56 protein-coding genes and 1 pseudogene (2 of these 57 cut by a window edge) are annotated in these 56,639 nt (G+C 68.6%); 32 read left to right on the top strand and 25 right to left on the bottom strand.

Going from position 1 to position 56,639, the window contains the following annotated elements; genetic code table 11:
* The 6 genes from GLP40_RS23965 to GLP40_RS23940 all read left to right on the top strand — a co-directional run.
* Positions 1 to 153, top strand: partial view of a methylated-DNA--[protein]-cysteine S-methyltransferase gene (locus GLP40_RS23965; RefSeq protein WP_230329886.1) — the end only. It extends 318 nt beyond the left edge of the window; the window shows 153 of its 471 coding nt (coding positions 319-471); the start codon falls outside the window, past its left edge; its stop codon occupies positions 151 to 153.
* Complete coding sequence (locus GLP40_RS23960; protein ID WP_154790314.1) at positions 153 to 878, top strand: 2OG-Fe(II) oxygenase; 726 nt, start codon at positions 153 to 155, stop codon at positions 876 to 878. Before GLP40_RS23965 ends, GLP40_RS23960 begins: the two co-directional genes overlap by 1 nt.
* On the top strand, positions 871 to 1,146 hold the full coding sequence (locus GLP40_RS23955) for an Ada metal-binding domain-containing protein (RefSeq protein ID WP_154790232.1): 276 nt from the start codon (positions 871 to 873) through the stop codon (positions 1,144 to 1,146). Before GLP40_RS23960 ends, GLP40_RS23955 begins: the two co-directional genes overlap by 8 nt.
* A gap of 92 nt (positions 1,147 to 1,238) precedes the next feature.
* Complete coding sequence (locus tag GLP40_RS23950; RefSeq protein WP_154790231.1) at positions 1,239 to 1,517, top strand: hypothetical protein; 279 nt, start codon at positions 1,239 to 1,241, stop codon at positions 1,515 to 1,517.
* A 61-nt stretch (positions 1,518 to 1,578) separates the two neighbouring features.
* Positions 1,579 to 2,235: a TetR/AcrR family transcriptional regulator gene (locus GLP40_RS23945; protein ID WP_328290580.1), complete on the top strand. Its 657-nt coding sequence runs from the start codon at positions 1,579 to 1,581 to the stop codon at positions 2,233 to 2,235.
* A gap of 314 nt (positions 2,236 to 2,549) precedes the next feature.
* On the top strand, positions 2,550 to 3,875 hold the full coding sequence (locus GLP40_RS23940) for a lipase family protein (RefSeq protein WP_154790230.1): 1,326 nt from the start codon (positions 2,550 to 2,552) through the stop codon (positions 3,873 to 3,875).
* Here the strand turns inward: GLP40_RS23940 and GLP40_RS23935 are convergent.
* Positions 3,806 to 5,065 carry a PucR family transcriptional regulator gene (locus GLP40_RS23935; protein WP_154790229.1) on the bottom strand — a complete coding sequence of 420 codons (1,260 nt, stop codon included), beginning with the start codon at positions 5,063 to 5,065 and terminating at the stop codon, positions 3,806 to 3,808. The genes GLP40_RS23940 and GLP40_RS23935 overlap by 70 nt on opposite strands.
* Before the next feature lie 167 nt (positions 5,066 to 5,232).
* Between GLP40_RS23935 and GLP40_RS34565 the strand changes: the two genes are divergently transcribed.
* Positions 5,233 to 5,382 carry a response regulator transcription factor gene (locus tag GLP40_RS34565; protein WP_154790228.1) on the top strand — a complete coding sequence of 50 codons (150 nt, stop codon included), beginning with the start codon at positions 5,233 to 5,235 and terminating at the stop codon, positions 5,380 to 5,382.
* A gap of 99 nt (positions 5,383 to 5,481) precedes the next feature.
* Here the strand turns inward: GLP40_RS34565 and GLP40_RS23925 are convergent, their stop codons facing one another.
* A complete protein-coding gene (locus GLP40_RS23925) occupies positions 5,482 to 6,432 on the bottom strand; it encodes a sigma-70 family RNA polymerase sigma factor (protein ID WP_154790227.1) in 951 nt (316 codons plus the stop codon).
* 120 nt (positions 6,433 to 6,552) lie between these two features.
* Between GLP40_RS23925 and GLP40_RS23920 the strand changes: the two genes are divergently transcribed.
* Entirely contained in the window at positions 6,553 to 6,951 is a 399-nt protein-coding gene (locus GLP40_RS23920; protein WP_154790226.1) for an SgcJ/EcaC family oxidoreductase, read from the top strand.
* Between the two features lie 83 nt (positions 6,952 to 7,034).
* On the opposite strand, the gene GLP40_RS23915 is transcribed toward GLP40_RS23920, so the two are convergent.
* The gene (locus GLP40_RS23915) at positions 7,035 to 7,550 is read right to left on the bottom strand and encodes a L,D-transpeptidase (protein WP_196054766.1); all 516 of its coding nucleotides are present in this window, start codon (positions 7,548 to 7,550) and stop codon (positions 7,035 to 7,037) included.
* 246 nt (positions 7,551 to 7,796) lie between these two features.
* Entirely contained in the window at positions 7,797 to 8,960 is a 1,164-nt protein-coding gene (locus tag GLP40_RS23910) for an MlaD family protein (protein ID WP_328290590.1), read from the bottom strand.
* Positions 8,961 to 9,502: 542 nt separating this feature from the next.
* On the opposite strand from GLP40_RS23910, the gene GLP40_RS23905 reads away from it, so the two are divergent.
* Positions 9,503 to 10,687 carry an acyl-CoA dehydrogenase family protein gene (locus tag GLP40_RS23905; protein ID WP_154790224.1) on the top strand — a complete coding sequence of 395 codons (1,185 nt, stop codon included), beginning with the start codon at positions 9,503 to 9,505 and terminating at the stop codon, positions 10,685 to 10,687.
* Positions 10,688 to 10,703: 16 nt separating this feature from the next.
* Positions 10,704 to 11,783 carry an acyl-CoA dehydrogenase family protein gene (locus tag GLP40_RS23900; RefSeq protein WP_154790223.1) on the top strand — a complete coding sequence of 360 codons (1,080 nt, stop codon included), beginning with the start codon at positions 10,704 to 10,706 and terminating at the stop codon, positions 11,781 to 11,783.
* Positions 11,784 to 11,977: 194 nt separating this feature from the next.
* Here GLP40_RS23900 and GLP40_RS23895 read toward each other — a convergent pair whose 3' ends face one another.
* The 4 genes and pseudogenes from GLP40_RS23895 to GLP40_RS23885 form a co-directional block, all read right to left on the bottom strand.
* Complete coding sequence (locus GLP40_RS23895) at positions 11,978 to 14,872, bottom strand: AfsR/SARP family transcriptional regulator (protein ID WP_154790222.1); 2,895 nt, start codon at positions 14,870 to 14,872, stop codon at positions 11,978 to 11,980.
* A 433-nt stretch (positions 14,873 to 15,305) separates the two neighbouring features.
* Positions 15,306 to 15,440, bottom strand: coding sequence for a TetR family transcriptional regulator (locus GLP40_RS34050; protein WP_328290579.1), 135 nt, complete (start codon positions 15,438 to 15,440; stop codon positions 15,306 to 15,308).
* A gap of 79 nt (positions 15,441 to 15,519) precedes the next feature.
* Positions 15,520 to 15,714: pseudogene (locus tag GLP40_RS35120) on the bottom strand (recombinase family protein); the annotation flags it as partial.
* 33 nt (positions 15,715 to 15,747) lie between these two features.
* A complete protein-coding gene (locus GLP40_RS23885; protein WP_407671655.1) occupies positions 15,748 to 16,806 on the bottom strand; it encodes an AraC family transcriptional regulator in 1,059 nt (352 codons plus the stop codon).
* A 93-nt stretch (positions 16,807 to 16,899) separates the two neighbouring features.
* Here GLP40_RS23885 and GLP40_RS23880 point away from each other — a divergent pair, with 93 nt between their 5' ends.
* The 4 genes from GLP40_RS23880 (at position 16,900) to GLP40_RS23865 (ending at position 19,752) form a co-directional block, all read left to right on the top strand.
* On the top strand, positions 16,900 to 17,460 hold the full coding sequence (locus tag GLP40_RS23880; RefSeq protein ID WP_154790221.1) for a 2,4'-dihydroxyacetophenone dioxygenase family protein: 561 nt from the start codon (positions 16,900 to 16,902) through the stop codon (positions 17,458 to 17,460).
* Between the two features lie 70 nt (positions 17,461 to 17,530).
* On the top strand, positions 17,531 to 17,929 hold the full coding sequence (locus tag GLP40_RS23875) for a DUF1330 domain-containing protein (RefSeq protein WP_154790220.1): 399 nt from the start codon (positions 17,531 to 17,533) through the stop codon (positions 17,927 to 17,929).
* Positions 17,929 to 18,798, top strand: a complete 870-nt coding sequence (locus tag GLP40_RS23870; RefSeq protein ID WP_154790219.1) for an alpha/beta fold hydrolase — start codon at positions 17,929 to 17,931, stop codon at positions 18,796 to 18,798. The genes GLP40_RS23875 and GLP40_RS23870 overlap by 1 nt, the downstream gene beginning before the upstream one ends.
* Positions 18,799 to 18,927: 129 nt before the next feature.
* Positions 18,928 to 19,752, top strand: coding sequence for an SDR family NAD(P)-dependent oxidoreductase (locus GLP40_RS23865; protein WP_328290578.1), 825 nt, complete (start codon positions 18,928 to 18,930; stop codon positions 19,750 to 19,752).
* Positions 19,753 to 19,877: 125 nt separating this feature from the next.
* Here GLP40_RS23865 and GLP40_RS23860 read toward each other — a convergent pair whose 3' ends face one another.
* The gene (locus GLP40_RS23860) at positions 19,878 to 20,198 is read right to left on the bottom strand and encodes a Tn3 family transposase (RefSeq protein ID WP_154790218.1); all 321 of its coding nucleotides are present in this window, start codon (positions 20,196 to 20,198) and stop codon (positions 19,878 to 19,880) included.
* A gap of 82 nt (positions 20,199 to 20,280) precedes the next feature.
* Here GLP40_RS23860 and GLP40_RS34045 point away from each other — a divergent pair, with 82 nt between their 5' ends.
* The gene (locus GLP40_RS34045) at positions 20,281 to 22,758 is read left to right on the top strand and encodes an MFS transporter (protein ID WP_328290577.1); all 2,478 of its coding nucleotides are present in this window, start codon (positions 20,281 to 20,283) and stop codon (positions 22,756 to 22,758) included.
* 282 nt (positions 22,759 to 23,040) lie between these two features.
* Positions 23,041 to 24,216, top strand: a complete 1,176-nt coding sequence (tuf, locus tag GLP40_RS23845) for an elongation factor Tu (RefSeq protein WP_154790217.1) — start codon at positions 23,041 to 23,043, stop codon at positions 24,214 to 24,216.
* A 165-nt stretch (positions 24,217 to 24,381) separates the two neighbouring features.
* Here the strand turns inward: tuf and GLP40_RS23840 are convergent, their stop codons facing one another.
* Entirely contained in the window at positions 24,382 to 25,197 is an 816-nt protein-coding gene (locus GLP40_RS23840) for an SDR family oxidoreductase (protein WP_154790216.1), read from the bottom strand.
* A gap of 439 nt (positions 25,198 to 25,636) precedes the next feature.
* Here GLP40_RS23840 and GLP40_RS23835 point away from each other — a divergent pair, with 439 nt between their 5' ends.
* The 3 genes from GLP40_RS23835 to GLP40_RS23825 all read left to right on the top strand — a co-directional run bounded on the left by GLP40_RS23835 (position 25,637) and on the right by GLP40_RS23825 (position 27,985).
* A complete protein-coding gene (locus GLP40_RS23835) occupies positions 25,637 to 26,665 on the top strand; it encodes an AraC family transcriptional regulator (RefSeq protein ID WP_196054765.1) in 1,029 nt (342 codons plus the stop codon).
* A 132-nt stretch (positions 26,666 to 26,797) separates the two neighbouring features.
* Positions 26,798 to 27,163: a hypothetical protein gene (locus GLP40_RS23830; protein WP_154790214.1), complete on the top strand. Its 366-nt coding sequence runs from the start codon at positions 26,798 to 26,800 to the stop codon at positions 27,161 to 27,163.
* A 153-nt stretch (positions 27,164 to 27,316) separates the two neighbouring features.
* A complete protein-coding gene (locus GLP40_RS23825; RefSeq protein ID WP_154790213.1) occupies positions 27,317 to 27,985 on the top strand; it encodes a lysophospholipid acyltransferase family protein in 669 nt (222 codons plus the stop codon).
* Between the two features lie 39 nt (positions 27,986 to 28,024).
* Here the strand turns inward: GLP40_RS23825 and GLP40_RS23820 are convergent, their stop codons facing one another.
* Positions 28,025 to 28,438, bottom strand: coding sequence for a RidA family protein (locus GLP40_RS23820; protein ID WP_154790212.1), 414 nt, complete (start codon positions 28,436 to 28,438; stop codon positions 28,025 to 28,027).
* A gap of 174 nt (positions 28,439 to 28,612) precedes the next feature.
* Here GLP40_RS23820 and GLP40_RS23815 point away from each other — a divergent pair, with 174 nt between their 5' ends.
* Entirely contained in the window at positions 28,613 to 29,071 is a 459-nt protein-coding gene (locus GLP40_RS23815) for an SRPBCC family protein (RefSeq protein ID WP_154790211.1), read from the top strand.
* A gap of 264 nt (positions 29,072 to 29,335) precedes the next feature.
* Here GLP40_RS23815 and GLP40_RS23810 read toward each other — a convergent pair whose 3' ends face one another.
* The 5 genes from GLP40_RS23810 to GLP40_RS23790 form a co-directional block, all read right to left on the bottom strand.
* A complete protein-coding gene (locus GLP40_RS23810) occupies positions 29,336 to 31,267 on the bottom strand; it encodes an AMP-binding protein (RefSeq protein ID WP_230329860.1) in 1,932 nt (643 codons plus the stop codon).
* Positions 31,264 to 31,707 (bottom strand): NAD(P)-binding protein, encoded by a 444-nt coding sequence (locus tag GLP40_RS23805; RefSeq protein WP_328290576.1) that lies wholly within the window; start codon positions 31,705 to 31,707, stop codon positions 31,264 to 31,266. The genes GLP40_RS23810 and GLP40_RS23805 overlap by 4 nt, the downstream gene beginning before the upstream one ends.
* 132 nt (positions 31,708 to 31,839) lie before the next feature.
* Positions 31,840 to 33,291, bottom strand: a complete 1,452-nt coding sequence (locus tag GLP40_RS23800) for an ABC1 kinase family protein (RefSeq protein WP_268867154.1) — start codon at positions 33,289 to 33,291, stop codon at positions 31,840 to 31,842.
* Between the two features lie 148 nt (positions 33,292 to 33,439).
* Positions 33,440 to 34,246 carry an amino acid-binding protein gene (locus GLP40_RS23795; protein WP_154790210.1) on the bottom strand — a complete coding sequence of 269 codons (807 nt, stop codon included), beginning with the start codon at positions 34,244 to 34,246 and terminating at the stop codon, positions 33,440 to 33,442.
* 151 nt (positions 34,247 to 34,397) lie between these two features.
* Positions 34,398 to 34,733: a TfoX/Sxy family protein gene (locus GLP40_RS23790; RefSeq protein ID WP_154790209.1), complete on the bottom strand. Its 336-nt coding sequence runs from the start codon at positions 34,731 to 34,733 to the stop codon at positions 34,398 to 34,400.
* A gap of 291 nt (positions 34,734 to 35,024) precedes the next feature.
* Between GLP40_RS23790 and GLP40_RS23785 the strand changes: the two genes are divergently transcribed.
* A complete protein-coding gene (locus tag GLP40_RS23785; protein ID WP_328290575.1) occupies positions 35,025 to 36,113 on the top strand; it encodes a glutamate--cysteine ligase in 1,089 nt (362 codons plus the stop codon).
* Between the two features lie 23 nt (positions 36,114 to 36,136).
* Here the strand turns inward: GLP40_RS23785 and GLP40_RS23780 are convergent, their stop codons facing one another.
* From GLP40_RS23780 to GLP40_RS23760, 5 genes are all read right to left on the bottom strand, one after another.
* Positions 36,137 to 36,955: an LppU/SCO3897 family protein gene (locus GLP40_RS23780; RefSeq protein ID WP_154790208.1), complete on the bottom strand. Its 819-nt coding sequence runs from the start codon at positions 36,953 to 36,955 to the stop codon at positions 36,137 to 36,139.
* Positions 36,956 to 37,094: 139 nt separating this feature from the next.
* Positions 37,095 to 37,634 carry a DUF4333 domain-containing protein gene (locus GLP40_RS23775; RefSeq protein WP_154790207.1) on the bottom strand — a complete coding sequence of 180 codons (540 nt, stop codon included), beginning with the start codon at positions 37,632 to 37,634 and terminating at the stop codon, positions 37,095 to 37,097.
* A gap of 165 nt (positions 37,635 to 37,799) precedes the next feature.
* Positions 37,800 to 38,426, bottom strand: coding sequence for an MBL fold metallo-hydrolase (locus tag GLP40_RS23770; RefSeq protein ID WP_407671654.1), 627 nt, complete (start codon positions 38,424 to 38,426; stop codon positions 37,800 to 37,802).
* Positions 38,426 to 39,511: an S-(hydroxymethyl)mycothiol dehydrogenase gene (locus GLP40_RS23765; protein ID WP_154790205.1), complete on the bottom strand. Its 1,086-nt coding sequence runs from the start codon at positions 39,509 to 39,511 to the stop codon at positions 38,426 to 38,428. The genes GLP40_RS23770 and GLP40_RS23765 overlap by 1 nt, the downstream gene beginning before the upstream one ends.
* 122 nt (positions 39,512 to 39,633) lie before the next feature.
* Complete coding sequence (locus tag GLP40_RS23760; RefSeq protein ID WP_154790204.1) at positions 39,634 to 40,512, bottom strand: LysR family transcriptional regulator ArgP; 879 nt, start codon at positions 40,510 to 40,512, stop codon at positions 39,634 to 39,636.
* Between the two features lie 73 nt (positions 40,513 to 40,585).
* Between GLP40_RS23760 and GLP40_RS23755 the strand changes: the two genes are divergently transcribed.
* The gene (locus tag GLP40_RS23755) at positions 40,586 to 41,203 is read left to right on the top strand and encodes a LysE/ArgO family amino acid transporter (RefSeq protein WP_328290574.1); all 618 of its coding nucleotides are present in this window, start codon (positions 40,586 to 40,588) and stop codon (positions 41,201 to 41,203) included.
* 139 nt (positions 41,204 to 41,342) lie between these two features.
* Here GLP40_RS23755 and GLP40_RS23750 read toward each other — a convergent pair whose 3' ends face one another.
* From GLP40_RS23750 to GLP40_RS23740, 3 genes are all read right to left on the bottom strand, one after another.
* Positions 41,343 to 42,155 (bottom strand): hypothetical protein, encoded by an 813-nt coding sequence (locus tag GLP40_RS23750; protein ID WP_154790202.1) that lies wholly within the window; start codon positions 42,153 to 42,155, stop codon positions 41,343 to 41,345.
* A gap of 87 nt (positions 42,156 to 42,242) precedes the next feature.
* A complete protein-coding gene (locus tag GLP40_RS23745) occupies positions 42,243 to 43,253 on the bottom strand; it encodes a Gfo/Idh/MocA family protein (protein ID WP_154790201.1) in 1,011 nt (336 codons plus the stop codon).
* 14 nt (positions 43,254 to 43,267) lie between these two features.
* The gene (locus tag GLP40_RS23740; protein ID WP_154790200.1) at positions 43,268 to 44,272 is read right to left on the bottom strand and encodes a LacI family DNA-binding transcriptional regulator; all 1,005 of its coding nucleotides are present in this window, start codon (positions 44,270 to 44,272) and stop codon (positions 43,268 to 43,270) included.
* Positions 44,273 to 44,573: 301 nt separating this feature from the next.
* Between GLP40_RS23740 and GLP40_RS23735 the strand changes: the two genes are divergently transcribed.
* From GLP40_RS23735 to GLP40_RS23695, 9 genes are all read left to right on the top strand, one after another.
* A complete protein-coding gene (locus GLP40_RS23735; RefSeq protein WP_154790199.1) occupies positions 44,574 to 45,476 on the top strand; it encodes a TIM barrel protein in 903 nt (300 codons plus the stop codon).
* Between the two features lie 16 nt (positions 45,477 to 45,492).
* Entirely contained in the window at positions 45,493 to 46,488 is a 996-nt protein-coding gene (locus GLP40_RS23730; protein ID WP_154790198.1) for a sugar ABC transporter substrate-binding protein, read from the top strand.
* 18 nt (positions 46,489 to 46,506) lie between these two features.
* A complete protein-coding gene (locus tag GLP40_RS23725; protein ID WP_154790197.1) occupies positions 46,507 to 47,562 on the top strand; it encodes an ABC transporter permease in 1,056 nt (351 codons plus the stop codon).
* Positions 47,559 to 48,374, top strand: coding sequence for an ATP-binding cassette domain-containing protein (locus GLP40_RS23720; RefSeq protein ID WP_154790196.1), 816 nt, complete (start codon positions 47,559 to 47,561; stop codon positions 48,372 to 48,374). The genes GLP40_RS23725 and GLP40_RS23720 overlap by 4 nt, the downstream gene beginning before the upstream one ends.
* Positions 48,371 to 49,309: a 5-dehydro-2-deoxygluconokinase gene (gene iolC, locus GLP40_RS23715; protein ID WP_328290573.1), complete on the top strand. Its 939-nt coding sequence runs from the start codon at positions 48,371 to 48,373 to the stop codon at positions 49,307 to 49,309. The genes GLP40_RS23720 and iolC overlap by 4 nt, the downstream gene beginning before the upstream one ends.
* Positions 49,306 to 50,193, top strand: a complete 888-nt coding sequence (locus GLP40_RS23710) for a Cgl0159 family (beta/alpha)8-fold protein (protein ID WP_154790306.1) — start codon at positions 49,306 to 49,308, stop codon at positions 50,191 to 50,193. The genes iolC and GLP40_RS23710 overlap by 4 nt, the downstream gene beginning before the upstream one ends.
* Before the next feature lie 130 nt (positions 50,194 to 50,323).
* Positions 50,324 to 51,214 (top strand): 5-deoxy-glucuronate isomerase, encoded by an 891-nt coding sequence (iolB, locus tag GLP40_RS23705; protein WP_154790195.1) that lies wholly within the window; start codon positions 50,324 to 50,326, stop codon positions 51,212 to 51,214.
* Positions 51,211 to 53,076, top strand: coding sequence for a 3D-(3,5/4)-trihydroxycyclohexane-1,2-dione acylhydrolase (decyclizing) (gene iolD / locus GLP40_RS23700; RefSeq protein ID WP_154790194.1), 1,866 nt, complete (start codon positions 51,211 to 51,213; stop codon positions 53,074 to 53,076). The genes iolB and iolD overlap by 4 nt, the downstream gene beginning before the upstream one ends.
* Before the next feature lie 151 nt (positions 53,077 to 53,227).
* Entirely contained in the window at positions 53,228 to 54,742 is a 1,515-nt protein-coding gene (locus GLP40_RS23695; protein ID WP_230329859.1) for a hypothetical protein, read from the top strand.
* 66 nt (positions 54,743 to 54,808) lie between these two features.
* Here the strand turns inward: GLP40_RS23695 and GLP40_RS23690 are convergent, their stop codons facing one another.
* Positions 54,809 to 55,339, bottom strand: coding sequence for a GtrA family protein (locus GLP40_RS23690; RefSeq protein ID WP_328290571.1), 531 nt, complete (start codon positions 55,337 to 55,339; stop codon positions 54,809 to 54,811).
* A 236-nt stretch (positions 55,340 to 55,575) separates the two neighbouring features.
* Here GLP40_RS23690 and GLP40_RS23685 point away from each other — a divergent pair, with 236 nt between their 5' ends.
* Positions 55,576 to 56,639, top strand: the 5' portion of a protein-coding gene (locus tag GLP40_RS23685) for an MFS transporter (RefSeq protein ID WP_154790192.1). Its footprint extends 892 nt past the window's final position; 1,064 of the gene's 1,956 nt are visible here — the first part of the coding sequence; the start codon lies at positions 55,576 to 55,578; its stop codon lies beyond the right edge, outside the window.

Here is a 56,639-nt window from a genome sequence, read left to right as displayed (position 1 = left end):
GCCGTGCGCGCGGTGGGCTCGGCCATCGGGGCGAATCCGCTGCTGATCGTGCGGCCCTGTCACCGCGTGATCGGTTCCGACGGCTCGCTCACCGGCTACGCGGGTGGCGTGGAGCGTAAGCGGCGGCTGCTGGAGCTCGAGCGGGCCGCATGATGACGGCCGCCGACCTGGGTTCGGTGTGGGCAGGCCGGGTCGCTCAGCAGGAGTGGGCGAGCCTGGTCGGCGAACTCGACGAGTACGGTCACGCCCTCACCGGGCCGCTGCTCACCGCTGCTGAATGTCATGCCCTCGCGGGGCTTTACGACCAGGACGGGCACTTCCGCTCGACCGTCGACATGGCCCGGCACCGCTTCGGCGCGGGCGAGTATCGCTATTTCACCCATGATCTGCCCGAGATCGTCGCCGAGCTGCGCGCCGTCCTCTACCCGAAACTGCTTCCCACGGCCCGTAACTGGGCCGCCCGGCTGGGGCGGCCCGGCACGTGGCCGGAACGCCTCGACGAGTGGATCGCCCAGTGTCATCGGGCGGGTCAGGTGAAAGGCTCGCAGATCCTGCTGCGTTACGGCCCGGGAGACTGGAACGCCCTGCATCGGGACCTGTTCGGGGACATGGTGTTTCCGCTCCAGGTCGTGATCGGCCTGGATGCACCGGGCGTGGACTACACCGGCGGTGAGTTCCTCATGGTCGAGCAGCGCCCACGCGCCCAATCCCGTGGCGCGGCAATGGTCTTGCCGCAGGGGCATGGTCTGATCTTCACCACCCGGGACCGGCCGGTGCGTGGCGCGCGCGGCTGGTCTGCGGCTCCCATGCGGCACGGGGTGAGCCTGGTGCGGTCCGGCCAGCGCCACGCCCTGGGCCTGGTCTTCCACGATGCCTGAGAGCGCCGGGAGAGAATATACCCTGCTCGGCGCGGACGGCCGCCGGTACCGCAGCCGGACCCCGGGCGCTCTCGGCGGGCATCGCCGCCTGAAGATCTACGGCCGCCTGGACTGCCCGGCCGCGCTGCGCGCCCTCGCCCGCGGCGGCTATATCGCCCACCGGGTGTTCTTCGCGGACGAGGACACCGCGATCGCGGCCGGGTATCGTCCGTGCGCGGTGTGCTCGCGGGCAGCCTATCGGGCGTGGCATGCCGGACTCGCCGACTGATCGAGACCGGTTGGTAGCTAATACCCTGGACCCATGCTGACCAGCCGTGGAGAACTATTGGTCCCCGCGCGCCGCAGGTGCCGCCCGGCCGCATGAACCTGGTCACCGGCGCCGATGGCGGCGCCAACTCGAGCCTGTACCGGGACCTGCGCCTGCTCACCGACCTCGCCCGCAATGGCGGACCGGTCCGGGAGGGCGGGCTCGAGTCGACCATCTTCGCCGGACCAGGCTGCTCGAGCCCGAACACCCCGCTGATCCTCGGCGTCGGATTTTCGCGGGCGAGAATTTCGGCCACACGGCCGAACTGGGCCTGCGGAATTGGTGAGACGGGAAGGTGTGACGACGGTGACGGGACAGGGATTATTGGATGAACCGCCCTGGTATCGGCCGGACCGTTGGTCGCTCGGTGACGTGGAAACCTATTCTGGGGACGTGAATGTGGAAACCATCGGTGAGTCGGGACCGCTGCCGCGTGGCCGGCACGGGTTGACCCGCGAGCAGGTGGAGGCTTCGCAGTATCGGCGCCTGTGCACCGCTGTGCTGGAGGCGGTGGGGGAGCTCGGTTTCGCGGCGACGACGGTCGCCGATATCGTGACCCGGGCGCAGGTGGCGCGCCGCACCTTCTACTCGGTTTTCGGCGGAAAGGACGAATGTTTCGCCGCCGCATACGATCTCGCTGTCGGTGCGGCACTGGAACAGCTGAAGGATACCGTCACGGGGCTCGAGGGCGTGAATTTCGCGGACCGGGTGCGGATTTCCTTCGAGATCTATCTCGGCGTCCTGTCCGTGCAACCGGCCGCGGCCCGCGCGCTGTATGTCGAAACCCTGGCGGCCGGACCGGGTTTGGTGGAACACCGGCTGCGTGTGCACGAGCGATTCGCGGACTACATCATGGCGGTCGCGCGAGTCGGCATCCGCGACGGTGATCTGGCCGCCGAACCCGATCGGCAGTTGATCGACATGCTGCTCGGCGGCATCGACGACCGGGTGCGCGCCTGCCTGCACACCAAGGGCGCGCAGGCGCTGCCGGAATTGGTGCCGCTGTTCACCCGCACGGCCATCGCCATCGCGGCCACGCCCCCCGCCTGAGGACTGTTCGTCTCCACAATGGGCCGCCGTCCCCGGCGGGCCGCACCTGTCACCTGGCACAGCACCGGTGACACGGGCCGCAGCCGGCTCCTACGGTCGCAATCGGATTCGACACGCTGGGGCGTATTCGCGTGGACGCGGTGGGAGGTTTCATGAGGCCGACCATCCGCACCTCGGCAGCGCCGTATTCGCCCGCGCCGCCGCCTTCGCCGCATATCCAGCCGACGTTCGGGGGCTTCGCCGTCGAGAAAACCAACAGCCGCGGAGGTCGGGGCCGTGTTCCCCGGCCTCGATTCGCTTTCGAAAGGACGACGATGACCATCGACGATGCGGTCGAAACAAGCAGCGTCACAGAGGAATTCGATCGGCCACGCGGACATCCGCTCCTGCCCGGAGAGGATCCGTTCTACCATGCGACCATCGACCCGGGATCGGTGCCGCCGGGCACGATCCTGCGATCGCGGCCGGTGCGGCTCGGCCTGTTCGGGCGCATTCCGCAGCGCGTCCGGGCGTGGCAATTGCTGTATCGCAGTACCGATCTCAACGGCAGGCCGGAGGTGACGGTCACCACGGTCCTGCTGCCGTGGGACGCGGCCCCGTCCGCGGACCGGCCGTTGGTGTCGTTCCAGTGCGCCATCGACGCCGTCGCGTCGAAGTGCTTCCCCTCGTATGCTTTGCAGCACGGTGCCCGCGCGCTCGGTGCCATCCCGCAGGTGGAATTCCCACTCATCGCCGCCGCCTTGGCGCGCGGCTGGGCGGTCTCGGTGCCCGATCACGAGGGCCAGGGCGGTCACTTCGGCGCGGCTCGCGAGCCCGGCCACCGCGCCCTCGACGGCCTGCGCGCGGCCCTCCGGTTCGCACCGCTGGGTCTGCACCCGCGCACCCGAATCGGCCTGTGGGGCTACTCCGGTGGTGGGCTGGCCACGGTGTGGGCCGCGGAGCTGGCGGCCAACTACGCCCCCGAACTCGATATCGCCGGCGCGGTCGCGGGCTCGCCCGTGGGCGATCCGGCCGCCGCCTGCGTGCGCCTGAACGGTTCACCCTTCGCGGGTTTCGCCATGGTGTTCACCTCCGGGCTGCGGCGTGCCTATCCGGAGTTGAACGACTGTGTGCGCGACCTGGTGTCCGCGGAGTATCTCGACCTGCTCGACCGCGCCGAATCGATCGCCACATTTCCGCTGCTGGCCCGCTTCGCCGGGCGAAATGCCAACCGGCACATCAGAGGTGGCCTCGGGGCCCTGCTGACCCGTCCCGAGATGCGGGCGGTGCTCGACGACATCCAGCCGGGCGCGCAGGCCCCCGCCATGCCGCTGTTCATCGTCCAGGGCGTCAATGACGAGGTGATCGCCGTGGCCGATGTCGATGCGCACGTGCAGCGCTATCACGCCCGCGGAGCCCACGTCCGCTATCTGCGCGACCGGCTCAGCACGCACCTGCCGTTGCAGTTCATCTCCATTCCGGTGATGGTGGACTGGCTGGCCGACCGCCTCGCCGACCGCCCATTGCCCCCGGCGGAGGTCCGCACGGTGTGGTCGGTGGCCGCGTCACGGCGCGCCCTGTCCGAGCACGGTCACTTCGCCAAACTTGTGGCGACGATGGTTTCCGGCCGTCCGATCCGCACCCGGTCGGACTTCCGATAACTCCGCGCCACCAGCGCGGACCGTAGATACCACAATCCGGACGGCTGCGCCGGATCGAATCCGGTGAGCTGTCCGATCCGTTTGAGCCGATTGTCGATCGTATTGGTGTGCACACCCAACAAGCGCGCCGTATGTCGTCGGCTCAGGTCGTTGCCGATATGGCGGCGCAAAGTTTCCAACAGTTCCGGGTGAGCGTCCAACGGATCCAGCAGGGTGCCGAGGTATTCGCGGGCCGGGCCCGGACGGGTCAGCTGGTATTCCATGGCCAGGTCGTCGAAGCGGTGCAGGCCCGGTGCGCACTCGAGGCGATGCACCATGTCCAGCAGTTCGTGCGCCTGCTCGGCAGCATCCGGAATGCGTTGCGTCTCGGCGTGGATCACCGTGGCGGTCACCAGAACCTGTGCGGCCGTGGACAATCCGTCGACCAGATCGTCCAGGTCGGTGTCCGTCAGCTTGGTCGCGGGCAGCAGCACTGTCCCGCCGTCGGCGCCGAGCAGCGACAGCGCGTGCCCCGCGCAGCGGCGGGCCAGCTCGGACTGGACGCGCCGCAGCTTGCGCCGGGCCACCACCTCGCCGTCCACCCGGGGATCCTTTTCGCCGGGATGCGGTGGAATGCTCAGGGCCAGTACGTAATAGGACTCGTCGATCTCGAGGCCCCCGGCGCGGGCCATGGTCGAGGTGGGATGCCCGGCCAGCAGTGCCGAGGCCACGGTGTGGACTGCCGTGTGGTGCTCGGCCACCACCGCGCGGTGTTCGCGCACATAGGCCACCGCGAAGGCCGAATCCACGATCGTCAGCACCTCGAACAGGCGCCGCGCGGTGACCGCGAGCCGGGCGTAGTCCTCGGGGCCGGTGGCGTCCACGATGAGATCGAAGCCCAGGGCGAATCCGTCGTGCACGGCGCGGTGAATGGTCCCGATGGGAATGCCCTCGCGCGCCCAGTCCGCGCCCGCGCGTTGCAGCCGTTCGATCTTGGCGCTCACATCACGGCCCTCCAGGACCCCGGCAGCGAGCTCCAGGCAGGTGCGGGTGACGGCGGTGACCTCGCCGCGCAGCGCGTCACCGGGGAGGGTGCCGCAGCGGGCCACGTGTTCGGCGAAGTGTGCGACCAGGGCGGCGGACAGGGCGCGCGTATCGCGCAGCGGTCCGGAAATCGGTGCGGCCGTGAGGGGTTGCGTTGCCTTGATCATGCGCGAATCCTCCACCGCTCTCTGGGAACGTCAGCGTTCCTACTGGACCGTGACTGTATCGTGGGTCATCTTGTGCGGCAATATGCTTGACCGCCGCCGCCGAGCTCGCCGAGGGTGGGGAGTAGCGATCGGCTCGCCTCACGGCCGGGCGAGCCGCGGCGGAGGCGCTGAAACCACAGGGTGGCCGCACATCCGGCCGCTTCGGGCTCACCCCGCGTGAGTTGGACGTGCTTCGTCTGGTCGCCAAGGGCATGAGCAACCGGGGCCTGGCGGCCGAGTTGTTCATCAGCGCCAACACCGCCGGCGTGCACGTCTAGCGCATCCTCGCCAAGCTGGGTGTGGCCGGCCGGACCGAGGCCGCGGCGTTCGCACGCGACCACGATCTGCTGCCTGTCGCCGGTGAAAACGACTGAGGCTCAGGGCAATCGGGCAGGCAGACCGAAGATTCGGAAGATCTCCTCGACCTGATACGCGATCAGTTTGGTGATGAGCCCGCCGTTGACGGTGAAGACCTGCAAGGTGTGCAGCGCGTAACCGTCCTCGCCATCGCGGACATAGGCCGCCAGCGCGGGCTGGCCGTTCGCCCCGACCGGCACCAACCGCCAATCGGTGCCGTTGGCATCGAAGACGCGGGCCATGAACCCGACGTAGTCCGCGCGCCCGAGGAACCAATTGAGCATGGGCGGCATCTCCATGATCACGTCGTCGGACAGCAGCTTCGCGAGGGCCACCAGATCGGCGTTGCGGAAGGCCGTGACATAGCTGTCCACGATGGTCCGTTGCGCGGTGCTCTCGAAGACCTCGTCCTCGCGGACACCGCTCTGGCTCAGTGTCTTCCGGGCCCGCTGCAATGCGCTGTTGACTGCGGCCGGAGTCATCTCCAGCGCCTGCGCCACCTCGGTCGCGGGCCAGTCCAGCACCTCACGCAGCACCAGCACCGCCCGCTGCCGGGCGGGTAGCTGCTGCATGGCCGCCACCAGCGCCAGCCGCAGACTGCCCTGCGCCACCGCGGCTTCCGACGGATCGCCGAGCAGCGAATCCGGAATCGGTTGCAGCCAAGGGATTTCCCCGCCGTGTACCAACGCCCCGCGCGGGTCGTCGTCCGGCTCGTGGCCCAGCCCGGAGGGCATCGGACGCCGAGCCCGCTGTTCGAGCGCGGTCAGGCAGGCATTGGTGGCGATCCGATACAGCCAGGTCCGCATCCCGGCCCGATTCTCGTCGTAGCGGTCGCGTGCCCGCCAGGCCCGCAGGTAGGTCTCCTGTACCAGATCCTCGGCGTCCTGCACCGACCCGAGCATGCGATAGCAATGCGCGAGCAATTCCCGTCGATAGCGGTCGGTGTCCGCCGCGAAGTCCGCGTCCTCCATGCCCTCACTCCTCGAATCAAGGCCCTGCCGCACTTTCTACACCGCGGGCGATGAATCCGGCACGGCCCGCCGGTAGGTACTCGTGAGCCGCTCACCGCGGCCGCGATCCGAGGAGGAACGATGACCGATACCGCCGTACAGTCCGACCGCGAGGCCGTCCTCGACGTCCTGAACAACCTCTACCGCGCCTGGTCCGCCAACGATGCCGACGCCTTCATCGCCGACTACGACCCCGACGCCACCTCCATCGTGCGCGGCGTGGTCAATATCGGCCGTGAGGCGGTCCGCGCCTCTATGGCGGCCGGCTTCGCGGGCCCGTTGCGCGATTCGCACGCCGTCGACGAACCACAGCTCGTCCGCTTCCCGACCACCGACACCGCCGTCGTGGTCAGTCGCGGCGCGGTCGTGATGGCGGGCGAGACCGAGCCCCCGGCCGACGGCTGGGTGATCGCCACCTGGACGCTGATCCGGCGCGACGGCCGCTGGCTGCTCACCGCCTACCACAACTGCTCGGCGTAGTTGTGCGGACCTCCGGCGAAACCCGGAAATGAGTGAGCCCCCTGCGGCCGGACCGGAGGGGGCTCACCCGTGCTCTCACTGCCTTACGGCACGACCTCGACGGTGTCGCCCGGGTTGAGGTAGTTGAAGAATTCGCGCGCCCCGTCCGGTGTCATCCGGATGCAGCCGTGCGACTTCTTGTCCACCGGTCCGATGTGGAAGGCGATGTCCCCGTTGAAGAACACCGCGTACTCCATCGGAGCGTTGTGCATGGTGCTCCAGTGGAACGGCTCCTTGAACGACACATGGAAGACGCCCGGCGGGGTCTCGTATCCGGGCATCCCGTGCGAGATCGGGGTGGGGCCGAAGACGACCTTGCCGTTGTCCATCAGCCACGCCTCATTGCTGCCGAGTTTGAGGCAGGCGCGGGTACCCGCCGTCTGGCACGGCGCGTTGACATCGCTGGGCGCGATGCCGGGGATGATCGCGGGAACACCGGGCACGTCCGGCCCGCCGGGCCACAATGGTTCGGCTTGCGCGGGCACCGCCGCGATACCTGCGACCGCGACTCCGGCGAAGACCGCCGATCGCGCCGCCAAGCCGAGGGAACTTGTGCTCATCATCGAGTTTCGACCCTCTCCTAGCCTCGGCCCGCCACCCTGTTCAATGCCGCCTGTCAGGGCAAAGGGACATTCTTCATCGGAACGAGAATGGGACCACTGGGTACCGGTGATCATTCTGACTGGTGCGAAGGGAGATTTGCGATATAAGCCGCCCCAGGCGCGCCGACAGGCCCGCTCGACATTGCGGTCACTCGGCATCACCGCGCTGCCGAGCGTGCCGGAAGCACCGCCGCGGCCCCGAGATCACCGAATCGGCGGCAGCGAGCGCTCATTCGGGTCGACGCCGGTCGGCCGGTGCGCGCCATTGTTCGGGACATTCGGGCGCGGTGCGTTGGCGGATCCGCGAATCTGCTGGTCGTCGGGCGGATTGTCGCAGTAGTTCCAGCGGCTGAAGGTGGGCACGGTGGCGATGAACGGCGGCACGGTCCGGGTCGGGTACTGGCAGAACGGTCGCGGCCAGGCGTCCGCGATGGTGTAGAACTCGCCGTCATGGACGGGCACGCCTATGGCCGAGGTGCCGATCACCAGCGCCGGGAACAGCGCGCGCAGCGCGGGCAGCCGCAGCAGGGCGGCCCGCGTGATGGCGGCCATGGTGGTCGCCAGGCCCTGGAGCGGATCCATGTTGCGGTTCAGGGTGGCATCGACGACGGACACCTGTTCCGGTGCGCGATCGAGGAATTGCCGCAATTCGCCGTCGGCGGCGCGAGCCTGATCGACGATGGTCGACGCGTTGGCGGTCAGCGTGGCGAGGTCAGGTTGCGCGTGCGAGGTGGTGCCGGCGATGACGCGGAGGTTCTCGATGAGGCTGACCGTCTGCGGCAGCCGGTTGTCCAAACCGGTGGTGGCTATGCTCAACCCGTCGATCAGGCCGCGCAGCTGGTCGGGCCCGCCGCTGAGCGCGACGTCCAGATTCTGGAGGATCACCGCGAGTTTGTCCGGATCGATCTGCGCGATGAGCTCCTCGCTGTCGGTCAGCATCTGCGAGACCGGCATGGGCGTGGTGATCTTGCCGGGATCGAACCTCACCACCTGCCCGTCGTGCAGGTAGGGCGGATGGTCGCTGCGCGGCCGGAAGTCGATGTACTGCTCGCCCGCCGCTGACAGCGCCGCGACCGCGATCTCGGTATCGGCCGGAATCCGGTACCGCTTGTCGATATCCGCGATCGCCGACACCCCGGCCCCGCCGTTGATGATCTCGATCGCCCGGACCGATCCCACCCGATACCCGCGCCAGGTGACGTCGTTACCTACCTGCAGACCGCCGGATCGATCCAGTTGGACGGTGACGGCATAGGTGCTGCCCGTGGTGCGCACCCGCGCCACGTGTATCAGCAGATAACCTGCCCCGACGGCGAGTAGCAGGATCAGAGCCAGGTTCGACAACAGTGTCCTATGCCCGCGCAGCACGCTCAAATGGCCCGCCTCCACCGCTGATCAGCATTAATAGGGTCGATGCATAGCAAACATCAGGCGAAACTGCGCGCAATCTAACCACAGTCGTGGCGGGGAGCGCGGCACGGGCGTCGATATCCGCTCGGCCCGCCGGCGACGACAACGGCGCAGGCAGCCACCCCGTCCGCGAGCCATGGTGGTCGTCTCGATCGACGACCGCGAACCCGACCCGACCGGCGTACTCCGTCATATCCCGTGCGGCCCTGTGCCGCTCCCGATGCCCACCCTCGGGTCATTGACGTTGGTCGTATCGAGCCGATGCGCCGTTACCACGTTCACACAGCCGATATCGGCGTCGAAACCGCTGTCGAGCAACGGTTTCGGCTGCCCGGCGAGGTGCTCGACACGGATGCGATATCACCGCGAGAGCCACGCGCTCCGCCGGTGGTACGCGCATCACTTTCCCGATCGTGACACGAGACCGGGTCGTTCCGGCGGATCTGGCAGCTTGCTGCCAGCCGGGCGGATCCGGCCTCACCGCTTCTTATCTTCAGCGTATGCACATCAGTTTCAGCGACGAACAGGACCGGCTGCGCAAGCGGCTGCGCGAGTATTTCGCCGACCTCGTCACTCCCGAGGTCCGGGCGGCCCTGCGGCCGGGTCCCGGCGGCGAGCACGGGGACGGCACCGCCTACCGGGACGTGGTGCGCCGGCTGGGGACGGACGGATGGCTGGCGCTGGGCTGGCCGGAAGAGCATGGCGGGCAGGGGCGTCCGATGCTCGACCAGCTGATCTTCCTGGACGAGGCCGCCGCGGCGGGCGTGCCGCTGCCGTATCTGACGGTCAACACGGTCGGGCCGACCATCATGCGGTACGGCACCGAGGAGCAGCAGGCCTTCTTCCTGCCGAAGATCGCCCGTGGCGAATTGCACTTCTCCATAGGCTATTCCGAGCCGAGCGCCGGAACGGATCTGGCCGCCTTGCGCACTCGCGCCGAACGCGACGGGGACGAGTACGTCATCAACGGCGAGAAGATGTGGACCAGCCTCATCGAATACGCCGACTACATCTGGCTGGCGGCGCGCACCGATCCGAGCGCGGGCAAACATGCCGGGCTGTCGATCTTCATCGTTCCCACTGCCTCGCCGGGGTTCTCGTGGACCAAGGTGCACACCATGGCAGGTGTGGGCACCAGCGCCACCTACTACTCCGACGTCCGGGTGCCCGCCGCGAACCTGGTCGGCGGTGAGAACCAGGGCTGGGCGTTGATCACCAATCAGCTCAATCACGAACGCGTCGCTCTCGCCTCGGCCGCGCCCTTGCAGGAGTCGCTGCGCCAGGTGACCGCGTGGGCGCGCGCCACTGTCCTGCCCGACGGATCCCGGGTCATGGACGCCGAATGGGTGCGGCTGCACCTGGCTCGCGTGCACGCCCACGCGGAGTATTCGAAGCTGCGCAATTGGCGGACCGCGTGGGCGGCCGATCGCGGCGAACTCGGCCCGGCGGATGCCTCCGCCACCAAGGTGTTCGGGACCGAATACGCCACCGAGGGATATCGGCTGCTCATGGAGGTGCTCGGGGCCGAGGCGGTGATCCGGGCCGATTCCCCGGGCGCGCTGCTGCGCGGACGCATCGAACGCTTCCATCGCTCCGCGCTCATCTTGACCTTCGGCGGCGGCACCAACGAGATCCAGCGCGACATCATCGCCAAGACCGCCCTCGGCCTTCCGGTCACCCGCTGAGAAGAGGAGTAGCACAATGGATTTCGATCTCACCGAAGCACAGCGGGAACTGTCGGGGTTGGCCCGCGAAATGCTCGCCGACTGGGCCGAACGCCATCCCCGGCCAGGTGACACCGGATTCGATCCGGAGTTGTGGAAGGCCGCGGCGAGTGCGGGGCTCCTGGAGGCGGCCCTGCCCGAGCGCGTCGACGGCGGCGGCTACGGACTGCTGGAACAGTGCGGTGTGCTGACCGAGATCGGCCGGGCCGTCGCCCCCGTACCGTATTCCACGAGTATCGCCGTGGTCGCGGCGACGCTGGCCGAGTTCGGGGACGACTCGCAGGTGGAGCGCTGGGTTCGGCCGCTGCTGCGCGGCGAGACGACGGTGGCGTCCGCGCTCGCCCGCGACTTCGTCTCGGTCGAGTCCGAGCGTGATGCGAACGGCTGGCGTGTCCAGGGTTCGCAATCGGTGGTGGCGGCCGGTGCCTTCGCCGACGGATTCCTCGTCGAAGCCCGCGCGGGTGCGAATTCGATTCTGCTCCTGCTGGATCGGGGCGTCGACGGTCTCACGGTCACCACCCAGCACGCGGTGAACGGCGCCGACGCGGCCTTGCTGGAACTGCGTGACGTCCTGGTGCCGGCCGAGCAGGTGATCACCGCGCCCGACGCCCCCGGCTGGGCCGGTCGTCGCGCGGCCCTGGCCGCCTGCGCGCTCCAGCTGGGCATCCTCGAACGCGCCCTGGAAATGACCTGCGAATATGCCTGCACCAGAAAGCAATTCGACAAACCCATTGGGTCGTTCCAAGCGGTGCGGCAGCGCCTGGCCGACGCCTATATCGACGTCGAGGCCGTCCGCCTCACCCTCTGGCAGGCCGCCTGGCGCGAGTCCCACGGCCTGCCCGCGGAATCCGAGATCGGCGTGGCGAAATTCTGGGCCGCCGAGGCCGGGCACCGCGTCGCGCACACCGCCGTTCACATTCACGCCAGCACGGGCATCTACCTCGACTACCCGATGCAGCGTTACTTCACCGCCGCCAAACGCGCCGAATTCGAGGCGGGCACCGCCACCACGCACCTGCGCCGGCTCGGCGCATACCTGGACGCCGACGTGCCGTGAGTGGACTCGACGGGGGCGGGCGGGCGCCGCCGCCTCGATCGGCGGCGGCCATCCCACCTACATGAGCCGTATGCGCACCCCTCGTACGCACGCGGACATGACCCATCGCTCGCGAATGCCCGGGGTGTTGCAGGCCCCGGGCATCCGCGCGGTTGCACGCTCCCACGGGCCGATAAAAAGCGAATAAATGTTCTCTATTGCGGGGCGGGTCCGGGCGCGAACAGCGTTGCCGGCGTGGGTGCGGGCAGCCCGGCCCGGCGGAAGATCTCGGCCGCGTCGGCGTGCTCCCGCGCGGCCGCCTCGATATCGCCGCGGGCCGCGCGTGCGGTCGCGCGCAGGGACAACGCCCGCGCGCGGTCCAGGGGATCGGCTGCCTTGGCCAGCAGCCGCAGCGCCTCGGTCGCCTCGTGTTCCGCGGCAGCGTCGTGCCCGGCCCGCAGGTGGATCTGAGCCAGCCGGGTGCGGGCCCAGCCTTCCCACAGACGCACGCCATTGCGATGGGTCATGCGCACCGCGTCCTCGGCCAACTGCAGGGCGAGTTCGTGCGCACCGAGCATGGACCGGGTGGCGGCCAATTCGTGGGTGGCCCAGCCCAGCGCGACCGCGTTGGACGACTCCTGGGCCAGCGCGATAGCGCGCTCGGCCACGGCTACCGCCTCCGCGTACTGACCGGATTCGCAGAGCGTGCGGGTGGCCAGCGCCAGAATCCACGCCTCCAGCGACCGGTCGCCCAGCGCTCGCGTCCAGGCGATGGCGTTGGCGTAGTGCCGGTGTGAGTCCTTGGTATTGCCGGTGCGCCGATCCGCCACCCCGAGCAGTATCTCGGCCAGCACTTGCAGGCGTCGCTCGGCGTCGTCGGCGGGCTGCGAAATGGGTTGCAGGAACTCCAGACTCGCTTCCACCTCGCCGAGTCCGATCTGCATCATGGCGCCCAGCGCCACCCGCAGCCGCCGCGCACTGGACTGGTCGCCGTCGCGAATCGCGGTCTCCAGCAGGGCTTTCAGGCTGTCGGCGAGTTCGCGGGCCCGGCTGCCGGTATCCATCAGCTCCGACATCACCCAGGCCAGATCGGCCGCCAGCGCCACCGCCCGGCCGCCCAGGCGCGCCGCCTGCCGGTGCAGCGCGATGATCACCGGCCGCTCGATATCGTTCCAGGACTGGCCTTCCGCCCCGTCGGCGAAGGTGTGGCCGGACACCGTGGTGGGCACCAGCAGCAGCGTGGTGTTGCTGTAATCCAGTGCCCCGAGGAGGTTCTTGGTGCTGGCCAGGTAGTAGTCCAGCAGCCGGATGACGATCTCCGACTCCCCTTCGCCGGTATCGCGGCCGGCGGTGGACCCGGCCAGCCGGGCCGCGAACAGGCGCAGCAGGTCGTGGAAACGGTAGCGGCCCGGCGCGGGCGTCTCGAGCAGGCTCAGATCCACCAGTGATTCGCACACCAGCTCGGCGCGCGGCACCGGCACACCCAGCACCGCGGCGGCGCCGTCGAGGGGAAAGTCCGGGACATCGGCGCGGGCCAGCGTGCGAAACGCCCTGGCCTGTTCGGTATTCAGCTGTCCGTAGCCGAGCCGGAAGGCGGTCTCCAGGGTCAGATCGCCGGTCTGCAACACCTCCAGCCGCTGACTCTCATCGGCCAGCCGTTCGGCCAGCGAGGCTATGGTCCACTGCGGCCGCACCGCCAGCCGCGCGCCGACGATCCGTACCGCCAGCGGCAGGCAGGCGCACTGCTCGATGACCGCGTAGGCCGCATCCCGCTCGGCCGCGACGCGTTCGGCGCCGAGAATGCGGGTCAGCAGCGTCATGGCCTCCTCTCGCTCCAGCACGTCGAGGCGGGTGCGCCGCACCGCGGGCAGCTCGGTGAGCGCGGAGCGGCTGGTGATCAGCACCGCGGTCCCGGGCGTGCCGGGCATCAGCTGCGACACCTGGGCGCTGTCGCGGGCATTGTCGAGCACCACCAGAATCCGCTTGTCGCTCAATAGGGTTCGCAGCTGCGCGGCCCGATCGTCCACGGTCGGAGGGATATCGCCCTCGGCGACGCCGAGCCCGCGCAGGAAGCCGCCCAGCGCGTCCCCGGTCGGCATGGGCTCGGGGTCCACGCCGCGCAGGTTCACATACAGCTGGCCATCCGGGAAGCGGTCGCGCACCCGATGGGCGATGTGCAGTGCGAGGGTCGTCTTGCCAACCCCGCCCATGCCGCCGACCGCCGAGATGGCCACCGCCGGTCCGCCGCCGGTGAGCTGGGCCGCGATCTCCTCGGCGACGCGGGACCGACCGGTGAAATCGGCGATGTCGGGCGGCAATTGGGCCGGAGTGACCGTCGCGCGGGCCGGGCGCGGCACCGGCGGCAGCTCGGCGCGCAGGATGCGCCCGTGCACCTCGCTCAGCTCGGGCCCGGGCTCCACGCCGACGCCGTCGACCAGTGCCCGGCGGGCGCGACCGTATTCTTCCAGCGCCTCGGCCTGGCGGCCGGAGTGATACAGCGCGGTCATGAGCAGCGCGCGGAAACGCTCACGCAGCGGATGCTCGTCGATCAGCGGCCCGAGTTCGGTGACGGCCTCGGCGCTGCGGCCGGTCTCGATATCCAGGGCGAGGCGGTCCTCCAGAATGGACAGCCGCCACTGCTCGAGCCGGGCCCGCTGCCGCTCGGCATAGGGCCCCGGCAGCCCGCCGAGGGCCGCGCCCTGCCAGCGGGACAGCGCCGACTCCAGGGTGTCGCGCGCGGTGACCGGATCTTCGTATCGCAGCCGCTCGGCCGCCGCGACCTGGTCCTCGACCTCGTGAATGTCGATGCGGCCGGGCGGTAGTCGCAGGGCGTAGCCGTCGCCGACGGAGATCAGCAGGGTGGAGGGTCCGCGATTGACGCGGTCGGGTTCGAGTTCGCGGCGCAGCTTGGCCACGTGGGTACGCAGCGCGGGCACGGCCCGCAGGACCGGGTCCTCGCCCCAGATCCCCTCGACGAGTTCGGCGGCGGTGACCGCCTTGCCCTCGCGCAGCAGCAGTGCCGCGAGCACGGCGCGTCGCTGCGGCGGACCCAGATCCAAGGGCGTGTCCCCGCGCCACGCGCGAACTTCGCCCAGTACGGCAAACCTCAACAAACCGACCTCCCCGTTCGGCAGGGTAGAAGGGCCTCGACAGTAACGATTCGCCGCCTGTCCTGCACCGATTCACGCCTCCCATCATGGAATATCGGGCCCACCGCCCGGGACCTTCCCCAATCCTGCACGTCGTCCCCGGCCATCAGCGGCTCATCGGCCGCTTCCAGGCGGCGCGTCCGAACCTGATCCCGGGTGGCTCACCCGGGCCGGCGCACCCGATCGTCTGGAGGCGCCCCATGCGGCTGAAGTCCGCCACCGTTATCGCCGTTCACGCCCTGGGACTGGCCGCGTGCGCGGCGCGGCGCGCGTCCACCGGTCCGGGTGCGCCACACCGATCGAAACTGGACGGCCGGTACGGCCCGGGGTCTCAGTAGTAATCGCCGAAAAGGCAACGGATGTGGCGTAGCCGCTGGTAGTCGGGGTGGCGAGGCTACGGGGTCGTCTTGTTGAGGTGTCGGTAGATAGCGGGGCGGGTGACGCCGAACTCGGCGGCGATCTCGTCGACGGTGTAGCGACGTTTGCCTTGTTCGTCGAGTTCGTCGTACATCTGCTGAGCCAGTTGCACCTGGCGAGGTCCGAATTTGGGTTTCTGGCCGCCACTGCGTCCCCGGGAGCGGGCGGCGGACAGGCCGTCGCCGGGTGCGTTCGGGCATCAGGGCGTTTTCGAATTCGGCTATCGCGCCGAGGATTTGGAAGAACATACGGCCGACGGCGGTGGAGGTGTCGATGCCTTGATCGAGCGCCACCAGATCCGCATCGCGGTCCTCGGTAATCGTTACAGATTCGATGGGAGCCGACCTGCGGGAATCTCCAGTCGCCGAATGCGTTTCGCGAACCAACGTTGTCGAGACGCTTGGAGTCCGCTGTTCATGTCAGGTCGACTGGGGGTGGGGTGTGCGCAGTGTCCGGCGATGCGCTGCCGGGCCCTGGCCGAACCAGCGTCGGCAGGCCCGGCTGAGCGCGCTCTGTTCGGTGTATCCGAGTTCCCTGGTCAGGTGGGTGAGGCTGATGTCGGTATCGCGCAGATAGCGTTCGGCGGTCTCTCGTCTGACCGTGTCGACGAGTGTGGCGTAGGTGGTGCCTTCTGCGACGAGGCGGCGCTGCAATGCTTTGGGATGGAGCGCGAACTGCCCCGCGATCAGTTCCAGGGGCACGGTGCCGGTGGGCAGGAGTTGGCGGACGATCGCCCGTGCCGATCCCGTCACCCCCGGTTCGCGGCCGCCCACGATCATGTCCAGGTACCGCACCACCGCTTGATGTGCGAGTTCGTCACGTGCCAGCGGGCGGGCGAGGTCTGCGCTCCGGATGGCGAATCCGGCCGATCGTTGCGCGAAATGCGGTGTGGCGCCGAAGTATTGCAGGTACGTATCCGGCGCGGTGAGCGGGTCGTGCGGCAGGCGCACCGCCAGTGGCGTGTAGGCCGCGCCCAGCAGAAACCGGAGCACCCGCAGCACCGTGCCGAGGGCCAGCTCGATGACTTGCGGATGCGGCGGGAGGTCGTCGACGAGGATGCGGAACTCGAAGAACGAACGCGCCGGATCGTCGTCGAAGGGCGCAATGTGGGTGGCGATCGCGGGACTGTAGGCGGCCAAATAGGTTTCGAACACGGCGAAGGCGTCTGACACGCTTCCCGCGGTGCGTGCGGCGACACCGACCGGCCCGAGGATCTCGATGCCCTGCCGCTGCGCCAGCCGCCGGCCGAAATCGGGCACGCCGAGTTGCGCCGCCGCGATCTCCACGGCGTGCACGACACGCCGGAACGGCAGGAACGTCTCGCCGTTGCCGATGTCCTCGGTTCTGATGCCGGCGCCGCGCAAGAGTTCGGCGGGGTCGGCGCCCAGATCGACAGCGAGTGGGCCATACCCGGACAACGCTGTGCTGCGGATCACAGACATGTCCTTGATAGTTAAATGTTCGTCCTCTGCTGTCAAGACCGATGTGGTGTGAGTCACCAATCATGAGCATTGTTGATGACGCGCCGCCGGCAGGGCCGACGGTCGATCCCGCGGAAGGAACCAAACCCGATGACCTTGAAGACCAACCCTGTTCCAGTGAAGACCAGCTCCGGAGCTGCGCTGCCGTGTGTCGCGTTGCCGCAGGGCGAGCTGCTGACGGTCAACGAACGGAACGTCCCGCTGATTCATGACTCCCTCGGCCCGGGGGTGCACTTCAAGCCCCTGCGGCTGGACCTCGAGGCCGGTGTGTGGGTGGTGCTGGCGACCTTCAGCCCGGGTTCGAAAGTGCCGTTGCACTATCACACCGGTGTCGCGGAGGCGTACACGCTGTCGGGCAGCTGGCATTACCTGGAGTACCCCGACCAGTTGCAGACCGCGGGCTCGTATCTGTACGAGCCGGCCGGGTCCGTGCACACCTTCGTCTGCCCCGAGACCAATACCGAGGACACCACGCTGTTCATCCGGGTCGAGGGCGCCAACGTCAACTTCAGCGAGGACGGCGGGTTCCACTCCATCCTCGACGCTGTCACCATCCGGTACCTCACCCACGAGCTGGCGGCTGCTCAGGGCCTGGGCCCGGTCGACTACCTCGGCGGCGGCGCGGCCGGGTACATGGCGCGCGAGTCCTGAAAGCGCCGATCGAGTCCCTTTCTCCGCGCGTCGACGACCACAGACGCGATCACCTATGTAAAGGAAAGTTATGACCACGACAGCACGCCACATCGACCCTACCGAGCAGCAGGTGCAGACGTTCGTCGCCGCCGCCCAGGACAGCGATACGCCGGTAGTGATGGTGAACCTGCTCGCGTTCCACGACACCGGCGGGCGGGACAGCTACCAGCGATACGGCGCGGAAGTGCAGCCCCATCTCGACCGGGTCGGCGCCACGATCGTCTACGCGGGCGATGCCGCCCAGGTCGTCATCGGCGGCGAGGACAAGCCGTGGTGGGACATGATCCTTATCGTGGCCTACCCGTCGCGGGCGAAGTTCCTCGAGATGGTGCTCGATCCCGGCTATCAGGAGATCGCCGTGCACCGCACCGCTGCGCTGCAGACCTCCGGCCTCATCGCGACCGAGCCGTGGCCGGTGCCGTTCTGATGGCCGGTTCGGTCGTCGATCTGCAACGCCGACAGATCGTCGTCGGCGACGTCCGTACGCCGGTGCTGATCGGTGGGCTCGCGGCTGCCGATCAGGCCGAGGCCGTCGTGTTCGTCCACGGAAACCCGGGCGGTGGCCGGGACTGGCTGCCCCTGATGGCGCCGGTCAGCGAGTTCGCTCGCGTCGTCGCCCCGGACATGCCCGGCTTCGGTGGCGCGGAGAAACGCGCCGACCAGGACTACACCGTCACCGGTTATGCCGACCATCTGGCCGGGGTGGTGGACGCTCTCGGCATCGAGCGTGTCCACCTGGTGGCGCACGACTTCGGCGGCCCCTGGGCGCTGACCTACGCCGCCGCCCACCTGGACCGCATCGCGAGCCTCACCCTGATCAATACCGGGGTCCTGCTCGACTACCGCTGGCACCGCGCGGCGCGGGTGTGGCGCACCCCGGTACTGGGCGAGTTGTTCATGCGGCTCGCCGCGCCACCGCTGGCCCGTGCGCTGATCGCCCACGACAACCCCGGCCTCGACGATCGCAGCGTGGCCGAGATCGCCGGACACATCCGGGCATGGGGCACCAAACGGGCGGTGCTGCGGCTTTACCGCTCGACCACGCAGGAGTCGATGAACCGCCTGGCCGAGACGCTACGCCCGGCCGACCTGCCGTGCCTGGTCGTCTGGGGAACCGCCGACGACTACATCCCCGCCGTGCAGGCGTCGCGACAGCAGACCCCTTTCCCGTCCGCTGAGATCCACACCATTCCCGGCGCGGGGCACTGGGTGTGGATCGAAGAGCCCGAACGAGTCACCGAACTCGTCGTGCCCTACCTGCGCGGGCGCATCACCCGAAACACAGCGCCGTCCTGACCGCGCGAACGACCCCATCACGAAAGGCACCATGATGCTGACCCGCCCACCCGTCCTCGCCAGGACAAGCACTGCACCGCAGCCTGGTATGGCATCCCCGCACACGGTCGACTTCGGGGGAGGGGCCCGGTGAAGATCAAGAACCTTATCGGCCAGGTCGTGGTCGTTACCGGTGCCGGCAGCGGCATCGGCCGCGAACTCGCCCTACGATGCGCTCGCCGGGGCGCACGGCTGGCCCTCTGCGACCTCAACCCCGAGGGGCTCGACCAGACGGTCGCCGACGCCCGCGCCGCCGGCGCCACCGAGGTGTACGCCCAACCGGTGAACGTGGCCGACGCCGAACAGATGACCGCTTTCGCCAAGGCCACAACGGCCGCACTCGGCACCCCGGATGTACTGATCAACAACGCGGGCATTGCCGTCATCGGCGGCATCATGGACACCACCCTCAGTGACTGGGACCGGCTCCTCGGGGTGAACGTCCTGGGCGTCGTGCACGGTGCCGCCGCGTTCGTACCGGACATGGTCAGGCGCGGCAGCGGGCACGTCGTCAACCTCTCCTCCGCGGCGGGCGTGCTCGCCAACCCGCAACTGGGCGCCTATAGTGCCTCGAAGTTCGCCGTCTTCGGCATGTCCGAGGCGCTACGCATGGAACTGCGACCCCACGGGGTCACGGTCACCACGGTGTGTCCGGGCATCGTCAACACCGCCATCACCCACACCAGCGCCTACCGCGGCGGCAACGCCGACGCGCGGCGAGCGAAGACGACCAGCAGCTACGCCAAACGCGGCTACACGGCCGACCGCGCGGCGGCGAACATCCTCAAAGCCATCGACCGCGGCAAGGCGGTCGCGCCGATCACGCCGGAGGCGCACGTGATGTACACGCTGTCGCGACTGGCTCCACCACTGGCCAGGTGGCTGTCCAACACCCTGGCCACCATCGCGAAATGAGTTTCTCGAGTACGCCGAAGAAGTCGATGTTCTCGCTGTGCGGCGGGCGCATGACCACGGCCAGGCCACCTGGCGGCGGAAACCTGACCTCAGCCTGAAACTCCTTCCCTCGGACAGGTGGGTGGTCATGCCGAGCTGGAACCGGCCGTAGGGGTGGTGTTGGACCGGAACAACGGGCTTGGTGCGCGGCGTTCGTTGTCGCTGATCAGATCGTGGAACTGCGGGTCTTCCAGGACGGCTTGCAGCAGAAGGGGATTGATGTGCACCATCGCCGATTGCAACAGGCGCAAAGCGAGCATCGACGCCTCGGCGTGCTCATGGTCGGCGCGGGTGAGCTGGGAACCCTTGCCATAGAACACGACCGTGTTGGCGGAGTTCCAGCTCTCCACCACCTGCAACCCGCTGTTGATCTCCGTTCTGAGTTCCTCCGATGCCAGCGGCTCCACGCCGTACCCGCCGTAACGCTGGTGGTACTGGGTTACGCGACCTCACCAGTTTGGGACCCTGTCCGCCACGTAACCTGAGGGCGTGGCAATCAGCGACACGTCGCGCGACGCGGCGCGGCCGGGAATCGCGCTGGCCACCGTCACCGGGGTCCTGTTCGTGACCTTCCTCGACACCACCATCGTCAGCGTCGCGCTGGCCGACGTCCGCTCCGAGTTCAGCACCGATGTCGTGCTGCTGCAGTGGGTCGTCAACGCCTACACGCTGGTGTTCGCCGGACTCATGCTCGCCGCCGGATCGCTCGGCGACCGCTGGGGACGCAAGCGGGTGATGATCGCTGGACTGGCGATCTTCTGTGCTGGATCGGTGATTTCGGCGCTGGCCACCAGCGTGGCGACGCTGATCGCCGGGCGCGCGGTCATGGGGGTGGGAGCGGCCGCCTCCGAGCCGGGCACGCTGTCGGTGCTGCGGCATATCTTCCCCGATCCCCGCATGCGCGCCAAAGCGCTCGGGGGATGGGCCGCGGTATCCGGGCTCGCGCTGGCCGCCGGTCCCGTGCTCGGCGGTGTTCTCGCGGATGCGTACGGCTGGCGGTCCATCTTCTGGTTCAACCTGATCTTCGGGGTCGTGGTGCTGACGGCCGCGCTGCGGTACGTGCCCGAGAGCGCGGATCCGCGACCGGGGCCACTGGATTGGGCCGGGTCGCTGTTGGGCGCGCTCTTTCTGGGATCGGTGATCTACGCCGCGATCACGGGGGAGAATCGTGGGTACGGCGCGGCCCCGGTGGTCACGCTCTTCGCCATCGGCGCTCTGGCCTTCCTCGCTTTCGTCGCGGTCGAGAACCGGGTTCGCAACCCCGTCTTCGACTTTCGCTATCTGCGCCTGCCGTCGGTGCGCAGCGCACTGCTGGTCGCCTTCGCCGTCTACTTCGGAGTCTTCTCGATCTTCTTCTTCACCGCGCTGTATCTGCAGGTGATGATTCACTATTCGGCCGGGCGGACGGCGGCGGTGTTCGCGCCCATGGCCGTCGCGATCATGGCCGGATCGCTGGCGGCCGGATTGTGGGTGGCCCGCACCGGCGCGCGGACTCCCATGATCGTCGGCTGCGTGCTGGGCGCGGGCGGAATCCTGCTGACCCGCCATTCCCTCGATGGGACAGTCGAATTCACGCCGCTCGCGGTGACATTGGCGATCGCCGGGCTCGGCTTCGGCATCGCCGTCGTGCCCTTGACCTCCGCGGTACTGGCCGGTGTCCCCGGTGAGCATTCCGGCATGGCGGCGGCGACGACGAACACCATGCGCCAGGTCGGCGCCGCGGTGGGCGTCGCGGTGCTCGGTTCGCTGGTCAACGGATTCCTCACCGCCGACCTGCGCACCCGCCTCACCGAGCTGGGCCTGCCCGCCAACCTGCAACCCATCGCCATCGACGCGGTCGAACGCGGCCGCATCCCGCCTGGCGTGGATCTGGCCACGGCCATCAAATACGCCCCGCACGTGAACGAGGTCCTCCAGACCGCGACCGTCGCGTTCCATCACGGACTCGATGTGGCCCTGCAGGTTTCGGCGCTGGCGATCCTGACAGCGGCGGTATACACCGCGGTCACCGGCGACGACGCCGACTCCGCGCGATGGTGGCGCGAATTGCCCCCGGCCGCGGGAGCCTTCGTCATGGCGACCGGAATCATCTCCGTCGGAACGCATCTCACTGGATACGAGACGGTCTCCCAGCTCCTGCTGGCGCTCGCGGGGATCGTCTGGCTGGTGCTGGCGGCCGATTTCGTCTCCCGGCGGCTGTGGAATCACCAACGCTGGCAGAGCGAGGCCAATACCCCGGGCGCGCTCACCGCGGTGGCGGCGACCACCGTGCTCGGCACCCGCCTGTCCCTCCTCGGCTGGCACGTCGCGGCCACCACCCTGCTGGCCGTCGCGGCGGTGGTGTGGCCGGTATTGCTGGTCATGGTGATGCGTCACTGGAATCGGCGCATGCCCGGAGCGGTCTTCCTGGTCTGCGTCTCCACCGAGGGCCTGGCGGTGTTGGCGGCCACGCTCGCACACGCGGGTGTCGGTGACTGGCCGGCCGTCGCGGCCCTCGTATGCTTCTTCCTCGGATTGCTGTTGTATCCAGTGGCATTCGCGCACTTCGACCGGGCGGAGATCTGGCGCGGTTCGGGTGACCAGTGGGTCATGACCGGTGCCCTGGCGATCTCGACGCTGGCGGGCTCGAAACTCGCGGCCTGGCCGCATTGGACGGGAATCCCACACACGGTGCTGCGGGCCGCGACCGTCGTGCTACTCGCCATGAACCTCCTCTCCTACGTGATTCTGGTTGTGGCCGAGCTGATTCGGATCCGTCCGGGGTACAGCGTGCGGCGCTGGGCGACGGTGTTCCCGCTCGGCATGACGGCCGTCGCGGCCCTGTCCACCGGCACGACCCTGCATGTGGCCTGGCTCGGCACCCTCGGCCGGGCGCTTCTCTTCGTGGCCGGCGCCGTGTGGGTGCTGGTCGTGGCCGAACTCGTGGCCACCCGCCGCCCAGCCCGGCCGGAATCCTCACCGGCCTGAGTCCACGGCCTTCCTGAGCACGGGGAGGTGATCGCGTAAATCGATTGCGCCTGAACCGGTTCGCCCGGCACCATCATCGGCATGTTCGCACAGCCCATCGCCGCATTCTCCGCAGTCGCGGGCGCGATGGCTGCTGCCTCGGTGGTCTTCGCATTCGACGGCGCACGACGCTGACCTTCTCCGGGACGTCCCGGGACCTCAGACGGGGAAGGTCGGCTCGCTGCTGAGGTCCCCTCGAAAACGTGCTGTTTCCTTGAACAGCAGCTCAGATGGAGAACCATCATGGCCAAGCAGGCCTACGTCCGCACCAAGCCGCACCTCAACATCGGCACCATGGGACATGTCGACCACGGCAAGACCACGCTGACCGCCGCCATCACCAAGGTGCTGGCCGAGCGGGGCGGCACCGCCTTCGTCCCGTTCGACCGGATCGACCGGGCGCCGGAGGAGATCGAGCGCGGCATCACCATCAATATCTCGCATGTCGAATACGAGACGGCCACACGGCATTACGCTCACGTCGACATGCCGGGGCACGCCGACTTCGTGAAGAACATGATCACCGGCGCGGCCCAGCTGGACGGGGCCATCCTGGTGGTATCGGCCGACGACGGCGTTATGCCGCAGACCGCCGAGCACGTGCTGCTGGCCCGGCAGGTGGGCGTCGAGCACATCGTGGTCGCGCTCAACAAGGCTGACATCGCCGACGCTGAGCTGCTGGAGCTGATCGAGCTCGAGGTGCGAGAGCTGTTGTCCGCCAACGGCTATGACGGCGATGGCGCTCCCGTGGTGCCGGTGTCGGGGCTGCGGGCGCTGGAGGGCGACGAGCATTGGGCGGTCCAGTTGCTGCGGCTGCTCGACGCCGTCGACGACCACGTACCGATGCCGGAGCGCTACACCGACGCGCCGTTCCTCATGCCCGTGGAGAACGTGCTCACCATCACCGGCCGCGGCACCGTGGTGACCGGCGCGGTGGAGCGCGGACGAGTGGAGGTGGGCGACAGGGTCGCCGTACTCGGCTTCGGCGGTACGGTCGAGTCGGTGGTCACCAGCCTCGAAACCTTCGGCCGGACCATGGAATCGGCCGAGGCCGGCGACAATGTGGCGCTGCTGCTGCGCGGTGTGCAACGTGGGCAGGTGGCACGCGGCCAGGTGGTCGCGGCGCTGGGCAGCATCGCGGTGCACAGCGGTTTCACCGCGCGGGTGCGGCTGCTGACGGCGGCCCAGGGTGGTCGGCGCACGCCGATCGTCAGCGGCTACCGCCCGCAGTTCTTCGTCCGCACCGGTGATGTCTCCGGACAGGTGGTGCTGCCGGCGGGCCGCGCCATGCCGGGTGAGACCGTCGACGCGTCGGTCACCCTCGACCGCGCGATCCCGTTGGAGCCGGGCCTCGGCTTCGCGGTCCGTGAGGGCAACCTCACGGTCGCCGCCGGCACGGTCCTCTCGGTCGAGGGCTAACCGCCACCGGATCCCGGTCCGTGCCTTCGTGGCTCGGACCGGGATTCCGTGTTTCGGCCGAGCGCCGGCCATGGAGGGTGGCCGGGATTCTCTGTTCTGGACGCGCTTCGTCGCGGACGATGAGGTCCATGGAACGTGGGCAGCCGATCGGGGCGTTCCAGGCTCTCAGCGTTTGAGCCCTTGAGCGCCGGCGATCAACCGCTCCATGACCGAGCGGGGCAGGATCCGACGGATCGCGAACATCAGCGGAGCATTGCTTCCCACCGCGTACAGCGGTTGCGGCCGATCCGAGTTGACCGCTGCCACAATGGTTTCGGCAACCTTCTCAGGTGGAATGCCCTTGTCCATCTGGCTGTCGAGCTTCGCCATGAATGTGGTGAAGTCCGAAGTGTGGGGTGAACCTTCGGCCAGGTATTTCATGCGCCGCTCGCTCAGACCGGTGTTGATCTGGCCCGGCTCCACGGTGGTGATCCAGACCCCGAACGGCGACTCCTCGAACCGCGCCGCGGTAGCGAACCCACGCAGCGCGGCCTTGGTCGCCACATACGAGGACCGGTAGGGCATCGGAAAGCTACCCAGCATGGATCCCACCATGACAATCCGGCCGTATCCACGCTCCCGCATGCCCGGCAGCACCGCCTGCGTCAATGCCACGGCGCCGAACACATTGAGCTGGAACAGTCTTTCGATCGCCTCACGCGGCAGCTCGGCGAGCGGCCCGGCCTGACTCTCTCCGGCGTTGTTGATCAGTACGTCGACCGCGCCGAGCTCGGTGGTGAACCGCTTGATCGAGTCCAGATCGGTGATATCCAACGCGCGGTACTCGACGCCGGGCACCCGGTCGGCCACGGCGATGGAGTCGGGGTTGCGGCTGGTGCCGATCACCTTGTGCCCGCGCGCCGCGAACGCGGCGGCAGTGGCCTTGCCGATGCCGGAGGACGCACCGGTGACGACCACGGTGCGGGTCGGATTGCTGCTCATAGACAGCACGCTAGCGGGTGTGGCGGGGCTCCGGCCAGGAGGCGGGCGGTCGCTGGCGTGGGATTTCCGGCCACGAGCGGAAGACCGAGGTGCAGCGGGCTCGGCGACATTCCGTGGCTGACCCGTCGGTAACCGATCGGACGCCGAGCCACAGGCCGACACCGAATGCGGGTGCCGCCAGAGCGGGAAGGAGCAGGAGGACGGTGGAACTCATGGTGGGAAGACCTCGATTGCTGGTCGTCGTCCGGACCGGATGTGGATGAATCGCACGGTGGCACCGGCTGTTACGTGACAAATCGCGGACGCACCGGAAAACGCATCATCGGCGGCGTGCGAATCTGGCGGATGCGCCACACCAAACGGTCTGTCGTTGATATGTTTCGCCAACCCGATGGGGCTCAGAAATTGGTCGGGAGTAGTCGAAGAGGACAACGCGTACATGTTCGAGTGGGATCTGGTCAGGACTACCTCCGGCGTGCACGTCGTCACCCGGCTCGCGGAGGAACGGGGGATGCCGGCGGGGGAGTGCCTGGCGGGCTCGGGGCTGCCGGTCGGGGCGGCACGAGAGCAGTACTCGGAAGTCACTGCACGGCAAGAACTTACGGTGATCCGAAATCTCCTCGCGCGATTCGGGGACCAAGCTGGACTCGGTCTGGAGGCGGGAGTTCGTCATCACTTCTCGCTGCACGGACCCTGGGGCGTGGCACTGCTGGCCAGCCGGACGCTGCGCGACGCCGTGCAGGTGGCGCTCCGCTACGTGGAGCTGGCCTTCGCGTTCGGGGAGTTGAGCTTCGAGGAGACGCAGGGCGAAGGGAGGCTGCGATTCGACGATCGTGAGGTGCCCGAGGACGTGCGCGCCTTTCTGACCGAACGGGTCATGGCCGGTGTCCAGATCATCGGCCGGGAGCTGTATTCGGTGGGAGTTCCGGTGCTGCGCGTCGATTTCCGGCACGGCGCGCCTGTCGATATCGCGCGATACCGGACGGTATTCGGAGTGGAGCCGACCTTCGACGCGCCCGGCAACGAACTCGTCTTCGATGCCTCCCACCTGGATGCGGTACTTCCACAAGCGAATGAGTGGGCCCGCAGCACCTGCGAGCAGATGTGCCGCGACCTGCTGGCCCGCCGCCGCACCCGCAGCGGTGTCGCCGGCTCGGTGCGGGATCTGCTGGTGCGCAATCCAGGTGTGCTGCCGGATCAATCGGCCATTGCCGCCGAGCTGTACGTCAGCCCGCGCACGCTGTCGCGGCGACTCAACGAGGAGGGTACCTCGTTCCGCGCGCTGCTCGACGAGGTGCGGCAGGCACTGTCGGAGGAACTGCTCGACCGCACCGACATGACCACCGAACAGGTGGCGGCGCGGCTGGGCTACGCCGAGGCGGCCTCCTTCATCCGGGCCTTCCGGCGCTGGCAGGGTTGTCCGCCACAGGAATACCGTGCGCGCGGGCGCATGCCCGCTCTGGTATAGCGCACGGAGTATGCGCCCGGGCCGGGATCAGCGCGAGCGAAAATGGACGGCGGCGTGGGTCGAGGCCCGGGACCGGCCATCGGGTCCTGGGCCGCGACACTCCACGACGCCACACGGGCGTCGAATCGGATTGTGGCGGAACTGTTCGCAGGCTCGATTTCTGCTGCGGCGGCCGGCGCTCATGTCGGTGCGGCACAGAACGGTTCGCACGATGCGGGCGGCGTCGGCGCCGGGGTCTGGGGTTCGTCGAAATGCGCGGAATTTACCAGCAACAGGATCGCGATGGCGATTCCGAGCACCGCGGCGGATGCGGTCGCCACTACTCCCCAGTTGAGCCTCGGGAACGTGATGACCCTGGTGCCGTCGTGGAGGGTGAGGAAAATTACCTCCGCACTCGCTGGCGATCGGGACAATTGCGACAAAATGGTGTTACGCAACCAGTTTCCGGTCATGGCAGCACTCGGCCCCCTACGGAATTCTCTTGCGATTCGGCTGTGAGTACAGCAACCTCCAGGCTACGCCCGAAATATTGCCATAGCAAACGGCTATGAGTTTCGTTTCCAGTTGGCCCCTGAGTAGTTCTGCGGTGGTGCGGGCACCGCCGCCCGGCAAGGATGAAATCTGTTGCCGGACGGTCTATGTGGGAGAAAGATGAACACCAGAGCACGACGCCCCAAAGGGCTGGGCAAACGAGCCTGGCTGGCGACTCACCTGGTGCGACGCATTCTGCGCACCCTGGCCTGGTCGAACTTCGTCCACGTCACCGTGATCGGCCGCGACCGGGTCCCGAAAACCGGCCCCGTCATCATCGCTAGCAACCACATCTCCATGCTCGACGCGGTTTTCCTCTGGGGCGCGCTCCGCCGCCGCGCCATTGCCATCGCCATGGCCGAACTGTGGTCCTGGCCGGTTATCGGCCGGCTAGTCCGCCGCCTCGGCCAGATTCCGGTAATTCGCCGCGACCACGACTCCGGCCGCAATGCCATGGCCCAGGCCGAGCAAATACTCCACCACGGCGGGGTGCTCATCATCTACCCCGAGGGTCGCCTGGTCCCGCCCGGTGACCATGAGCCCTACAAACCCGGCGTGGCCAACCTGGCGCTGGCGACCGGCGCGCCCATCATCCCGGTGGGAACCACCGGCACCAACAAGGTCCTTCCCATGCGCCGTGCCGCCGCCGATGGCCGCCCTTTCAACCGTCGGCATCCGGTGACCATCCATTTCGGCACACCCATCGACCCCGCCGACTTCGACGATCCGGACAAACTCCTCGACCATCTCCGTCGGCACATCGAAGCACTGCACACTCGACCCGATTGACGGGAAAGCCGGTGCACGGCAGGCGTGTTCAACTGAGATTCAGGCTCGGTGTGCGTGCGGTCGAGAGGGGATCACCGCGTCGGCTTCGATTTCGACGAGGAGGGCGGGGTCGATCAGCGCGCTCACCTCGACCATTGTTGCGGCCGGGCGGATTTCGGCGAAAACCTCGCCGTGAGCTTTGCCTACCTCTTCCCACCGGGAGATATCGGTGACGAAGATCCGGGTGCGTATCACGTCCTCGACGGAGGCGCCCACCTCGGCCAGGGCTGCGGCGATGCGGCGCAGCGCTTCCCGTGTCTGTTCGGCGATGTCGTCGCCGCCCACCGGACCACTGTCGGGAGTAGCGGCTGTCGTCCCGGCGACCGAAACCCATTGACCCACGCGTACGGCACGGGAATAGCCGACGATCGGCTCCCACTGGGCGCCCGAGGAGACAATCTGTCGACTGGTCATCGCCCTATTCTGCACAACCGTCCGATAGAGGCAATCTCGGCGGTCTACGCGTCGGGGTGGCGGACGACGCTGAGGCCGGGAGGATCACGGGCGGTTCACAGAACGCCTGTTGTCGGGGGTGGGTCCTGTGGGCCGCTGTAGCGGTATGCCCTGACGGGATGGTTCGATCGTCATATGAGCGACGGTGTGGAGTTCGGACGGGTGGTGTCGGCGGGTCGTGAGGTGGCGGCGGCTGCGGAGCGGATCTTCGAGTTGATCGCCGATCCGGCGCAGCAGCCCCGATGGGATGCGAATGACAATCTGTCGCACGCGGATGCGGGGCAGCGGGTGCGCGCGGTGGGTGATGTCTTCGAGATGACGCTCACCCGCGGCACGGTCCGGGAGAACCGCATCGTCGAATTCGAGGAAGGCCGTCGAATCGCCTGGCTGCCCTCGGAACCCGGCATGCAGCCGCCCGGTCACCTGTGGCGTTGGGAGCTGGAACCGTTGGGCGACAACCGAACCCGGGTGACGCACACCTACGACTGGACCGCCCTGGCCGATGAGAAGCGCCTGGTCCGAGCCCGCGCCACCACCTCGGAGATGCTCCGGAATTCGGTGGATCGGCTCGCCACGCTGTCCGAGCAGGAGTGACCGGCGGAGCGATTCAGGAGGTCGCTTCCTGGAGCTCACGCACCGACGTGGTGGTGTAGCGGTAAGTCGGTGGTCCGAATATTCACGGCCACACCGGGATGGGTATCGGCCAGCGACGTCCCGCCCGCCTTCGGCCACCTGCCGACGATGACGAAATTCTCGACCCCGATCCGGCGCGGCGCGATACCCGCGCCGATGCCGCCGAGACCCGCGCCGGCGATCCCGGCTCATGGCTGGGCAGGGGCTGGGAACCATTGGTGGAGTTCATGACCGAGACCCCATGTCCTGAATGGAGTCGGATTCGACAGCGGCCGCCGCATCCGCACGGGCCCGCGCGATGACCTCCGGTAGCTGCTGCCGCCGGAGCTTGCCCACCGTGGTGCGCGGCAATTCGGCCACGAAGACGATGTCGCGCGGCATCTTGTAGGTGGCCAGCGTGGCCTTGATATGGCGTTGCAGAGCTCGCGCGCCCGTCCGCGCCCCCGGCTCGAGCACCACGGCCGCCGCCAGCCGATAGCCGAAATCGTCGTCGGGCACCCCGACGACGCCGGCATCGGCCACCGCCGGATGCGCCAGCAGCGCCTCCTCGACCTCCTGAGGGAAGACGTTCTCGCCGCCCGAGACGATCATGTCGTCGGAGCGGCCGTCCACGAACAGCCGGCCCGCGGCATCGAGATGCCCGAGATCGCCGGAGTCCATGTGCTCTCCGACCATCTCTTTGGTCTTGCCGTCGCTGTAGCCCTGGAACATGCTCGGGTTCTTGTTGACGATCCGGCCGGTGACACCGGCGGGCAGCTCGCGACCGTCACCGTCGACGATGCGAATGTCCACGATTCCGGTCAGCGGCCGTCCCACGGTGCCCGGCGCGGCCCGCAGATCGGCGGGAGTGGCGAAGGTTCCGGCGCCGGTCTCGGTGGAGGCATAGCCGTTGAACAGCACGTCCCCGAACTCGTCCATGAAGGCGGTGGCCAGCCAGGGCGGCAGGGGAGCGGCGCCGCACACCACCATCCGCAGGCTCTCCACGTGGTAGCCGCGGCGGTCGTCCGGCGGGAGATCCATGATGCGTTTGAGCATGGTCGGCACCAGGCAGGCGATCTGCACACGGTGCCGCTCGATATCGGCGAGCACGGTTTCGGCATCGAAGCGCTCGTGCACGAGCGCGGTCGACCCGAGCAGGAACGCACCGGCGATAGCCAGGAAGCCATAGGTGTGATGCAGCGGCGGCGCGATCACCATGGGCCGCCCGAGCCGGGGGATCGGCTCGACCTCGGCCAGATCGCCGAGGGCTGCCACCATGCCCGGGATCGATCCCGCCAGCGCGGACCCCGCCGCGCGGACGCCCAGCGTGCGCGGCACTCCCTTGGGTACTCCGGTGGTGCCGCCGGTGAGCATAATGATCGAGCCCCCGCCCGCGGGCCCGCGCACCGGCGGCCCACCCGCTGCCACCAGTTCCGCGACCGTCGGCAGCCCGCCCGCCGCGCCGCGTATCACCACCCGGCGGCCCTGATACCCGGATTCGTCTATCCGCGTGTGGAATTCGCCATCGTAGAGCAGCAGCCCGATCCGCTCGCGGTCCAGCACCTCACCGATCTGCGGCCCGGCGAAGCCGTAGTTCAACGGCACCAGATCCGCCGACAGTCGCGCGGCCGCGTAGGCGGCGATGACGAATCCGCGGTGATTGCGGCACAGCACGCCGACGCGCTGCCCGCGTCGCACATCCCAGCGTGCTCGCAGCGCGGCCGCCAGCCGCTGCACCTGCCGATCCAGGTCGGCGGCGGTGATCGGACCGTCGTCATCGATCATGGCGGGTCGATCCGGGAACCGCGCCGCGAAGGCCGCCAGCACGGTCGCCAGACCGACGCCGCCGCGCAATGCCCAGGCCAACTGGGGAATCCGAGTGGGCGGCACCAGGCCCAGCGCGCCGCTGGCTCGAATTCGGCCCGCCGCGGTGACCGCGGCGTCGAACAGATTGGCCGTCCGCTCCACCCGCCCGATCGGCCCCGTCCAATCGACGGACCGGTTGTTCCGGTTCCCGGCCTTCGCGGACAGCGTCAGCATCCGCTGCATCGCCCCGGCATTGTCGAGCGCGTATGACAGGGGCGCACCCACCCGCTCCCACGGCGCCAGGCGGCGGTCGCTGATCCCGTACCCGGCCGGGCCCAGCGCGATCCGGACCGATTTCGGCAGTCCGATCATGAGCCCGACCTCCCTGTCGAGCGGTCGTCACCGTCCCATCCTGATGGGCAAGTTCGAGCAGGCCGGTCATGGTCCCATTCCTCACCGACCACCGTGGTCCCGAACCGGATGTTCGGAGACGATCCGAACTGACGCGCCACCGCCACGCGATACCGCTTCACCTCCGGCCCCGACGCGAACAGCTTGCCCCAATGGGGATTTCGCGCGAAAGAGTACCGGTAGGCGAGCGACGGAATATCGACTTCCAGCTCCGGACGACCATTGTCGCGCCACCTGCCGCCGACCTTCTCGGCACGCACCAGCACTACGAGATCGCGTCCTCCCGCTCGCTTCAGCGTGACTCCCGCGGCAATGCCGCCCGGACCCGCGCCGATGACGGCGACCGAGTGATCCGGCGCCGAAAGCGTCGGTGCGGGGATGTCTTTGGATGCAGTGGTCACGACGGTCGGGACTTTCCGGACAGACTCCGGCGCTGCGCTGCGCCTATCTCACCAGGGTAATTTTGTCTGGGACAGTGATCAAGGTCCGTGGGCGCCGGTGATCCGACCCCGGTCCGAGGCCGCCTCGCGGCCTCAGCCCGCGGCGAAGCCCGTGGCCGCCGCGCCTACCCGGCGCAGGCGCACGACATTCAGGTCCGTCGGCTGCCCGGTGCGCGTTCGGTACCGGTCCATCACCGCACTCAATTCCGGTGACCAGCGCAGGATCTCATCACGCATCGGCCCGGTCGTGCCCAGCTGCGCGATCAGCCCGAGCAAGGTGACCAGCGCCCGCTGGAACGGCATCAGATACGCCGGGATGCCCAGTTGTCGGTAGGCATTGCTCAGCTTGGGGCTCATGGTGTCCAGCGTGCGCCCGCGCAGCCACTCGGTATCCAGCCGGAAGGTCTCGTGCCGCAGCAGCTCGGTGAACGGCAGCAGCTTCTCGGCCAGCCCCGCGCTGTCCAGGCCGCGCTGGTCGTCGGTGAAACCGTGCTGCCGCGTGACCAGGTCCAGGTCGGCCGGGCCGCCATTGATGAGCGCGTCGGCCAGGTCGTGCACCAGCGCCGGGAACTGGGCGGGCGGCCACGCCGGGCACGCCCCGAAATCCACCACACCCAGACGGCCGTCGGGCAGCACCCGGAAATTGCCCGGATGCGGATCTCCGTAGAGCAATCCCGAGCGCGGCGCGGAAGACCAGAAGAACCGCACTGCGAGCATGCCCACCCGGTTTCGCTCGTCCTGCGCGCCCGCGGCGATCAAGTGGGACAGGGGAATTCCGTCCAGCCACTCCCCGACGATCACGTCCCCACGCTGCGCCACCACCTGTGGCACCCGGAAATCCGGATCGTCGGCATAGGCATCGGCGAAGCGGCGCTGACTCCGTGCTTCGGCCTCGAAGTCGAGTTCCATACGCAGGCATTCGGCCAGTTCGTCCACCACCGCGCGGCCATCGGTGTGCGGGGCGAAGACCGGTGTCAGCCAGGCCAGTCCGCGCAGCTGTCGCAGATCGCTGTCCACCGCGGCGCGAGCGCCCGGGTACATGACCTTCACCGCCACCGCCCGGCCGTCATGCCAGATCGCGCGGTGCACCTGGCCGATGGTGGCCGAGGCGGCGCGTCGGTCGTCGAACTCGCGGAAATTGTCGCGCCAGTCCGGTCCGAACGACGCCGCCAGCACGGCGTGCACTGTGCGCGGCAGCATGGGCGGCGCGGCGTCCTGCAGGCGGCCCAGCGCGATGCGGTACGGCTCGGCCAGCTCCGGTGGCAGCGCCAGCTCGTAGATGCCCAGGACCTGGCCCAGCTTGGCGGCGCAACCCTTCAGCTCGCCGAGCACCTCGGCCATGTGCTCAGCGGTGCGCAGCTGGATCTCGCGATCGATCTCGCCCGCCGGTCGCCCCTGCGCTCGCTTGCTCGCCCCGGCGACCTGCCGTCCCGCGAAGGCCAGCGGCACGGCCGCCAGCTTCGCACTGCGAATCGCCTTGCGGGCGGGCGGATTCCCGCCCGTGTCCGCATCCCCCCGCCGAGCACCGTGTCGCCGAGAACTCATCGATCAACCAACCCCTACCGCGCGTTTCGATCGAATGCGCACCAGCGAGTCTGCCACGGAGTGAAACTATGCGGTACGGAAAACTGTACGGATCAGTACATCGTCCTGAATAGTGAGATACGCGAAGGGAATCCGCCGGCCCGCCGCGTCAGGGTTGCCGGGCGGCCACGAGGGCCAGATCGGTGAGCCGGTACGCGCGGGCGACTTCGGCGGGCGTGAACGGCTCCCCGGTGCGCAGGAAGGTCATTGCCCCGAGGTCGGTGGACGAATCGATCTCGAGCAGGGTGCCGCCTGGTACCCGGGCCGGGTCCGGAGCCGGGACATATTGCGCGCCAAGCAGTTCAGCGATAGCCAGCGGCAGTTCGGCGGGATCGGCGGCCACCCGCGCGGCCAGCCCCAGCGCTCGCGTCTGGCCGTCGACGAGGGTCAGCGCCGACGCGGGCCAGATGCCGACCGTGATCCCGCCCGCGCGGGAGATGGCGTGGGTCAGCCGCTGCTGTCCGATCCCGGACGGTGTCGAGACGACCAGCTCGTCCAGCACGCCGTTCTCCAAGTGGTGTACGTGCACGGCGAGGATATTGGCCTGCCGATCGGCCAACTGCTTGGCCAGCAGTTCCAGGCGGCCGGGCTTGTCGTCCAGCCGCACCCGGATGCGCCAGAGTCGCTCGGCGCTGTCGAGACGGTGGCGGCGCCGCAGCTCCGGAGCGTGCAGCCAGCGGGCCAGATAGCGCATGGCCCCCGGCTCGACCACCCAGATGACGAGAATGGTGGCGGTGACGGCGAGCATCGACACCATCGCCATATAGGGCAGTTCGAGGTGGATGACCAGGGCGTGCAGGGCCAGCTCGACCGGGAACACCGCGGCGAGCTTGGCCAGCGCCATGCGGGTGCGTTTCGGGTGGGGCAGACGACCGCACACTTCACATGCCAGCGCATGAATCTCGGGTTGCCTCATGGAAACCACAATCCGCGACACAGGTTTCCGTAACTGTGGTGCGGTGTAAAGAAGGGATGACAGAAATCGACAAACCCCTTGCGGCAGCTGGTGATTCAGTGTGCTGAGCCACAGCCGGGCATATGCTGTGCCCAGACGCACACCATATGCCCTACTTGGGCGGCAGCGTCTTCGCGAACTCGATTCCGCGCCGCACCCACTCGTCGAGCGCGTCCTCATCGGCCACGGTCGCGCTGGTCACCCGCAGCCACCCGTTCATCGTCGTGCTCCCCATCTCCATCGGTTCGACCGAGCCCGCCTTCACCAGCGAACCTGACGTATCGGGATCGGTGCGCACCAGCAGCCCACCCTTGCCGCTGGCCGCCACGGCCATATTGCCGCCCACCAGAAACGCCAGTCCACCGAACATCTTCTTCTCGACCACGTTCACCAACTCGGGCCCGAGCACATCCCGAATCCGGTCCGGAAGTTCCTCGTCGTATGCCATATCCGCCATTCTGAGCCACCCCACCGACAGCTCGGTCCAGGACGCAGGGCCCGGATCGCCACCCCATTGCCGATGATGTTGCACAGGCCCGCGTCCCGCCCGGTGGCGCCGACGCGGGGATCCTTCGCGCCGACATCCGCTGTACCAACCGTCCTGGTCGGAGGGGGCGAAGCCGTAGATGCGGCCGCTGGCGGTCCGAGTGACCGTTCGGGCGGCGTCCGGCGGCAGGGTTCGATCCGGAGAGACCACTCCGGCATGTGTCGGGGGCCATCGATGAGGTACACATGATGAGTGGAAGCCCCGCCGACCATTGGTGTCGAAGAGGAGTTTCTCCTCGTGGATCCGCTCAGTGGCGCGCCGATCGGCAGAAATGCCGACGTCGTACGGACCGCAGCGGATTTCGGCATGGATCTGCAATTGGAAATAATGCGGTGCCAGGTGGAAACCAGCACGCGCGTGCACACGAACACCGGTGATCTGCTTCGGGAACTGCGGGAATTGCGGCGCGGCGCCGCGGCCTGCGCGGAGAAGAACGATGCGCTGCTGCTCGCCGCGGCGGTGCCGCCGACCGTCCCGGAAGAACTCTCCATCACCGCCACCCCGCGCTATCGCCGGATCGCAGAGAGCTTCGGCCGGCTGGCGTACGAACAGGGCCTGTGCGGCTGCCACGTGCACGTGGCGGTGCCGGACCGGGCCGCCGCGCTGCAGGTGAGCAACTTCCTGCGGCCCTGGCTGCCGCTGCTGCTGGCGCTCACCGCCAACTCGGCCATCTACCGCGGCGTCGAAACCGGCTACCACAGCTGGCGCAATATTCTGTGGCGGCGCTGGCCCAGCGCCGGACCGCCGCCGTACTTCGGCTCGGTCGGCGAGTTCGAGGCGGCCGTGGAGTCCATGCTGTCGCTGGGCGTCATCCTGGACCGCAAGATGGTCTATTGGGACGTGCGGCCCTCCAGCACCTTTCCGACGGTGGAGGTGCGGGTCAGCGACGTGCCCGCCACCGTGGAGGAGTCGGCGCTGCTGGCCAGCCTGGTGCGCGCGAGCGCAATGACCGCTCGCGCAACCGATTCCGCGCCGCGCGTCGCGGAGGACACACTGCGCGCGGCATATTGGAAAGCGGCCCGCGAGGGCATCGACGGGGCGGCCATCGATCCCCTCGACGGACGCACAGTCCCGGTGGAGGATCTGCTGACCCGGCTCATCGACCGCATCCGGCCCGCTCTGGAACAGCTGGACGACCTCGGCTTCGTCACCGATACCGTGGCCGCGTTGCTGGCCCGCGGCAATGGGGCGCGCCGGCAACTCGACGCGTTTCACGCCCGCGGCGACCTCTCCGACGTGGTGGGTGAACTCGCGGAGGCCACGCTGTACACCTGCCGGTAGCCCGGTTCAGCGGCGTGGCCGGGCTACTTCAACACCAGACAGAGCGCGAAGTCCTCGATTTCCGGATCGCCGGCATGACCGGTCGCGTGCGTGATGATCACGTCGGTGTTCGGGTACTCGCTGTCGCACTCGGCGTCCCCGGTCGGCCCCAACGGCTTGGCCAGCACCGTCGCCTGGGCGCGCGGATCGCTGCACGGCACCGCCTCGACCGCAGGGTGGTCGTCCTTGGCGATGTCGCCGTTCTTATCGCGCACGCAGTCTCCGACGATGGCCGACTCGGCGTCGCGAACCGCGGGCGTCGTCGGCGTGACCGGGATCGACGGTGCGACCGGGGCGATGTTGAGTGGGTAGGTCGTCGCCGGCGCGTCCAGATAGCGGTTTTTATCGAGATCGGCCGAACTCGAACTGTTTCCGCCGCTGCTGACCAGCCACCCCACCAGCACGATCGGGACCAGCAGACCGAGGATCTGCGGCCGGACGAACAGCGGTGTGCCCGGATCCATCGGCAGGGTCGGCGCACCCGGAATCGGCGGCGGCAACTGCGCCAAGCGCGCCCGATTCACCAGGTTCGCGAGGACAGTGATCGGGTTGAAGAGAGCGAACGACAGCGGCCCCCACCAACCCTGAATCAGGCTGTCGCCGGTCATCTTCCGGAAGGCGGCCAGGCCGCACGGGCGGCAGTAGGGCCCGGGCTGCTTCCGGAACCACATCAGGATGATGACGGCGCAGTGGGCGCGGAAGTCGAGGTCGATGGCGGGAGTGGACCCGCAGTACAGGCAGTAGACGCCATTGGCGGTGGCGAACTGGGCCGGATCCGGCGCGGGACGATTCGGGCCCGGCACGGATCGGGTTGTGCCGAACGATGATTCGGGCGTGGACAAGCCGAGAATCCCCCTGGGGTGAAGCTGGAAACCGCCGTATTGAAACACACCACGGTCACTACCGCAGATTCCAGCCTGAACACCCGTCCAGTATCTGGGATTACGGCATCGGCTGCTCGTCCACGATCATGTCGTAGTTGACCTTCGAGCCCTCCACATTCGTGGTCTTGGCGGTGACACCCCAGCGGGTGCCGTCGGCCTCGGTCACCACGCAGCGGATGGTCGAGCTGGTGGCGCCGCGTAGCAGACCGTTGCAGGTGGAGGACTGCGGAGCCATGCCCACCTTCTGCTGATAGAAGTTCGAGACGCTCGAGGCTACGTCGTCGGGTGCGACGAAGGCGTCGGTGATGCTCAGGTCGTAGTAGACGTCATTGCCGTCCACCTTGGTGACCTTCGCGTTGATGGCCCACGTCTGCCCGTCCGCCGCGGTGGCGGTACAGGTCTGGGCAGCGTCCACCTTGGCGGGCAGACTTCCGTCGCAGGACACGGTCTTCGCGTCCTCGTGCGACTTGTCCTTGTAGAAGCTGCCGGCCTTGGTCTGCACGTCGCTCTTGCTCACCGAGCTGGAGCCGGACGAGGAACATCCCACAGCGAGGATCGGCACCAACGTCAAAGCCAGAGCGGCTGTCAGTTTTCTCATGGACAACTCTAGGCGCGGGATTGCCGAGAAAATCTTGAAAATGAGAGTGCGAAACTGGCGAAGCCTGCGTGTCCGGCGCTGGCACGCCGCATTGGGGGGTGAATTAGAGACCTTGACAGGTGTCCGGTCCGGAGCATCGCGCCGGACCGGATCGGCGTCTATCGGTCAGTCACCGCGCCCGCGCCATTCCTCGAGTTGCGGGGATTCCGCGCCGATGGTGGTGGATTCGCCGTGGCCGGTGTGCACCAGGGTCTCCGGCGGGAGGCCGAGCAGCCGGTCGGCGATCGACTCGACAATGGTGCCGTAGTCGGAGTAGGACCGCCCGGTGGCGCCCGGACCGCCATGGAACAGGGTGTCGCCGGTGAAGACCACGCCCAGATCGGGGGAGTAGAAGCAGACCGCCCCCGGCGCGTGGCCCGGGGTGTGCAGCACGTGCAGCTCGGTCCCGCCGACCTCGATCACCTGCTTGTCCGTCAGCTCGCCGTCGGGGCTGGTTCCGGGGTGGGTGAGCTGCCACAGCACCAGGTCGTCCGGGTGCATGAGCACGGGAGCGCCGGTGGCCCTGGACAATTCGGGTGCGACGCGCACGTGGTCGTCGTGCGCGTGAGTGAGCAGGATGGCCTTGACCTCGCGGGTGCCGATGGCATCCAGGATGGCGGCGACATCGTGCGGCGCGTCGATGACGACGCACTCCAGGTCGTCGCCCACCACCCAGACATTGTTGTCGACGTCGAAGGTCTCGTTGTCGAGGGTGAAGGTGCCGACGGTGACGGTGTGGTCGATGTGCGCCATCAGAACACCACCACCGATCGCAGCACGTCACCGTGGTGCATCTTGGTGAAGGCCGCCTCGACCTCGTCGAGTGCGATGGTCTCGGACACGAACCCGTCCAGGTCCAGCCGGCCCTGCTGGTAGAGCTCGATCAGGTAGGGGAAGTCGCGCGAGGGCAGGCAGTCGCCGTACCACGAGGACTTCAGCGATCCACCGCGCGAGAAGAAGTCGATGAGCGGCATCTCGAGGGTCATGTCCGGCGTCGGCACGCCGACCAGCACCACGGTGCCCGCCAGATCGCGCGCATAGAAGGCCTGCTTCCAGGTTTCCGGGCGGCCCACGGCGTCGATCACCACATCCGCGCCGAAGCTGTCGGTGAGTTCCTGAACCCGTTCCACCGCGTCCTCTTTGGCGGCGTTGACGGTGTGGGTGGCCCCGAATCCGGTGGCCCACTCCAGTTTCCGCTCGTCGATATCGACGGCGATGATGGTGGTCGCGCCCGCCAGCTTGGCGCCCGCGATGGCGGCATTGCCGACGCCGCCGCAGCCGATGACGGCGACCGAGTCGCCGCGGCTCACGCCACCGGTATTGATGGCCGCGCCCAGTCCGGCCATGACACCGCAACCCAGCAGACCCGCGGCGGCGGGGGAGACGCTCGGATCCACCTTGGTGCATTGCCCGGCATGCACCAGCGTCTTCTCGGCGAAGGCGCCGATGCCCAGGGCCGGAGTGAGCGGGGTGCCGTCGGTGAGCGTCATCGGCTGTGCCGCGTTGAAGGTCGAGAAGCAGTACCAGGGCTTGCCCTTGCGGCAGGCGCGACAGGAGCCGCAGACCGCCCGCCAATTCACAATGACGAAATCCCCGGGCTCCACATCGGTGACGCCCTCGCCCACCGATTCCACGATGCCGGCGGCCTCGTGCCCGAGTAAGAAGGGGAATTCGTCGTTGATGCCGCCCTCGCGGTAGTGCAGGTCGGTGTGGCAGACCCCGCAGGCCTGCACCCGCACCACGGCCTCTCCCGGACCCGGGTCCGGGATCACGATGTCGGTGACTTCCACCGGGGCGTTCTTCGAGCGTGCGATGACGCCCCGCACAGTTTGGGACAACGAAATTCCTTCCTGGCTAACCGCAATGCCTTCGACTATGGCACCCGGCCCCGCCCACGTCATCTATTACCCCGTGACACGGAAAACGAATCTCCTTGTGGCCGATCACAACCTATTGCGTTTCATAGCAGCGCGTGCTCGGCGGCTTCGGCGATCGTGGCCGCGACGAGGGTGAGCGCGGGCGAATCCAGTCGCCATTGTTGCCAGTACAGCGGGATATCCACGAATACCTTCTCATCCAGCGGAACCAGCGCGTCCTCGGGGTGAATCATGAGGTCCGGGATCATGCCCCAGCCCATGCCGACCCGCACCGCGTCATGGAACCCGGCCGAGGACGGGATGTAATGCCGGGGCGGGTCCACGGGCTTGCGGGTGTAATGCCGCATGAGTCGGAACTGCAGGTCGTCCTTGCGGTCGAAGAGCACCACGGGTGCGTGTGCGAACGACTTGGCATTCGCCCCGTCGGGAAACCAGGTGCGCGCGAATTCGGGTTGTGCCATCGGGCGATAGCGCATGGCCCCCAGGCGACGCACCGTGCAACCCTGCACCGGTGCGGCGGTGGAGGTGATGGCGGCCATGACGGTGCCGTCGCGCAGAAGGCGGGTGGTGTGCTCTTCGTCCTCGCGGTGGATCTCGAACGACACCCCGGCGGCCGCGCGGCCGAGCGCGGGGATGACCCATGTCTGCAGCGAATCGGCATTGACGGCAATGGGTATGACCACCGGGCCGTCGCCGGGCTGGTGCACGTCGCCGAGTTCGCGCGCGGTGTCGCCGGTGAGCAGTTGGATCTGGCGCGCCAGCCGCAGCACCGTCAGCCCGGATTCGGTGGGCCGTACCGGTTTGGTGCGCTGCACCAGGATGCGGCCCGCCGCGTCCTCCAGCGCCTTGATGCGCTGGCTGATTGCCGAGGGTGTCACGCTGAGCTTGCGGGCGGCGGCGTCGAAGGTGCCCTCGCTGATGACGGCGTCCAGGGCGCGCAGTTGGTCGAGCTGCAGATCCATAGTAAGAAATCCTAATGGTGCATCAGAATCTTTAGCTGGCCTGGTGCTGGACGGTTGCCTTAATTTCGAAACCGTGAACGCATCATCGGCGGCCCTCGCGGCCATTTCGGGACTCGGCTTCGGACTCTCCCTCATCGTGGCGATCGGCGCGCAGAACGCGTTCGTGCTGCGGCAGGGCATTCGACGTGAGCATGTCCTGCCGGTGGTCACGTTGTGCGTCGGCTCCGACGTGATCCTCATGACGCTGGGCGTGGCGGGCTTCGGGAAGATCGTGAACGCCGCACCGATGGTGATGACAGTCGCCAAATACGCGGGCGCGGTCTTCCTGCTGGGGTACGCCTTCCTCGCCGCCAAACGCGCTTTCGCGGCATCGGGGCTGTCTGCGGGCGGCGGCGCCCCCCTCGCGCTGGGCGCGGCCATCGCCACCTGCCTGGCCGTCACCTGGCTCAACCCGCACGCGTATCTGGACACGGTCGTGCTGCTGGGTTCCTTCGCCAGTACCTATGCCACACCGGACCGCTGGTTCCTGACCGCGGGAGCCATTGCGGGCAGCCTGATCTGGTTCGTGTCGCTCGGCTTCGGCGCGCGCCTGCTGGCCCCGGTATTCGCGAAGCCGACGGCGTGGCGAGTGCTGGATTCGGTGATCGCGGTCGTCATGACGGGTCTCGCTGTCGGTTTGCTGGTCAGCTAGTGCCGTCCTTCGACGGTGAGCGCCGTCGCGGCGGTGACCTGGCACGGGGCGATGCCGGGGGGTCGCGGAGGTGTGGGCGTCTCCGACATCCTCACCCAGCCGATCCAGCCGGGTGTCGTCGCTCTCCGGGAGACGGGTTTCAGGACACGGTCTTCCACGTGCCGATATAGGGGCTGTTGGAGCCGTTGGCGGGCATGCAGTAGACGGCCCGGCCGCTCGACGATTGGGCCACTACGTCCTTCTTGAGATTGCAGATCTCGCCGGGTTCGTGCTTCCCGCCGGTCACTGCGCCGGGACTGTCCCAGACGTAGGACGGCGTCCCGTTGGTTCCGTTTCGCCGGGTGCACACCAGCTGGCCGCCGTTGGCCGCGTAGCCGAAGGTCCCGGCTTCGGTGGCATTGCACGGGAATCCGAGCGAGGGCTTGGTGATCGGCAGCCAGCGCGGTGTGGAGTCTCCGGCCACATCGCAGGTCAGCACCATGCCGTCGGCGGTGACGGCGGTCTGGCCCGTCTGGCCGCATGGTCCGCCGACCGCGATGACCGTAGCCGTCGCGGTGGTGGTTGTGGTGGCGGATGTCGCGGCGGTGGTCGTGGTGGGGTCGGGCGCGGTCGTCACGTCGGCCGCTTGCGGCGCGGTCGTCGTGGTGGGCCGCGCCGAGGTGGTCGTCGTGAGCAGGATGCGTGTCGGTGCGGGGCCGTTCGCCGTGGTCGGCGCCGCATCCCAGCGGCTGTGGCCCGACACGACCAGGCCGCCGATGGCGAGCACCGACACCGCGATCGTCGCGGTCAGCCCGATGATGGCGTATTTGCTGGCCTTCGACTCCTTCGGGCGGTTGCCCCGAGGCTCGCCCGGGGGCTCGTGGTCGTCGCGCACCGCGTCGAACACCACGGTGTCCTGCGTCCACAGCTCGTCCTGCGGATGATAGCCCGGTGGTATCGAATTACCGCTCATCCCAATAGCTCTCGTCTCGGTGGTCCCGCTGTGATCACCGGGCACACCGAGGGTAAACGGGGATGCCGCCCCGCGGTAGCACGAGTTTCAGCGGCGGATATCGGCCAGCCGCACCGGTCTGCCCTGATGCCGGGACAGCTCGCAGGCCTCGGCGATGTAGAAGGCCTCCAGGGCGTCGGCGGGCGGGCACGGGTTGGCCGCTCGGCCGGCGATCAGGTCCAGGAAGGTGGCGAGTTCCTCGGTGTAGGCGCCGTGGAAGCGGTCCATGAAGCCGGGGTAGGCGGGCAGGGCGGAGGGCGGGTAGCCGGGTTCCACCGAGTGCAGCGGCGCGCGCTCGTCGAGTCCGACGATCGCGTTCCCCTTGGAGCCCAGCACCTCCAGGCGCACGTCGTAGCCCGCGCCGTTGTAGCGGCTCAGCGCGACACTGGCCAGGGAGCCGTCGTCCAGGCGCAGCACCACCGCGGCGGTGTCGACATCGCCCGCGTCGGCGAAGAACCGCTCCCCGCGATTGGAGCCGGTGGCGTAGACCTCCACCACCTCGCGGCCGCTGACCCAGCGGATGATGTCGAAATCGTGGACGCCGCAATCGCGGAACAGACCCCCGGAGCGGGGAACGTATTCGGCGGGCGGCGGGGCGGGGTCGAGGGTGGTGGCGCGCAGGGTGTGGATCCAGCCCAGGTCGCCGGCGGCGATGGCGGCGCGGGCGGCCCGGTATCCGGCGTCGAAGCGGCGCTGGAAGCCGATCTGTACCGGGACATTCGAGCGCTCCAGGTGTTCGACCACCCGCAGCGTGCCGAGAATGTCGGCGGCGATGGGCTTTTCGCAGAAGACCGGGATGCCGCGGTCGACGGCGGCGGTGATGAGGGCGGGATGGGAGTCGGTGGCGGTGGTGACGACCAGGCCGTCGATATCGGCGGCGAACAGCGCCTCGATATCGGGGGCGAACCGCACCTCGAGCTTGTCGGCTGTGGCGCGGGCGCGTTCGGTGTCGGCGTCGGTGACCATGACCGCGCCCACACCCGGCAGGGCCCTGAGGGTTTCGGCGTGGGAGGCTCCGATGCGGCCGGTGCCGGCGAGGCCCACTGTGATCGGGGACATGGCGATGGCTCCTGTCAGTCGCGGGGTGGGGCGGTGGTCGACCGGACGACGAGCGACGGCTCGAGGCGTTTGCGCACCGGATCGGTGCGGTCCTCGCGCAGTCGCTCGGCGAGGGCGTGGACGGCCAGCCGGCCGATCCGGTTGCGCGGCTGGTCGATGGTGGTGAGCGCGACGTGCCGCAGCGCCGCCAGCGAGGTGTTGTCGTACCCGACGACCGAAACGTCCTCGGGCACCCGCAGTCCCGCCTCCTCGAGCGCGGCCATCGCGCCCACGGCGTTGAAATCGTTGCCGCACACCAGTGCGGTGGGAAAGTTGCTGGGGGAGAAGATGTTCAGCAGCTTGCGGACCGCGGCGGCCCCGGCCTCGTCGGTGTGCTCGCTGGGGATCACCACGGGTTCGAGGCCGTAGCGGCTCATGGCGGCGGTGTAGCCCTTGCGCCGCGGCGGGGCCGCGAAGGCGGCGCCGCCGTCGACGTGCACGACGCGCCGGTGGCCCAGCGCGACAAGGTGATCCACGGCCAGGGCCGCACCGAGTTCGCCGTCGTCATTGACGGTGTCGACGGCGGGGCTCGTGGAGGTGCGCGAGACCAGCACGACCGGGCAACGGGCCGCCGCGTCGCGAATGGCGGAGGCGGGCAGCACCGGTGAGAGCAGGATGACCCCGCCCGGTCGGAAGGCCAGCAGGCTCTCCAGTGCGGCGCGTTCCCGCGCCGCACTGCGGCGGCCGGTATTGAGGATGAGCTCCAGCCCGGTCTCCTTCGCCGCCTCGTCCATGCCCTCGACCACATCGGCGAAGAAGGGATTGCGCAGGTCCGAAACCATGACGCCGACGATATTGGAGGTGCGGCTGGCCAGTGACCGGGCCATGGCGTGCGGCTGGTAGCCGAGCTCGGCGGCGGCCGCCAGTACCGCGTGGCGGCGGTGTTCGCTGACCTTGGGTGAATTCCGCATGACCAGCGAGACCAGCGCTCGGGAGACGCCGGCCCGAGCGGCGACGTCCTCCATGGTCGGTCTGGTCATGGTCGCCTCCGAGGTGCTCGGCAGTGGATGCAGCGGTCCGGATCGGTGTGTGTCGCACGCTACAGCGTTGCCGCGGGCCGGGGCAATAGAGCGCTCTAATCGGCTATCCGGAGCGTTTATATTGGTCTCCATTTCGCCTGGAAGGCAGTGTTTTCCGTGCATTATGGCTACTTTCCGGCGTATGTCGGACCCTTGACATGAGAGTGAGCCAGGTTACATTGTTGGAGCGCTCCAATCCCGCGCATCCCGCGTGACGCGGAGCGCCTCACACGATGGCCAACGACGGGTCTGGGAAGTACCGATGACCGAACCGCTCCATCCATTGCGCATCGCCGCCGCGCCGATCTCCTGGGGAGTCTGCGAAGTTCCCGGCTGGGGGCATGTCCTCGACCCGGGCACGGTCCTGACCGAAATGGCGGGCCTCGGCATCACCGCCACCGAGTTCGGCCCGCCGGGCTACCTACCCGAGGACCCCGTCGAGCTACGGGAGATGGTGAGCGCGTACGGTATCGCGCCGATCGGCGGCTTCCTCGCCCTGGCGCTGCACCGGGACCCCGGCCGGGCATCGGCCGCCGCCCGCGCCGCGGCCGCGCGGTTCGCGGCGGCCGGCGCCGAGATCCTGGTGCTGGCCGCCGCCACCGGCCAGGACGGGTACGACACCCGGACGCCCCTCGACGACCGCGAATGGCGGACCCTCGTCGACACCGCGGCCACGATCGGTGAGATCGCCGCCGCGCACGGCCTGCGCCTGGCCCTGCACCCGCACGTGGGCACCCACGTCGAGACGGCGGCCGCCGTGGATCGCTTCCTCGCCGACTCCGAGGTGGACCTCTGCCTGGACACCGGGCACCTGCTCATCGGCGGCACCGACCCGGTCGACCTGGCTCGCCGCCACGCGGACCGCCTCGGGCACATCCATCTCAAGGATGTCCGAACCGCCCTGGCAGCCGAAGTGCGCGGCGGGGGTATCGAATACAGCGAGGCCGTCCGGCAGGGGCTCTACGTACCGCTGGGTTCCGGCGATGTCGACATCGCCACCCTGGTCCGCGAGACGTACGCCGGGGGATACCGCGGCTGGTACGTGATCGAGCAGGACGCCGCGCTGCGCCCCGGTGATGCCGCTGAGGTCCCGACGCATGACGCTCGACGAAGTCTGCGATTCCTGGCCGAGATCGGCGCCGGTCTCGCCTCGGCTCGGATCTAGCGGGGAGGTGACGACGATGTCCGCAAACTCCCGACCCCACCATCCCCGCTGGCTGCGCCTGTCGCCCTGGCTCGCGGCGGCGGCCGTGCTCGCGGCCTGTAGCGGCCCGGGCGCCGATGTCACCGGACCCACCCGGGCCCCGGTCGCGGTGGGCACCCTGACATCGGTGGCCGTGGTGACCCACGGGTCGCCCGGTGACGCCTTCTGGAATGGGGTCAAGAACGGCGCGGAAGCGGCCGGGAAGGACCTCGGGGTCCGCGTCGAGTACAACTCTTCGGGCGATCCCACTCAGCAGGCCAAGCTCATCGACAATGCCGTGGCGCAGGGCGTGGACGGGCTGGTGGTGTCCATGGCCGATCCGGACGCGCTGAAGCCCTCGGTCGAGAAGGCCGTCGCCGCGGGCATTCCCGTGGTGACCATCAACTCCGGTGAGGCCGAGAGCGTCCGGTTCGGGGCCATCGGCCATGTCGGCCAAAGTGAGCGCATGGCCGGTGAATCCGCCGGGAAGCGCCTGGCCGACGCCGGAAAGCACAAGCTGCTGTGCGTGATTCACGAGGCTGGGAACGTCGGCGCGAACGAACGCTGCGCCGGTGCGGCCCAGGGCTTCGGTACCACGACCACTCTCCAGGTGGATATCAACAACCCGACCGATGCGCAGGCCCGCATCAAGGGCGCGCTGGAGGCTGACCGCTCCATCGACGCCGTGCTGACGCTGAACTCGCAGATCGCCGCCCGCGCGGTGGACGCGGCGACGGAGTCCGCTTCGAAGGCGACGGTGGCCACCTTCGACCTGAATTCCGATGTGGCGAGCGCGATCCGGGCCGGGACGCTGTTGTTCGCGGTGGATCAGCAGCAGTATGAGCAGGGCTATCTGCCGGTTGTCATGTTGAAGCTCTACAGGTCGAACCTGAACACCGTGGGCGGCGGCCATCCGGTGCAGACCGGTCCGGCGTTCGTGGACAAGAGCAATGTCGATGCCGTCGCCGCGCTGGTCGGCCAGGGCACACGGTGAACCGGCGGGAGCGGTGAAATGACTACTACGACAGAGGCGTCCGAGACAACGACGGTCGAGCTGCCGCCGGACCGGCCGGCCGTTCTCAACCGGGTGGTGGCCCGCCCCGAGGTGGGCGCGCTGCTGGGCGCGGTGGTGGTGTTCGTGTTCTTCAGCATCATCACCACCAAATTCCTGAAGCCGCTGGGCATTTCGACCTGGCTGGACGACGCCTCCACGCTCGGCATCATGGCGGTGGCGGTGGCCATGCTCATGATCGGCGGGGAGTTCGACCTGTCCACCGGTGTGATGACCGCCTCCACCGCCCTGATCACGGGGCTGCTGGCGGTGCACGCGGGCTGGAATGTGTGGTTCGCGCTGGTGGTTTCGCTGGCTTTCGCGCTCATGGTGGGCGCGCTCAACGGCTGGGTGGTGATGCGCACCGGGCTGCCGAGCTTCATCGTCACCCTGGGCACCTTCCTGGCCTTGCAGGGTCTGAATCTCGGTGTGACGCGGTGGGCGACCGGCACCGTGCAGGTGTCGGGCGTGCGTGGCGCGGACGGATACCAGTCCGCCGGTTGGGTTTTCGCCTCCACCACCAAGATCGGAAGCGCCGGCATCAAGGCGTCGGTGGTGTGGTGGATCGTGGTCAGCGTCATCGCGGCGATCGTGCTGACGCGCACCCGGTTCGGCAATTGGGTCTTCGCGGTCGGCGGCTCGTTGCCCACCGCCCGCGCGGTCGGTGTGCCCGCCACCCGCACCAAGATCCTGCTCTTCATGACCACCGCCTTCGCGGGCTGGATCGTGGGCGCGTGCAATCTCCTGCGCTTCGCCAGCGTGCAGGCCAATCAGGGTGTGGGACTGGAATTCCAGTACATCATCGCGGCGGTGATCGGCGGCTGCCTGCTCACCGGCGGGTTCGGGTCGGTGGTGGGCGCGGCCATCGGGGCGCTCATCTTCGGTATGGCACGGCAGGGCATCGTGCTGGCGGGCTGGAACAGCGACTGGTTCATGCTGTTCCTCGGCGTGCTGCTGTTCTCGGCCGTACTGGTCAACAACGCATTCAAGAAGCGGGCGGAAAGGGCACGCCGATGACCGCGACGGACAAGGACAGCGTCGAGGCGGCCGTGGCGCCGCTCATCGAAACGGTCGGCATCGGAAAGAGCTACGGCGGCGTGGTGGCGCTGCGCGACGTGTCGACGGTGGTCGAGGCCGGCGAGGTCACCTGCGTCCTGGGTGACAATGGCGCGGGCAAGTCCACGCTGATCAAGATCCTGGCGGGTGTGCACCGGCACGACAGCGGGGAACTGCGCATCGCGGGGCAGCCCGTGCGATTGTCCTCGCCTCGTGCGGCTTTGGACCTCGGTATCGCCACGGTCTACCAGGATCTGGCGGTGGTGCCCCTGATGAGCGTGTGGCGCAATTTCGTGCTCGGCTCGGAGCCCGTGAAGCGCTACGGCCCGATCGAGCTGCTGGACCGCAGGCAGGCGCGCGACATCGCCCGAAAAGGTCTCGCGGACATGGGTATCGATATTCCTGATCTGGAACAGCCGGTGGGGACGCTGTCCGGCGGTCAGCGCCAGTGCGTGGCCATCGCGCGGGCGGTCCACTATGGGGCCAAGGTGCTCATCCTCGATGAGCCGACCGCGGCACTGGGTGTGAAGCAGGCCGGTGTCGTGCTGCGGTATGTCGTGCAGGCGCGTGATCGTGGACTGGGCGTGGTGCTGATCACCCACAACCCGCATCACGCCTATCCGGTCGGTGACCGCTTTCTGCTGCTCAAACGTGGCGCCATGTTGGGGAGCTACGAAAAATCCGCGATCGACCTCACCGAGCTGACCCGACAGATGGCGGGAGGCGCGGAACTCGAGGCGCTGCAACACGAATTGGAGCGGGTGGTGTCGTGACGGAGCTGGAGGTGTTGACGATCGGCCGGGTCGGCGTCGACCTCTATCCCGAGCAGAGCGGAGTGCCGCTCGCCGAGGTGCGGACCTTCGCGAAATTCCTCGGCGGCACGGCCACCAACGTGGCGGTGGCGGCGGCGCGACTGGGTCGCCGCGCCGCGGTGCTGACCAAGGTCGGCCCGGACGGGTTCGGGGACTTCGTGCGGGACGCGCTGGAGGGGTTCGGGGTGTCGGCGCGGTACGTCGGGACGGCGGCGCATTTGCAGACGCCGGTGGTGTTCTGCGAACTCACACCGCCCGCCGACCCGCCGCTGCTGTTCTATCGTGCGCCCATCGCACCGGACCTCACCCTCACCGAGGGCGAGATCCCCTGGGACGTGGTCGATTCCGTGCCCCTACTGTGGGTGACCGGGACCGGGGTGAGCGCCGAGCCCGGCCGCACCACCCAGCGGGCGATCCTGGAACGCCGAGCGCGGCGCGGGCACACCGTGCTGGATCTGGACTACCGGCCCATGTTCTGGCCCGATGTGGAGACCGCGCGCGCCGAGATCGGCTGGATGGTCGATCACGTGACCGTGGTGGTGGGCAACCGGACCGAGGTGGAGGTGGCGGTCGGCACGGCCGATCCCGATCAGGCCGCGGACCGGCTGCTGGCGCGTGGGGTACGGCTGGCCGTGGTCAAACGCGGGGCGGAGGGTGTGCTCATCGCGACCGCGGCCGAGCGCTGGACGGTGCCGCCCTGCCGGGTCGAGGTGCTGTGCGGGCTGGGCGCGGGTGACGGCTTCGGGGGCGCATTGATCCACGGGCTGCTGTCCGGCTGGGCGCCGCATCGCCTGGCCGCCTACGCCAATGCCGCCGGCGCGCTGGTGGCCTCGCGGTTGGCCTGCGCCGACGCCATGCCGACCGATGCCGAGATCGAGGAGATGCTGTGCACCTGACCGATGCGCGCTGGTACGAGCTGCTGCACACCCGCGCCACGGACCCCGAGGCCGTCCGGCGCGCCTACGCGGACCGGCGCCGCCGCCCGAATCTGCTGTCGGACAGGGGAACCCTGTTCCTGGTGGCGGCCGATCACCCCGCCCGGGGTGCGCTGGGCGTCGGCGCGGACCGCACCGCCATGGCCGACCGACGCACCCTGCTGGAGCGGCTGCTCATCGCGCTGGACAACCCGGCTGTGGATGGCGTGGTGGGCTCACCCGACATCGTGGAGGAGCTGCTCCTGCTCGACGCCGTGCACAAGAAGATCGTCATCGGCTCCATGAATCGCGGCGGGCTGGCCGGGGCAGACTGGGAGATCGACGACCGCTTCACCGGATACGATGCCGAATCCCTGGTGAAATTCCGCCTCGACGGCGGGAAAATGCTGCTGCGCCTGGTGGATTCGGACCCGGGCACCATTGCCACGCTGGAAGCCTGCGCCCGCGCCGTCTCCGAACTGGCCGAGCACGGACTCATGGCCATGGTCGAACCGCTGCCCTACGCCCGCGACGCGTCCGGCACGCTGACCATGCACAAGGACCCCGCCTCGCTGCAACGCGCCATCACCGTGGCATCCGGTCTCGGGCTCACCTCCGCCTACACGTGGCTGAAAATCCCCGCTCCCGAGGATGTCTCGGTCCTCGACGCCACGACCCTTCCCGTCGTGATCCTGGGCGGCGCCCCCTCCGGCGACCCCGAGAACGACCTCGCGTCCTGGGGCGCCGCCCTCCGCCACGATGTCGCCCGCGGCCTGGTCGTCGGCCGCAGCCTGCTCTACCCTCCCGAGGGCGACGTCGAGGGCGCGGTGCGGGCGGCGGCCCGCGTCTTGGAGGCGGCGCGATGAGCGGGCCGCGTCGCCCCGGCCCGACCGTCGTTCGCGACGCGCCGCGCCGCGATGTCCTGCCCGGCCGGAGCACGGCCGTCGGACCGCGGGAACCCTGGGCCGGGCGTGCGGGCGAGAAGTGGGAGCGGCGATGAAGAATTTGCACCGTCGGGCTGGAACGCTCGCGGATTCGGGCGATCCCGTACTGCTGACGCCGGAGGAGGCGGGCTGGACCTACACCGGGTTGCGGGTGCTGCGGCTGGCAGCGGGGGAGCGGCGGGTGGTGCGCACCGGGGAGTTCGAAGCGTTCGTGCTGCCGCTGGCCGGGGCGTGCGCGGTGCGGGTGGACGGGCGCAGGTTCGAACTCGCCGGGCGCGATTCGGTTTTCACGCGGGTGACCGACTTCGCCTATGTGCCGCGGGACGCGGAGGTGGAGCTGTCCACGGTGGGCGGGATCGAGGCGGCGTTGCCGATGGCGCGCTGTACGAATCGGCTGGATCCGAAATATGGTCCGGCCGAACGGGTTCCGGTCGAGGTGCGCGGGGCGGGGCGGGCTACCAGGCAGGTGACGAATTTCGGGACGCCGGGCGTGTGGGACCACGCGGACAAGCTGAATGCCTGCGAACTGATCACCCCCGACGGGAACTGGTCCTCCTATCCGCCGCACAAGCACGACGAAGCCTCCGAGTGCGAGGTCGTCAACGAGGAGATCTACTACTTCCGCATTGCCGGGCGCGACGGAATCACGTCGGGGCGCGCGGGTTTCGGGATGCACCGCACCTATACCGCCGACGGCGCCCTGGACGAGAACGTGGCGGTCCGGGACGGGGACGTCTTCCTGGTGCCGCACGGGTATCACGGTCCGTGCGTCGCCGCGCCCGGGTACCCCATGTACTACCTGAACGTACTGGCCGGGCCCGCGCCCGAGCGATCGATGGCCTTCTGCGACGACCCCGTCCACGCCTGGGTGCGGGCTGCGTGGGCGAGCGAGGCAGCGGATCCGCGGTGCCCGGTCACCTCCCACGAAGGACGGCTCGTATGAGGCTCACGACCGCGCAAGCCCTGGTGGCCTGGCTGGTGGCCCAGCGTTCGGAGACGCTCGACGGCGACGAGGTGCCCTTGTTCCCAGCCGCTTTCGGCATCTTCGGACACGGCAATGTACTGGGACTGGGCACCGCGTTGGCCGAACGGCGGGACGAACTGCCGCTGTGGCGTGGACACACCGAGCAGGGCATGGCGCTGGCGGCCATCGGATTGGCCAAGGCGACCCAGCGGCGGCAGGTCGGCATCGCCACCTCGTCCATCGGGCCGGGCGCGCTGAACATGGTGACGGCCGCCGGTGTAGCGCACGCGAATCGGCTGCCGCTGCTGCTGTTGCCCGGCGACACCTTCGTCAGCCGCGCACCCGATCCGGTGTTGCAGCAGGTCGAGCACTTCGGGGATCCCACGACCACGGTCAATGACGCGTTCCGGGCGGTGAGCCGCTACTTCGACCGGATCACTCGGCCCGAGCAGCTTCTTGCCACGCTGCCGCAGGTTGCCCGGGTGCTCACCGACCCGGCCGATGCCGGGCCCGTGGTCCTCGCGCTGCCGCAGGACGTGCAGGCCGAGACCTACGATTTCCCGGACGTCTTGTTCGAACCCGTTGCGCACCGTGTCCCGCGACCGCGTCCCGATCGCCGCGATGTCACCGAGGCCGCGCGAGTCCTGCGCGGGGCACACCGCCCGCTGCTGGTCCTCGGTGGCGGTGTCAGGTATTCGGGAGCGGGCGCACGGGCGCTGGAATTCGCTGAGCGCCATGGGATTCCAGTGACCGAGACCACCGCGGGACGCACCCTGGTCCCGCACGATCATCGGCTGTACGCGGGACCGCTCGGCATCACCGGCGCGGCGTCGGCCAACACCCTCGCCGCGGCGGCGGACGTGGTGCTGGCCGTCGGCACCCGGCTGCAGGACTTCACCACCGCGTCCTGGACGGTCTTCGCTCCCGAAGTCCGTCTGGTCCACCTCAATACGGCCCGATTCGACGCGGTCAAACACGGCGGGCTGGCGGTGGTCGGCGATGCCGACACCACCTTGCGGGACCTCGCACCCGAGGTGGGGGAGTGGCTCGCCGAGCCGGAGTGGACGGCGCGCGCCGCCGCGGTGCGGGCCGAATGGGACGCGCACATCGACAAACTCCGCGCGCCGACACCGGGCATACCCGGTTATGCGCAGCTCGTCGGAGCCGTGAACGACCTGAGCGGCGCCTCCGACTACGTCATGACCGCCTCCGGCGGCCTGCCCGGCGAACTCGTCGGCGGCTGGCGTGCCGTCGGCGGCGCGCCGACCATGGATGTCGAATACGGCTTCTCCTGCATGGGCTACGAGCTCGCCGGGGCCTGGGGTGCGGCGCTCGCGCGGACGCGTTCGGGGGTGGCCGCGCCGGAGGGCCTGGTCACCACCCTGCTCGGGGACGGTTCCTACCTCATGCTCAACTCCGAGCTCTTCTCCGCCGCCTTCGCCGGGCATCCGCTCGTCGCGGTCGTCTGCGACAACGACGGGTACGCGGTCATCGCGCGACTCCAGGAAGGGCAGGGCGCGGACCCGTTCAACAACTTCTATGCCGACTGCCGGACCAGCCACGCCACCCCGCCGCGCGTCGATTTCGCCGCCCACGCGCGGGCATTGGGTTGCGCGGTGTTCACCGCGGGCGAACTCGGCGAGTTCCGCGACGCCTACGTCAGCGCCCGCGACGCCGCCCGCACCGAACAGCGGCCCGCCGTCGTGGTCGTCCGCACCAGGCCATCGGACTGGACCGAGGCGGGCGCCTGGTGGGAAGTCGGTGTGCCGCACCATCTCTCGGGGCGCGCGGAGTACGACAGGGCGAAACCGCGGCAATTGCGCTACACGCACTCCGCGTGATCGACGCCCCCGAGCGCGGGCGAGCCGAATCCGGGCATACCACCGGTTGAGTGACCCGTGGGCCGAATGTGTGGCAGACTCGGCGCAAATACGCGTCGGTCGATGGGCGATCGAATGCGTCCGTCCGAGAGCGTGCACGGAATACGGGAGTTTGAAGGTCGCAATGGATCTCAGCGCCATCGAGCGGCGGGTGGCCGCGGATCGCGGGGCCGCGCGGGACCGTACGCCCGAAACCGAGCTGGCACTGGCCACCTCGCTGTGCGAGCTGGCCCGCGCCCTCATGGCCACCAAGACCGACCCCGCACAGCGGGATCGGTCGGCCTCGGCGCTCGAGCCCGCCCAGGAGGCGGTGCTCATCCGGCTGCGCTGGCTCACCGCCGGACACGTGACCGCGCCGTTCGCCGCCGAGGTGACCGAGGCGCTGCGGCTGTTCGAACAGGCCGCCCGCACCATCGGGCACCGCGAGTTGGCCACCTCCACCATTCGCAATGCCTGCCAGGCGTATCGGCATGTGGCGCAGAACTATCCGCTCGCGGCGGGCGCCTCGGCGGACGCGTTGTCCAAATGCAGTGTGTGGCTGTGCCGGCTGGATCCGAAGGCCGCCGTCGCCGCCGGCGAGGACGCGGTGCGCATTCGCGCCGGGCTCTTCGCCGCCGACCCGGACCAGGCCAACCGGTACCTCTCCTCGCTCAACACCCTGCTGCGGACCCTCATGGTGGGCCGCCAGCGTAAGCAGGCGCTGGCCATGTACCGCGAGTGCTACGCGAGCGTCACCTCCGCGGCCATGACGCAGCGGCTGCGCGAAATCCGGGTCGAGGACATCGGATTCACCAGCAAGACCGTCACCGCCCTGCGCAAGCTGGAATGCGCCACCCTCGAGCGCGCGGGCTACCTGACCCAGCAGCAGATCCTCTATCAGACCGCCGGTGACCTGGCGACCATCGAGGAGATCAACTGGCAGCTCGCCCTGGTCGGCCTCAAGCCGATCGCCGCGGGCGCGCTGCCGGATCAGCCCTCCAAGCCGGTGGAGATCAGCACCTCGTTCGGCGCGCTGGGCGTGCGCTGCTCCTCGCGCAATGCCGTCACCCTGGTGCGCGCGGCCATCCTCGCCGCCTACATCGCCGACGGTGCGCAGCCGGTGACCAGCTCGTCCTACCTCGGGGTGGACGAAAAGCACTGGAGCACACCCGAGCCCGAACCCAACTCGGCCGAACGGCTCGGCGAGGACGTGGTCCTCATCGAGAAGGCCTCCGATCACTGGGTGTCGGTGAAGAGCCTGAACTGGGAGGTCGCCCCCGTCGGCCGCCACCCGCTGGCGCTGCGGCTATCCCAGGAGTGGCCGGTGGTCAGCGTCACCACCACCGAGCAGATGTCCTACGAACTCTGCTGGTACGAGGGTGGCGCGGCCACCCAGTACGCCGCCCTCGGTCTCCCCGCGGCGCAGATCCCTCTCGAAAAGCCGTTGGCCCCTTTGGATTTCAAGGCCCTCTCCGACTACGGCGCGGACTACGCCTCCGAAACCCAGGTCCGCTCGGCTTTCGGCAACACCACCATGTTCACCAAACTGACCTGCCTTCCCGGCAGCGGCATCCGCCAGGCCGCCGAGGCGGGCCCGCTGGCCGGTCACGGCTCCAACGTCCTCTACTTCCGCGGCGCCGACGGGTAGCAGGCAGACTGCTTTCCTCCAGTGATATTCGCGGTTCCCCTGTCGGCGCCGGCTGGAATCCAGCGTTCAGAAGACGAACCCGCGCAGCGCCAGGAACCGCATTCCACCGACCGTCGCCATGATGGCGATCACCGCGCCCGCCTGCGCCGCCTCGCCGAGCCCGGGCGCCCAGAACGCGAGACCGGCCAGCGTCCCCGTACTGATCAGCAGACCGGCCAACGCCAGCCCGCCTCCTCCCCACTGCGCGGTGAACCACCTGACCCGCCCGGCCGCTCGGAACGTGAGCCGGCGATGCAGTTCATTCGCGATCGCGGTGCTGACGATCGACCCCGCGATATTGCCCGCCAGCGGCCCGATACCGCTCACGGCCATGAACGACACCACATAGCCGACATTGCTGCATCCGCCGACCAGTGCGAACCGCGCCAACTGGGCGAGCAGGTGATCTCCGCGCAGAGACCGCATCACCCGCCCGGCCCATGCCGTGCACGGCATCGGGTGGGTCCCCGCGCCGATGGTCGGCACGATGTCGTCGGGGACTGTCGTGTCCCCGAACGTCCTGTGCGACTCGATATCGGCAATAGTTGTGCTGTTCACGCCATTACGGTCGCCTTCTCGCCTGACACCGGGCTGACACCGGCCTTGCGTCGACCTGACACCCCCCGCTGACGCGGCGTCCGCGACATGTGCGGGCGCTTGGAAACAGCATTTTTGTCGCAATTGTCTAGTGCGGATGTCGGTAACAGTGATTCAGGTCACTCATGATCGCTACTCTGTTCTCACCCGGCTGCTCGTGATGGTTCACATGCCGTGTTGAGAAAGGCATCTCGATAATGAGTACCACTCCGATTGCTGTCCCTCCGGCCGCGCCGGGAGCTGCGCCGCCGACCCTGCTCACCGGCCTCTGGCAGCGCAAACTACCGCATTATCCGGACACGCCCGCGCGTGCCTGGTACCTGTTCGTCGTGGTGATCACCTCGATCTCCCTCTACTACCAGCAGATCGTGGCGGGTTCGGTGGGCAATCAGCTCATCGCCTACTTCCATCTGACCTTCCGGTACTTCGTCGGCATCTTCATCGTGGGCGCGGCGTTCGGCGCGGTGGCCTCGGTGGTGACCGGCCTGCTGGATCGGTGGGGACGCGCCAATATCGTCGCCTACGGGATGGTGATCTGTTCGCTGCTCACCCTGTTCGCGGTGCCGGCCTGCACCACCAAAGAGCAGTATCTGATCACCTACAGTCTGGTCAGCATCGTGGAGGGCGCGGTGCTGGTCGCGACTCCCGCACTGGTACGCGACTTCTCGCCACAGCTGGACCGCGCATCGGCCATGGGATTCTGGACGCTCGGCCCGGTACTGGGCGCACTCGTCACCACGGAGGTGGCCAACCACACCCTCGACGCGCATCCCGACTGGCAGTACGCCTACCGGCTGTGCGGTGTGATCAGCGTGGTGATCGCGCTGCTCGCGCTGGTGGCGCTGCGCGAGCTCAGTCCCGCGCTGCGCGATCAGATCATGGTGTCGCTGCGCGACCGCGCGCTCATCGAGGCGCGGGCCCGCGGCCTCGACGTGAGCAAGCTGGAACGGCATCAGTGGCGGCAGATGATGCACCCCGACATCGTGGGTTCGGCCTTCGCGATCTCGGTGTTCCTGGCGTTCTTCTACACCATCATCTCGTTCCTCGCGGTGTACATGGCGACCAACTTCGGCTTCACCTCGGCGCAGGCCAACGGGCTCGGCAACTGGTACTGGATCGCGAGCGCGATCACCCTGGTGGTCACCGGCATCGTGTCCGACCGACTGAAGGTGCGCAAACCGTTCATGATCTTCGGTTCGATCGTCAGCATCGTGGGCGTTTACACCTTCATGGGCTACACAGACAAGGCCGGCACCGACTA

The sequence above is a fragment of the Nocardia aurantiaca genome (assembly GCF_009708175.1).
Classification (GTDB): domain Bacteria; phylum Actinomycetota; class Actinomycetes; order Mycobacteriales; family Mycobacteriaceae; genus Nocardia; species Nocardia aurantiaca.
This window is presented reverse-complemented; position numbering and strand designations above follow the sequence as displayed.

Coding starts and splice junctions, on each gene's coding strand:
- GLP40_RS23935 (WP_154790229.1), bottom strand. CDS start 5,065: ATGATCAAGGCAACGCAACCCCTCACGGCCGCACCGATTTCCGGACCG.
- GLP40_RS23960 (WP_154790314.1), top strand. CDS start 153: ATGACGGCCGCCGACCTGGGTTCGGTGTGGGCAGGCCGGGTCGCTCAG.
- GLP40_RS23955 (WP_154790232.1), top strand. CDS start 871: ATGCCTGAGAGCGCCGGGAGAGAATATACCCTGCTCGGCGCGGACGGC.
- GLP40_RS23925 (WP_154790227.1), bottom strand. CDS start 6,432: ATGGAGGACGCGGACTTCGCGGCGGACACCGACCGCTATCGACGGGAA.
- GLP40_RS23815 (WP_154790211.1), top strand. CDS start 28,613: ATGAGCGACGGTGTGGAGTTCGGACGGGTGGTGTCGGCGGGTCGTGAG.
- GLP40_RS23915 (WP_196054766.1), bottom strand. CDS start 7,550: ATGAGCACAAGTTCCCTCGGCTTGGCGGCGCGATCGGCGGTCTTCGCC.
- GLP40_RS23870 (WP_154790219.1), top strand. CDS start 17,929: ATGGCCGGTTCGGTCGTCGATCTGCAACGCCGACAGATCGTCGTCGGC.
- GLP40_RS23900 (WP_154790223.1), top strand. CDS start 10,704: ATGGATTTCGATCTCACCGAAGCACAGCGGGAACTGTCGGGGTTGGCC.
- GLP40_RS23770 (WP_407671654.1), bottom strand. CDS start 38,426: ATGGCGCACATCGACCACACCGTCACCGTCGGCACCTTCACCCTCGAC.
- iolB (WP_154790195.1), top strand. CDS start 50,324: ATGAAGAATTTGCACCGTCGGGCTGGAACGCTCGCGGATTCGGGCGAT.
- tuf (WP_154790217.1), top strand. CDS start 23,041: ATGGCCAAGCAGGCCTACGTCCGCACCAAGCCGCACCTCAACATCGGC.
- GLP40_RS23775 (WP_154790207.1), bottom strand. CDS start 37,634: ATGAGAAAACTGACAGCCGCTCTGGCTTTGACGTTGGTGCCGATCCTC.
- iolD (WP_154790194.1), top strand. CDS start 51,211: ATGAGGCTCACGACCGCGCAAGCCCTGGTGGCCTGGCTGGTGGCCCAG.
- GLP40_RS23795 (WP_154790210.1), bottom strand. CDS start 34,246: ATGAGGCAACCCGAGATTCATGCGCTGGCATGTGAAGTGTGCGGTCGT.
- GLP40_RS23835 (WP_196054765.1), top strand. CDS start 25,637: ATGTTCGAGTGGGATCTGGTCAGGACTACCTCCGGCGTGCACGTCGTC.
- GLP40_RS23725 (WP_154790197.1), top strand. CDS start 46,507: ATGACTACTACGACAGAGGCGTCCGAGACAACGACGGTCGAGCTGCCG.
- GLP40_RS23825 (WP_154790213.1), top strand. CDS start 27,317: ATGAACACCAGAGCACGACGCCCCAAAGGGCTGGGCAAACGAGCCTGG.
- GLP40_RS23940 (WP_154790230.1), top strand. CDS start 2,550: ATGACCATCGACGATGCGGTCGAAACAAGCAGCGTCACAGAGGAATTC.
- GLP40_RS23735 (WP_154790199.1), top strand. CDS start 44,574: ATGACCGAACCGCTCCATCCATTGCGCATCGCCGCCGCGCCGATCTCC.
- GLP40_RS23920 (WP_154790226.1), top strand. CDS start 6,553: ATGACCGATACCGCCGTACAGTCCGACCGCGAGGCCGTCCTCGACGTC.
- GLP40_RS23800 (WP_268867154.1), bottom strand. CDS start 33,291: ATGAGTTCTCGGCGACACGGTGCTCGGCGGGGGGATGCGGACACGGGC.
- GLP40_RS23730 (WP_154790198.1), top strand. CDS start 45,493: ATGTCCGCAAACTCCCGACCCCACCATCCCCGCTGGCTGCGCCTGTCG.
- GLP40_RS23820 (WP_154790212.1), bottom strand. CDS start 28,438: ATGACCAGTCGACAGATTGTCTCCTCGGGCGCCCAGTGGGAGCCGATC.
- GLP40_RS23745 (WP_154790201.1), bottom strand. CDS start 43,253: ATGTCCCCGATCACAGTGGGCCTCGCCGGCACCGGCCGCATCGGAGCC.
- GLP40_RS23905 (WP_154790224.1), top strand. CDS start 9,503: ATGCACATCAGTTTCAGCGACGAACAGGACCGGCTGCGCAAGCGGCTG.
- GLP40_RS23740 (WP_154790200.1), bottom strand. CDS start 44,272: ATGACCAGACCGACCATGGAGGACGTCGCCGCTCGGGCCGGCGTCTCC.
- GLP40_RS23810 (WP_230329860.1), bottom strand. CDS start 31,267: ATGATCGGACTGCCGAAATCGGTCCGGATCGCGCTGGGCCCGGCCGGG.
- GLP40_RS23880 (WP_154790221.1), top strand. CDS start 16,900: ATGACCTTGAAGACCAACCCTGTTCCAGTGAAGACCAGCTCCGGAGCT.
- GLP40_RS23760 (WP_154790204.1), bottom strand. CDS start 40,512: ATGGATCTGCAGCTCGACCAACTGCGCGCCCTGGACGCCGTCATCAGC.
- GLP40_RS23840 (WP_154790216.1), bottom strand. CDS start 25,197: ATGAGCAGCAATCCGACCCGCACCGTGGTCGTCACCGGTGCGTCCTCC.
- GLP40_RS23750 (WP_154790202.1), bottom strand. CDS start 42,155: ATGAGCGGTAATTCGATACCACCGGGCTATCATCCGCAGGACGAGCTG.
- GLP40_RS23875 (WP_154790220.1), top strand. CDS start 17,531: ATGACCACGACAGCACGCCACATCGACCCTACCGAGCAGCAGGTGCAG.
- GLP40_RS23790 (WP_154790209.1), bottom strand. CDS start 34,733: ATGGCATACGACGAGGAACTTCCGGACCGGATTCGGGATGTGCTCGGG.
- GLP40_RS23720 (WP_154790196.1), top strand. CDS start 47,559: ATGACCGCGACGGACAAGGACAGCGTCGAGGCGGCCGTGGCGCCGCTC.
- GLP40_RS23950 (WP_154790231.1), top strand. CDS start 1,239: ATGAACCTGGTCACCGGCGCCGATGGCGGCGCCAACTCGAGCCTGTAC.